General features: G+C 72.3%; 52 protein-coding genes and 1 pseudogene (1 of these 53 running past the window's edge). 25 read left to right on the forward strand and 28 right to left on the reverse strand.

The genetic code is table 11. From position 1 onward, the window contains the following. The first annotated feature begins 275 nt into the window (after positions 1–275). Together F5972_RS35410 and F5972_RS35415 are read left to right on the forward strand one after the other, a co-directional pair. Positions 276–1388, forward strand: coding sequence for an AI-2E family transporter (locus F5972_RS35410; RefSeq protein WP_150940307.1), 1113 nt, complete (start codon positions 276–278; stop codon positions 1386–1388). Positions 1389–1487: 99 nt separating this feature from the next. Further along, complete coding sequence (locus tag F5972_RS35415) at positions 1488–1898, forward strand: hypothetical protein (RefSeq protein WP_150940309.1); 411 nt, start codon at positions 1488–1490, stop codon at positions 1896–1898. A 12-nt stretch (positions 1899–1910) separates the two neighbouring features. Here F5972_RS35415 and F5972_RS35420 read toward each other — a convergent pair whose 3' ends face one another. The 3 genes from F5972_RS35420 to F5972_RS35430 all read right to left on the reverse strand — a co-directional run bounded on the left by F5972_RS35420 (position 1911) and on the right by F5972_RS35430 (position 6653). After that, a complete protein-coding gene (locus F5972_RS35420; RefSeq protein ID WP_150940310.1) occupies positions 1911–3284 on the reverse strand; it encodes a hypothetical protein in 1374 nt (457 codons plus the stop codon). Positions 3285–3658: 374 nt separating this feature from the next. Then, a complete protein-coding gene (locus tag F5972_RS35425) occupies positions 3659–5131 on the reverse strand; it encodes a carbohydrate-binding protein (RefSeq protein WP_150940312.1) in 1473 nt (490 codons plus the stop codon). 49 nt (positions 5132–5180) lie between these two features. Further along, positions 5181–6653: a carbohydrate binding domain-containing protein gene (locus F5972_RS35430; RefSeq protein ID WP_150940314.1), complete on the reverse strand. Its 1473-nt coding sequence runs from the start codon at positions 6651–6653 to the stop codon at positions 5181–5183. A gap of 626 nt (positions 6654–7279) precedes the next feature. On the opposite strand from F5972_RS35430, the gene F5972_RS35435 reads away from it, so the two are divergent. The 3 genes from F5972_RS35435 to F5972_RS35445 all read left to right on the forward strand — a co-directional run bounded on the left by F5972_RS35435 (position 7280) and on the right by F5972_RS35445 (position 12316). Then, positions 7280–10204 carry an AfsR/SARP family transcriptional regulator gene (locus F5972_RS35435; protein WP_191910476.1) on the forward strand — a complete coding sequence of 975 codons (2925 nt, stop codon included), beginning with the start codon at positions 7280–7282 and terminating at the stop codon, positions 10202–10204. A gap of 274 nt (positions 10205–10478) precedes the next feature. Further along, on the forward strand, positions 10479–11897 hold the full coding sequence (locus F5972_RS35440; RefSeq protein WP_225312192.1) for an NAD(P)/FAD-dependent oxidoreductase: 1419 nt from the start codon (positions 10479–10481) through the stop codon (positions 11895–11897). Positions 11898–11965: 68 nt separating this feature from the next. Then, positions 11966–12316 carry a hypothetical protein gene (locus F5972_RS35445; protein WP_150940318.1) on the forward strand — a complete coding sequence of 117 codons (351 nt, stop codon included), beginning with the start codon at positions 11966–11968 and terminating at the stop codon, positions 12314–12316. A gap of 17 nt (positions 12317–12333) precedes the next feature. On the opposite strand, the gene F5972_RS35450 is transcribed toward F5972_RS35445, so the two are convergent. The 3 genes from F5972_RS35450 to F5972_RS35460 all read right to left on the reverse strand — a co-directional run bounded on the left by F5972_RS35450 (position 12334) and on the right by F5972_RS35460 (position 15736). After that, a complete protein-coding gene (locus tag F5972_RS35450; protein ID WP_150940320.1) occupies positions 12334–13503 on the reverse strand; it encodes a glycoside hydrolase family 18 protein in 1170 nt (389 codons plus the stop codon). A 248-nt stretch (positions 13504–13751) separates the two neighbouring features. Next, entirely contained in the window at positions 13752–14351 is a 600-nt protein-coding gene (locus tag F5972_RS35455; protein ID WP_150940322.1) for a hypothetical protein, read from the reverse strand. Then, on the reverse strand, positions 14348–15736 hold the full coding sequence (locus tag F5972_RS35460) for a selenium-binding protein SBP56-related protein (RefSeq protein WP_150940324.1): 1389 nt from the start codon (positions 15734–15736) through the stop codon (positions 14348–14350). Before F5972_RS35460 ends, F5972_RS35455 begins: the two co-directional genes overlap by 4 nt. Positions 15737–15856: 120 nt before the next feature. Between F5972_RS35460 and leuE the strand changes: the two genes are divergently transcribed. Continuing rightward, complete coding sequence (leuE, locus tag F5972_RS35465; protein ID WP_150940326.1) at positions 15857–16585, forward strand: leucine efflux protein LeuE; 729 nt, start codon at positions 15857–15859, stop codon at positions 16583–16585. A gap of 25 nt (positions 16586–16610) precedes the next feature. Here leuE and F5972_RS35470 read toward each other — a convergent pair whose 3' ends face one another. Next, on the reverse strand, positions 16611–17456 hold the full coding sequence (locus F5972_RS35470; RefSeq protein ID WP_150940328.1) for an LLM class F420-dependent oxidoreductase: 846 nt from the start codon (positions 17454–17456) through the stop codon (positions 16611–16613). Positions 17457–17737: 281 nt separating this feature from the next. On the opposite strand from F5972_RS35470, the gene F5972_RS35475 reads away from it, so the two are divergent. After that, entirely contained in the window at positions 17738–18379 is a 642-nt protein-coding gene (locus F5972_RS35475; RefSeq protein ID WP_150940329.1) for a VC0807 family protein, read from the forward strand. Between the two features lie 31 nt (positions 18380–18410). Here the strand turns inward: F5972_RS35475 and F5972_RS35480 are convergent, their stop codons facing one another. Continuing rightward, entirely contained in the window at positions 18411–19178 is a 768-nt protein-coding gene (locus F5972_RS35480) for an SDR family NAD(P)-dependent oxidoreductase (protein WP_150940331.1), read from the reverse strand. 118 nt (positions 19179–19296) lie between these two features. Here F5972_RS35480 and F5972_RS35485 point away from each other — a divergent pair, with 118 nt between their 5' ends. Further along, a complete protein-coding gene (locus tag F5972_RS35485; protein WP_225312193.1) occupies positions 19297–20034 on the forward strand; it encodes a TetR/AcrR family transcriptional regulator in 738 nt (245 codons plus the stop codon). A 194-nt stretch (positions 20035–20228) separates the two neighbouring features. Here F5972_RS35485 and F5972_RS35490 read toward each other — a convergent pair whose 3' ends face one another. After that, the gene (locus F5972_RS35490; protein WP_191910478.1) at positions 20229–20687 is read right to left on the reverse strand and encodes a nuclear transport factor 2 family protein; all 459 of its coding nucleotides are present in this window, start codon (positions 20685–20687) and stop codon (positions 20229–20231) included. Between the two features lie 44 nt (positions 20688–20731). On the opposite strand from F5972_RS35490, the gene F5972_RS35495 reads away from it, so the two are divergent. Continuing rightward, entirely contained in the window at positions 20732–21457 is a 726-nt protein-coding gene (locus tag F5972_RS35495) for an SDR family oxidoreductase (RefSeq protein WP_150940335.1), read from the forward strand. Positions 21458–21530: 73 nt separating this feature from the next. After that, complete coding sequence (locus tag F5972_RS35500; RefSeq protein ID WP_150940337.1) at positions 21531–22424, forward strand: phosphotriesterase family protein; 894 nt, start codon at positions 21531–21533, stop codon at positions 22422–22424. Positions 22425–22452: 28 nt separating this feature from the next. Here the strand turns inward: F5972_RS35500 and F5972_RS35505 are convergent, their stop codons facing one another. The 4 genes from F5972_RS35505 to F5972_RS35520 all read right to left on the reverse strand — a co-directional run bounded on the left by F5972_RS35505 (position 22453) and on the right by F5972_RS35520 (position 26946). After that, positions 22453–23544, reverse strand: a complete 1092-nt coding sequence (locus F5972_RS35505; RefSeq protein ID WP_150940339.1) for a HAMP domain-containing sensor histidine kinase — start codon at positions 23542–23544, stop codon at positions 22453–22455. Further along, positions 23541–24209: a response regulator transcription factor gene (locus tag F5972_RS35510; RefSeq protein ID WP_150940341.1), complete on the reverse strand. Its 669-nt coding sequence runs from the start codon at positions 24207–24209 to the stop codon at positions 23541–23543. Before F5972_RS35510 ends, F5972_RS35505 begins: the two co-directional genes overlap by 4 nt. Before the next feature lie 6 nt (positions 24210–24215). Beyond that, the gene (locus F5972_RS35515) at positions 24216–25922 is read right to left on the reverse strand and encodes a serine hydrolase domain-containing protein (protein ID WP_150940343.1); all 1707 of its coding nucleotides are present in this window, start codon (positions 25920–25922) and stop codon (positions 24216–24218) included. Between the two features lie 70 nt (positions 25923–25992). Next, positions 25993–26946, reverse strand: a complete 954-nt coding sequence (locus F5972_RS35520; RefSeq protein ID WP_150940345.1) for a helix-turn-helix transcriptional regulator — start codon at positions 26944–26946, stop codon at positions 25993–25995. An 89-nt stretch (positions 26947–27035) separates the two neighbouring features. Here F5972_RS35520 and F5972_RS35525 point away from each other — a divergent pair, with 89 nt between their 5' ends. Then, positions 27036–27440 carry a VOC family protein gene (locus F5972_RS35525; RefSeq protein ID WP_150940347.1) on the forward strand — a complete coding sequence of 135 codons (405 nt, stop codon included), beginning with the start codon at positions 27036–27038 and terminating at the stop codon, positions 27438–27440. Positions 27441–27453: 13 nt separating this feature from the next. Here F5972_RS35525 and F5972_RS35530 read toward each other — a convergent pair whose 3' ends face one another. Genes F5972_RS35530 through F5972_RS35555 form a run of 6 tightly spaced genes read right to left on the reverse strand, consistent with a single transcriptional unit; the run spans position 27454 to position 34438 of the window. Further along, positions 27454–28848 (reverse strand): NAD(P)/FAD-dependent oxidoreductase, encoded by a 1395-nt coding sequence (locus tag F5972_RS35530; protein WP_150940420.1) that lies wholly within the window; start codon positions 28846–28848, stop codon positions 27454–27456. A 16-nt stretch (positions 28849–28864) separates the two neighbouring features. Continuing rightward, the gene (locus F5972_RS35535) at positions 28865–29656 is read right to left on the reverse strand and encodes an ABC transporter permease (RefSeq protein ID WP_111701945.1); all 792 of its coding nucleotides are present in this window, start codon (positions 29654–29656) and stop codon (positions 28865–28867) included. Beyond that, on the reverse strand, positions 29653–30516 hold the full coding sequence (locus tag F5972_RS35540; RefSeq protein ID WP_111701947.1) for an ABC transporter permease: 864 nt from the start codon (positions 30514–30516) through the stop codon (positions 29653–29655). Before F5972_RS35540 ends, F5972_RS35535 begins: the two co-directional genes overlap by 4 nt. Further along, positions 30513–31772, reverse strand: coding sequence for a polyamine ABC transporter substrate-binding protein (locus F5972_RS35545; protein ID WP_225312194.1), 1260 nt, complete (start codon positions 31770–31772; stop codon positions 30513–30515). The genes F5972_RS35540 and F5972_RS35545 overlap by 4 nt, the downstream gene beginning before the upstream one ends. A 31-nt stretch (positions 31773–31803) precedes the next feature. Then, positions 31804–32952 (reverse strand): ABC transporter ATP-binding protein, encoded by a 1149-nt coding sequence (locus tag F5972_RS35550; RefSeq protein WP_150940349.1) that lies wholly within the window; start codon positions 32950–32952, stop codon positions 31804–31806. 52 nt (positions 32953–33004) lie between these two features. Next, positions 33005–34438, reverse strand: a complete 1434-nt coding sequence (locus tag F5972_RS35555) for a gamma-aminobutyraldehyde dehydrogenase (RefSeq protein WP_150940350.1) — start codon at positions 34436–34438, stop codon at positions 33005–33007. A 223-nt stretch (positions 34439–34661) separates the two neighbouring features. Between F5972_RS35555 and F5972_RS35560 the strand changes: the two genes are divergently transcribed. After that, the gene (locus tag F5972_RS35560) at positions 34662–35153 is read left to right on the forward strand and encodes an Lrp/AsnC family transcriptional regulator (RefSeq protein WP_150940352.1); all 492 of its coding nucleotides are present in this window, start codon (positions 34662–34664) and stop codon (positions 35151–35153) included. 23 nt (positions 35154–35176) lie between these two features. Here the strand turns inward: F5972_RS35560 and F5972_RS35565 are convergent, their stop codons facing one another. Beyond that, positions 35177–35830, reverse strand: coding sequence for a cyclase family protein (locus tag F5972_RS35565; protein ID WP_150940354.1), 654 nt, complete (start codon positions 35828–35830; stop codon positions 35177–35179). Between the two features lie 69 nt (positions 35831–35899). Continuing rightward, positions 35900–36385: a nitrilase-related carbon-nitrogen hydrolase gene (locus F5972_RS35570; RefSeq protein WP_150940356.1), complete on the reverse strand. Its 486-nt coding sequence runs from the start codon at positions 36383–36385 to the stop codon at positions 35900–35902. 92 nt (positions 36386–36477) lie between these two features. Here F5972_RS35570 and F5972_RS35575 point away from each other — a divergent pair, with 92 nt between their 5' ends. Continuing rightward, complete coding sequence (locus F5972_RS35575; RefSeq protein WP_150940358.1) at positions 36478–38007, forward strand: PucR family transcriptional regulator; 1530 nt, start codon at positions 36478–36480, stop codon at positions 38005–38007. 81 nt (positions 38008–38088) lie between these two features. Here the strand turns inward: F5972_RS35575 and F5972_RS35580 are convergent, their stop codons facing one another. Further along, positions 38089–38985 carry a sigma-70 family RNA polymerase sigma factor gene (locus F5972_RS35580; protein WP_150940360.1) on the reverse strand — a complete coding sequence of 299 codons (897 nt, stop codon included), beginning with the start codon at positions 38983–38985 and terminating at the stop codon, positions 38089–38091. 83 nt (positions 38986–39068) lie between these two features. Between F5972_RS35580 and F5972_RS35585 the strand changes: the two genes are divergently transcribed. Continuing rightward, positions 39069–39518 carry a carboxymuconolactone decarboxylase family protein gene (locus F5972_RS35585; protein ID WP_150940362.1) on the forward strand — a complete coding sequence of 150 codons (450 nt, stop codon included), beginning with the start codon at positions 39069–39071 and terminating at the stop codon, positions 39516–39518. A gap of 65 nt (positions 39519–39583) precedes the next feature. Here F5972_RS35585 and F5972_RS35590 read toward each other — a convergent pair whose 3' ends face one another. Next, a complete protein-coding gene (locus F5972_RS35590) occupies positions 39584–40327 on the reverse strand; it encodes a GntR family transcriptional regulator (RefSeq protein WP_150940364.1) in 744 nt (247 codons plus the stop codon). Between the two features lie 250 nt (positions 40328–40577). Here F5972_RS35590 and F5972_RS35595 point away from each other — a divergent pair, with 250 nt between their 5' ends. From F5972_RS35595 to F5972_RS35625, 8 genes and pseudogenes are all read left to right on the forward strand, one after another. Beyond that, positions 40578–41699, forward strand: coding sequence for an ABC transporter substrate-binding protein (locus F5972_RS35595; protein WP_225312195.1), 1122 nt, complete (start codon positions 40578–40580; stop codon positions 41697–41699). A gap of 170 nt (positions 41700–41869) precedes the next feature. Further along, positions 41870–42298: pseudogene (locus tag F5972_RS39630) on the forward strand (ATP-binding cassette domain-containing protein); the annotation flags it as partial. Between the two features lie 213 nt (positions 42299–42511). Then, on the forward strand, positions 42512–43255 hold the full coding sequence (locus tag F5972_RS39635) for an ATP-binding cassette domain-containing protein (protein ID WP_449843642.1): 744 nt from the start codon (positions 42512–42514) through the stop codon (positions 43253–43255). Beyond that, positions 43255–44214, forward strand: a complete 960-nt coding sequence (locus tag F5972_RS35605; RefSeq protein WP_150940370.1) for an ABC transporter permease — start codon at positions 43255–43257, stop codon at positions 44212–44214. The genes F5972_RS39635 and F5972_RS35605 overlap by 1 nt, the downstream gene beginning before the upstream one ends. Then, entirely contained in the window at positions 44211–45251 is a 1041-nt protein-coding gene (locus tag F5972_RS35610; protein ID WP_150940372.1) for an ABC transporter permease, read from the forward strand. The genes F5972_RS35605 and F5972_RS35610 overlap by 4 nt, the downstream gene beginning before the upstream one ends. Then, positions 45244–46128: a 3-hydroxy-5-phosphonooxypentane-2,4-dione thiolase gene (gene lsrF / locus F5972_RS35615; RefSeq protein WP_150940374.1), complete on the forward strand. Its 885-nt coding sequence runs from the start codon at positions 45244–45246 to the stop codon at positions 46126–46128. Before F5972_RS35610 ends, lsrF begins: the two co-directional genes overlap by 8 nt. 72 nt (positions 46129–46200) lie before the next feature. Continuing rightward, positions 46201–47874, forward strand: coding sequence for a glycerol-3-phosphate dehydrogenase/oxidase (locus F5972_RS35620; RefSeq protein WP_150940376.1), 1674 nt, complete (start codon positions 46201–46203; stop codon positions 47872–47874). Continuing rightward, entirely contained in the window at positions 47871–49424 is a 1554-nt protein-coding gene (locus F5972_RS35625) for an FGGY-family carbohydrate kinase (RefSeq protein ID WP_150940378.1), read from the forward strand. Before F5972_RS35620 ends, F5972_RS35625 begins: the two co-directional genes overlap by 4 nt. 241 nt (positions 49425–49665) lie before the next feature. On the opposite strand, the gene F5972_RS35630 is transcribed toward F5972_RS35625, so the two are convergent. Then, a complete protein-coding gene (locus F5972_RS35630) occupies positions 49666–51069 on the reverse strand; it encodes a M1 family metallopeptidase (protein WP_150940380.1) in 1404 nt (467 codons plus the stop codon). A 126-nt stretch (positions 51070–51195) separates the two neighbouring features. Here F5972_RS35630 and F5972_RS35635 point away from each other — a divergent pair, with 126 nt between their 5' ends. Both F5972_RS35635 and F5972_RS35640 read left to right on the forward strand, forming a co-directional pair. Beyond that, complete coding sequence (locus F5972_RS35635) at positions 51196–51942, forward strand: ABC transporter ATP-binding protein (RefSeq protein WP_150940382.1); 747 nt, start codon at positions 51196–51198, stop codon at positions 51940–51942. Beyond that, complete coding sequence (locus F5972_RS35640; RefSeq protein WP_150940384.1) at positions 51939–52610, forward strand: hypothetical protein; 672 nt, start codon at positions 51939–51941, stop codon at positions 52608–52610. Before F5972_RS35635 ends, F5972_RS35640 begins: the two co-directional genes overlap by 4 nt. 18 nt (positions 52611–52628) lie before the next feature. On the opposite strand, the gene rlmN is transcribed toward F5972_RS35640, so the two are convergent. Continuing rightward, complete coding sequence (gene rlmN, locus F5972_RS35645; protein WP_150940386.1) at positions 52629–53744, reverse strand: 23S rRNA (adenine(2503)-C(2))-methyltransferase RlmN; 1116 nt, start codon at positions 53742–53744, stop codon at positions 52629–52631. A 105-nt stretch (positions 53745–53849) separates the two neighbouring features. Here rlmN and F5972_RS35650 point away from each other — a divergent pair, with 105 nt between their 5' ends. After that, positions 53850–54884 (forward strand): suppressor of fused domain protein, encoded by a 1035-nt coding sequence (locus F5972_RS35650; RefSeq protein WP_150940388.1) that lies wholly within the window; start codon positions 53850–53852, stop codon positions 54882–54884. Positions 54885–54916: 32 nt separating this feature from the next. Here the strand turns inward: F5972_RS35650 and F5972_RS35655 are convergent, their stop codons facing one another. From F5972_RS35655 to pyrH, 3 genes are all read right to left on the reverse strand, one after another. Next, positions 54917–55870 (reverse strand): phosphatidate cytidylyltransferase, encoded by a 954-nt coding sequence (locus tag F5972_RS35655; protein WP_225312196.1) that lies wholly within the window; start codon positions 55868–55870, stop codon positions 54917–54919. Positions 55871–56010: 140 nt separating this feature from the next. After that, positions 56011–56568 (reverse strand): ribosome recycling factor, encoded by a 558-nt coding sequence (gene frr, locus F5972_RS35660; RefSeq protein ID WP_150940390.1) that lies wholly within the window; start codon positions 56566–56568, stop codon positions 56011–56013. Positions 56569–56577: 9 nt separating this feature from the next. Then, positions 56578–56732 carry the end of a UMP kinase gene (gene pyrH / locus F5972_RS35665; protein ID WP_244460937.1) on the reverse strand. It continues 544 nt past the right edge of the window, so only the last 155 of its 699 coding nucleotides appear in the window; the start codon falls outside the window, past its right edge; its stop codon occupies positions 56578–56580.

Below are 56732 nucleotides of genomic sequence, written 5' to 3' on the forward strand. Positions count from 1 at the left end.
AAACCACCGGTGCGAAGACCCAGAAGCCACAGGAGACGCCGGCCAACCGGCCGCACACGCCAAGACAACCACCCAGGTGATCGAAGAGGAGTGCGCCGGACCGCGCCGACTCCAGAAGATTACCAGGCCCTGTCACCGTCTTGGCCCGGTTCGCGTTCAACGACGTACGGCCCGGCTTCATTCCCGTCACGAGTCACGTACGCGCGCGGGGGCAGAGGCAGGGGCGTGCTAGGACTGGTCCACCTTGGAAGACGACGAAGGGGTAGGAGCCGGACGTGATTCGACAGGGGTTCCCTCGCGCCCTGATCGTGCTGGTCGGTACCGCGGCCGCGGTAATCACCCTCGCCGGCGTCCAGGCGGTGGGCTCCATCGTGGGCCCGGTCGTCCTGGCGCTGACGCTCGTCATCGCCGTCTCCCCGGTGCGCGGGTGGCTGGCCCGCCGCCACGCCCCCGTGTGGCTGCAGGTGGCCGTACCTCTGGCGCTGGTGCTGCTGGTCCTGCTCGGCATGGTCGCGGTGCTCAGCATCGCCGCCGCGCAACTCGCCATCCTGGCTCCCACCTACGCGCCCCAGTTCAACGCCATGGTCATGGATCTGCAGCACTGGGCCGCCGGGCTCGGCTATGGCAGCGACCAGCTCAACAAGGCCCTGTCGTCGCTCGATCCCGGCAAGCTGATCGGCGTCGCCCAGAGTCTGCTCAGCAGTCTCCTCGGTGTGTTGTCGAGCCTGTTCCTCATCGTCGTCCTGCTCCTGGCCATGAGCCTCGACGCCCCCGTCATCACGCGGATCGTGGACGCCGCCGCCACCGAGCGGCCGGCGCTCACCCTCGCTCTCAAGACGTTCAGCTCCAAGACCCGCCGTTATCTGATCGTCTCGACGGTCTTCGGCCTCATCTGCTCGGTCCTCGACGTCACCGCGCTGTACGTCCTGGGCGTGCCGCTCCCGCTGTTGTGGGGCGTCCTGGCCCTCATCACGAACTACATCCCGAACATCGGGTTCATCCTCGGCCTCATCCCTCCGGCGCTGCTCGGGCTGCTGGAAGGCGGGCCCAAGACGATGCTGCTGGTCATCGCGGCCTACATGGCGATCAACGTGGTGATCCAGTCGTTCATCCAGCCGAAGTTCCTGGGGGACGCCGTGGGACTGTCCACGACGGCCACGTTCCTCTCACTGATCGTCTGGGGATGGGTGCTCGGCCCGCTCGGCGCCCTGCTCGCGATTCCGCTGAGCCTGCTCGTCCGCGCCCTGCTCGTCGACAGCGATCCGGACGGCGCCTGGACCGCCGCGCTCATCTCCGGGCGGCTGCCGGAACGCGCCGCGCGGCCCCGCCCCGAAGCGCCCCCGGAAACCCGTCCCGGAACGCGTCCGGAGCCACCCGGCGATCACTGACCGCGCATCGCCGGCGGCTGCCGGACGCTCCTCGACACGGACCGGTTCCGCGTGGTGCAGCGGAGGGTACGGCGGGGCGCTCCGGCTTAGGGTCTGGTCATGCGGCGATGGGACGACGACGAGCGGCTGACCGGGATCAGGGACGCCTCGGCGATGGAGCCACAGGTGCGGGCCCTGCTCGACGCGATGGGGAGGGACGGATGGGTCACCGAGGAGCCCGAGGCGCACCTGCTCCCCCATCTGCGCCGGGCGTGCGGGTCGGAGTGGCTGCTCACGGGTGAACGCCTGCTCGACGACGGCGTGTACGAGGTGACGGTCTCGCTGTCCGGCGACAGGGAGGGCGTCCACGTGCACCGCGACGTGATCCGTCTGCTGTCGTCGATCGCCGAGACCGCGTTCTTCGTACGGGAGGCGGGGCCGGGCGTGTTCGAGTGCGTGACCGGGCGGCTCGACGGCGACCCGCCCGGTTACAAAAGCCATGGTCACCTGGTCCGGCTCATCGTGACCTGAGCGCGGCCCGGCTCACACGGCCTGTACGCGCGTCCTCCCCTCCGGCGTGGGCAGCGGCGTGCCCTCGGCGTACCTGCGCTTCCACGGGATGGCCGCGGCCAGCAGCGGGAAGATCAGCAGCGAACTGATCGCCCAGGGGGCGTGCAGTTCCATCCAGGCGGGCCCGTGGAACTGGGTGAGCACGATGTATCCGGCCGCGGCCCACAGCGTGCTGCCGAGGATCGCCGGCCAGGCCCAGCGGGTGGGCCGGGCGACCAGGAACGGCATGAACCACAGCAGATACTGCGCGCCGAGGCGCGGCGTGAAGATCATGAAGGACAGTAGGATGGCGATCGTGACGTCGACGGGGTCGGCCCTGCGCCACCAGACGAGACAGGCGACGATCGAGGCGTAGATGAGGTACTGGCCGATCCTCGCCGGGGTCGGATCGAGGTTCCAGTTGCCGCCGCTGACCAGCGCGGTCCAGCCCCAGTCACCCGTGATCGGGCGGACGTCGCTGGGCCGCAGGCCGATGGTGTTCAGCACCTCCGGAAGCTGCCGCCACTCCGTCCAGCCGCCGATCGGGAGCGTCAGCAGGAAGAACACCGGCGGGACGGCGACGGCGACCAGCGCGACCAGCCGGCTGCGCAGCCCGGGCAGGAACATCAGCATCGCCGGGACGAGGATCACGGGCCAGCTCTTCGCGCACAGCGCGAGGCCCATGAGCGCGCCCGCCCCGGCCGCCCGCCACGTCGCCGCGCGGTCCTCGTCCGTCGGGCGGACCAGCCGCCGGACGATCTCCCCCGGCGGGATCCACGGAAGCGGCAGCGCGCGGTCCGCGATCCGCAGCCGGGCCCACGGCAGCGGCTCCGGCCGCCGCCAGTCGCCGGGGCCGCGCGCCACGACGTACGCCGCGACGCCGAAGACCAGCGACACCGGCTCGACCTGGCCGTGTACGGAGGCGACGAGGATCGCGAGGGGGCTGCAGGCGTACTGGAAGGCGCGCAGTCTCGCGGTCCGTCCCCCGGCCAGCCTGCCGACCAGCGGGATCAGCGCGATGTCGGCGACGACCGTGACGATCCGGCCGGCGTAGTCCCAGGTGACGCCCAGCCACAGCAGCAGGCCGTACAGGTAGGGGATCATCGGCAGGAAGTGCCAGCCGCCGTTGCTTTCGAGCACCGGGTCGCGGCCTTCGACGATCGCCCTGCCCGCGGGCTGGAAGCTGTTGACGTAGTCGATCGGCTGGAACTTGGTGTCCTTGGCCGCCAGGACCATGATGAGAACACGTACGGCGATGCCGAGCGTCAGCGTGACGGCCGGCGACGGCCGCCAGCCCTTCCACTGGGCGACGAGCGCCAGTACGACGCCGGCGGCGAGGACGATGCTGGTGGGGATCGCGTATTCCATGACGATGCCAAGCCTGCCCGACGGACGGCAAAACCCGCGACTCAAGGGCGTATTCGGTCACCCACCCGTCGCGCTACGTCACCATTCGGGGTACTGTGAGCACGGAGCGTAGCATTCAGGAGACCTCGATGAAGATTCGCCTGTGGATCACTCTTGTCATGGCTGTGATCGTCGGCATGTTGATCGGCCTGCTGGCCCCCACACACGGGGGCGACCGGCGCGACGCGTAGGGGGTGTCGGGCTCGCGGCGCCGGCCGCCTGCCGGGGAGCGCCCGGTCTCCCGGGGCGCGGGGTGGCGGTCAAGTGGCGGGGCCGGGCCCGGTGTGCCGGGCCCGGCCCCTTTCACCGGGGCGTGCTTCTCCTGCTCACCGGGGTCAGAAGCCCGCGGTGACCCGGGTGAAGTCCCAGTCGCTCTGCGCGATGCCGCTGCAGTTCGACACCACCCCGCCGCCCGGGCAGCCGCGGTCGCGGTTGACCGACCAGAAGGCGAGCCGGCCGAGGCCCTTCGACTTGGCGTAGTCGCGGATCTGGGTCCAGGTGGACACCGAGGTCAGCTCCTGCTGGTCGGACAGGCCGTTCATGCCCGAGATGCCCATGTGGGCGTACGCCTGGGCGTCGCTCCAGCCCCAGGCCGACTTGAGCGCGTTCTTCAGGCCCTCGGCCGCGTTGACGGTGTTCTGGTACATGTTCGCGCCGCCGCCGAAGTCGAACGGCATGATCGTGTAGTTGTCGATGTTCACACCGAGCGCCTTGGACTGGTTGATCAGCCGCGTGCCCCACCAGCTCGGGCCGGTCGTGCTGGTGCCGAAGGTGACGACGACCTTGACGTTCGGGTTGTTCTGCTTGACGGTCTTGAGCCCGCCCAGGATGCGGTCCTGGACGGCCTCGTTCTCGAACTCGTCGGTGTTCTCGATGTCGAAGTCGACCGCGGCGGGGCTGTAGGCGTTGATCACCTGCTGGACCGCCGAGGCGAAGGCGGACGAGCTGGAGCAGTTCGGGCCGAGCTTGTTGCCCTGCCAGCCGCCGAAGGAGATCTGGACGTTGCCGCCGGCCGCCTTGATCTGCGAGATCGCGCTGGCGTCGGCGCTGCCGGAAAGCGGGCGCGAGCCGTCCCACGCCGGGACGCAGCCGCCGCCGGAGAGCATGAAGGCCATCGTGAACTGCTTGACCCCGGTGGCGTTCATGACGGTGGCCGGGTTCGGCGGGTTGCCCCAGCCCTCGTACAGGTAGGGCGCGCCGGGAAGCTTGCCGCCGCTCGCGGGGCAGCCCGTGGTGGTGCCGGTCACCGACCCGCTCGCCGCGGACTCGCCGTTGTTGTTGTACGCCTTGACCGTGTACGTGTGGGTGGTGCAGGTGCCGAGGCCGGAGATCGTGGCGCTGGTCCCGCTGACGGTCGCCCGGACCGACGTGCCCTCGTAGACGCGGTATCCGGTCACCGTGCCGCTCGACGCCCCCCAGGACAGCGAGATCGACGAACTGCCGGTGCCGGTGACGGACGGGTTGCCGGGCTCGCCCGGCGCGCCCGACGGCGGCGTCGGGCTCGGGGACGGGTTGCCTCCGCCGCTCACCGGCTTCCAGAGCGCCGGGACGATCGGCGGCTCCCAGCCGGTCAGGGACGTGTGCGCCTGGATGCACTCGTAGTCGACGCCCTGGTAGGTGACGCGGGCGCCGACGGCGTACCAGGTGTTCGGGGCCCAGGCCGCGTAGGCCAGCATGACCACACCGCTCGGGGCGGCCGAGGCGGAGGCGGTGGTTCCCGCGACCAGTCCGGCGACCGCCAGGAGGAGGGAGGCGACCAGGGCGAGCGCCGCCCTGACCTGCCGGCGCGTACGGAAGCGAAGCTGCATTCTTCCTCGCAAGGTGGGGTTGGGGGGTGAGTGGGAGGTCGAGGAGGGCTCAGCCCGTGAAGGCCTTGAAGATGTTCGTGAACTCGTAGGCGGACTGGGAGACGCCGCTGCAGGTGGGCGAGAGGGTGCCGTTCGGGCAACCGCCGTTGTCCCGGCCCACCGACCAGAAGCCGATCCGCCCCACGTGGCCCGCCTGCGCGTACGACAGGAGCGTGCGGGCGTCGGCCTGGTAGGTCACCTGGCCGGTGTCGTTCTTGCCGATCATCGGGGTGAGGCCGAGCATCCGCTTGATCTGCGCGTCGGTCTTCGACGGCCAGATCTGCTTCATCTGCGCCACGGTGGCGTTCGCCGCGCCGACCATCGCGGCGCCCCAGGCGCCGGAGTAGCCGAAGTCCATCAGCATCGGGTTGACCAGGACGTTCAGGCCCCTGGCCGCCGCGTCCTGGAGGATCTGCACCGAGAACGGGTCGACGCCGTAGTCCTGGCCCTGCACGCGCAGCGTGTAGCTGATCACGGTGCCGCGCTCGGCCTGCAACTGCCTGAGCGCCGTGTTGACCTTGGCGATGTCGATGGCCGCCTCGACGTCCACGTCCAGATAGTTGGTGCCGACCGTGTCCAGCACCTTCTTGTACGCCGCGAGCAGCGCCGCCGAGGTGCCGCAGGTGTGCTCCAGGTAGGGGCCCACGGCGCCTCCGGTGGCCACGATCACCTGGCCGCCCCTGGCCTGCAGGCCCTTGACGTCGCCCACGATCCGCGCGTCGCCGATCGGGATCGTGCCGCCCCAGGCCGGGTTGCAGCCCGTGCTGTCCCCCAGCGCGAACGCGAGGGTGTAGTTCTTCACCCCTGTCGCGGTGTACGCGCTGACCAGCGACGGCGTGGTCATCGTGATGTCGACGTACGGCGCGAAGGTGATCGCGCCCGGGTTGGGCGGCGGCCCGGAGGGCGACGGGCTCGCGCTCGGTGAAGGCGAGGGCGAGGGTGACCTCGACGGGCTGACCGATGGTGACGGGGACGGCGAGGGCGACGGTGAGGGCGCGGTGCCCGGGCCGTCGAGGACGACGTCGTCGGCGTAGTAGGTGCCCTGGCCGTACCAGCCGTTGACGTAGACCGTCACGCTCGTCGTGGCGGATCCGGTGGTGAAGGACGTGGCCAGGCGAGACCACACCGGCCCCGGCGAGGCCCAGGTCTGCGCCTCGACCCCGGTGCCGGTCGCGCCCAGGAACACATAGTCGCCCTGCACCCAGGCCGACAACGCGTACGTCGTGGACGGCTTCACCGTGATCGTCTGCTGGCACCGCGCGTAGTCGTTGCCGGCCGGCGTCGCCGACAGCGCCCTGGACCCGCCGTGCACCGGGCTCGACACGGCCTGCGCCGTCGGCGCGCACGTCCAGCCCGACAGGCCCGACTCGAAGCCCGGGTTGGCGGCGATGTTCGCGGCCCGGGCCGTTCCGGTGAAGGCGCCGGTGAGCAGGGCGGCGAGGGCGAGGGACGCCGCCGTGCCGGCGCCGACGATCTTTCTCATGCGCGCCGTCCCGGGTGCGGGGCGACGGTCGTGGAGGACTTGCGGCGCGGATTCGTGATCTGCATGGTCACAACCTCTGTGGGGGGTGAACGGGAGGTTGGCGGAACTCCGTACGGCCGGCGCCTGACGGAGGCGGCCGTACGGAAGCCGGGAGCGTCCGGCGACGGGACGGGAGGGGAGGAGATGTCAGGGATGGGAAGAGGCCATGCCGACTCCCAGAGGCGTTCTTTTAGGAAAGTTTCCTAAGAGTTGTACGGATCGTAGCTTCGCGGTCGCGTGCCTGCAAGACCCAATTCGACAGCGTTCCTAACGCAGGCTGTCAGGCCCGGGTCGAGGCCGCGGGCGCGTTATGCGGGTGTTAAGGGCGGGCTGCCCGTCCGATAAGCGAGCCCGTCGCACAGACGTCTCCCCCGCCGCGCCACCCCTGCCACAGGGCGACAGGCATCGATCGATCAAGGGAGTGTTCTGTGATCACGTTCGCGGCATTATTGCCTCATGGCCGAACCGGTGCCGTTAGGCGGCTGCCCTCACGTCCCTCGGACCGCGATCCCCCGGGCGTCGCGCGGAGGCGCGGCGCCGCCGCACTCCGGGGCGCGTGTCCCGGCCGGTGAAGCCGGGAGGGCCCGGTGGTGAGCGTCGCCGAGAGCGTGCGGTTCGGGGTGCTCGGCACGTTGCGCGCGGAGGTGGAGGGACGCCCGGCGCACCTCGGCGGTCCCCGGCAGCGGGCCGTGCTGGCGATGCTGCTGATCGCGCGGGGCAGGAACGTCTCCGCGGAGCGGATCCTCGCGGACGTGTGGGAGGACTCCCGGCCGCCCTCCATGACGACGTTGCACGGATACGTCGCCGACCTGCGCAGGGCGCTGGAGCCGGAGCGGGCGTCCGGCGCCCCGGCCCGGCTGCTGGTGCGCGAGGGAGCGGGGTACGCCCTGCGCGCCGCCCCGGCCATGGTCGACGCCGAGCGCTTCACCGATCTGGCCGCGCGCGGCCGGCGGGCGCTGGAGGACGGCGAGCCGGACCACGCCGCGGACCTGCTCGGGCAGGCGCTCGCGCTCTGGCGTGGCCCGGCCTACGCGGAGGTGGCCGAAGCCGCGTTCGCGGTGCCCGACGCGACCCGGCTGGAGGAGCTGCGGGCCGCCGTGCGCGAGGACCGGCTCGCCGCCGTCGTCGCGGCGGGGCGGCACGTCGCCGCCGTGGGCGAGCTGGAGGCGCTGGTCTCCGAGCAGCCGCTGCGGGAACGCGGCTGGGAGCTGCTCGCCCTCGCCCTCTACCGGTCGGGACGGCAGGCCGAGGCCCTCGCCGCGCTGCGGAGGGTGCGCCGGCGGCTGGCGGACGAGCTGGGCGTCGAGCCCGGCCCCGGCCTGCGCGACCTGGAGGCGGCCGTGCTCGCCCAGGATCCCCGGCTGCTCCCGCCGCCCGCCCGGCCCGGCTCCGCGCTGCCCGGCTCCGCGCTGCCGGGCCCCACACGGCCCGGACCCGGGCGCTCCCCCCGGGTCGCGGAGTCCTCGCCGCCCTCGGGCAACCTGCCGTTCGCGCTGTCCGGATTCGTCGGCCGCCGGACCGACCTCGCGGCCGTCGCCGGCCTGCTGGAGGAGCACCGGCTCGTCACGCTCACCGGGCCGGGAGGGGTGGGCAAGACCCGGCTGGCCCTGGAGGTCGCCCGCGCCCGCGCTCACGACGACACCCGCGACGGCGTCAACGGGGGCGTCGACGGGCCCTGGCTCGTGGAGCTGGGCGCGCTGCGCGCCCCCGAGCTGCTCGCGGCGACGGTCGCGACCGCCCTGGGCCTGCCCGCCACGTCGTCAACCGAGCAACTGGCCGCGATGCTCGCCGGGCGCGACGCGCTGATCGTCCTCGACAACTGCGAGCACCTGCTGACCCCGGTCGCCACGCTGGTCCACACCCTGCTGACCCGCTGCGGAGCCGTACGGATCCTCGGCACGAGCCGCGAGGCCCTGGGCCTCACCGGCGAGGTGGTCTACGAGGTGCCGCCGCTGGACGCCGCCACGGACGCCGCCGACCTCTTCCTCAGCCGTGCGGCCGCCGGTGTTCCCGGCTGGACGACGGGGCCGGACGACAGGGACACGATCACCGCCCTGTGCGCGGGGCTCGACGGGATCCCCCTCGCCATCGAGCTCGCCGCCGCGCAGTGCCGCACGCTGTCCGTGGAGCAGATCGCCGGCGCCCTGGAAGATCGCTTCACCCTGCTCGTGGGTGGTCCGGCCGGGCGTCCCGACCGCCATCGGACCCTGCTGGACACGATCGCGTGGAGCGACGATCTGCTGCTGCCGGACGAGCGCCTGCTCTTCCACCGGCTCGGGGTGCTCGGCGGCGGCTTCGACCTGGAGACCGCGGCCGCCGTCGGCGGGATCACGCCCGTTCTCCCTCCGCTGTCGGCGCTGGTCCGCAAGTCGCTGGTCACCGCCGAGCCCGGCACGGCGCCACGCCGTTACCGGATGCTGGAGACCGTGCGCCAGTACGCCCTGGCCGCGCTCTCCCCACAGGAGCTGGAGGAGACGCGGGCCCGCCACCGCGCCTGGGCGCTGGCGCGGGCCGAGAGCGTCGAACGCCACCTGCGGGGTCCGCAGGGCGCGGTGTTGCTCGACGGGCTGAGCCGCGACCAGCCGGAGTTCCGCGCCGCGTTCTCCTCCGCGCTGGCGGCGGGCGACGGCGCCTACGCGCTGCGCCTGGGCGGCGCGCTCTTCTGGTTCTGGTTCCGGATGGGCCATGTGGCGGAGGGCCTCGCCTGGCTCTCCGAGGCGTTCGGGGCCGCCCCGGAGGCCGGCCCCGCCGTCCGTGCTCGCGCCCGGTTCGCCGTGATGGCGCTGCTCTACCTGGCCGGACAGCCCACGCGGTCCCACGAGGTGGCCCGTACGGCCGTCGAGGAGGCCCGTGAGGCCGGCGACCCGGTGACGGAGGCCGGCGCCACCGCCTACGGCGCGTACACGGGTGTGCTCGCCGGTGCGCCGATCGACGTCGCGGCCCTGACCGGGCGGGCCGTCGAGATCGCCCGGCACACCGCCCAGACCTGGCTGGAGGCCGAGACGCTCATGGTGCGGGGCATGGCGCTGCGGGCCCTGGGAGATCTGCCGGCCGCCGACGCGGCCTTCCAGGAGGCGATCGCCGCCGCCCACGCCAGCGGGCACGACTGGGCGGCGGACGGCGCCGCCTGGTGTGACATGAAGACCGCGTCGGACCGCGGGGACGGCGCCAGGGCGCTGGCCGTCGCGGGCGACCTCCTGGCGGCCATGGACCGCTACGGAGACATCTCCTTCTGGCTGGTGACGGTGCACAGCACGGCGCGGGCGCTGGCGCTGACCGGCCGGGCCGAGGAGGCCGCCGTACTGATGGGGGCCGTGGAGGCGATCGGCGCCCGGGCGGGTGTGTCCCCGGCGCTGATGGACCCGCTGGACGGTCCGCGCGAGGCCGCCGCGGTCCGTGCGGCGCTCACGCCGCAGGAGTACGAACGCCACGCGGCCCGCGGGCGGGAGCTGTCCCGGGAGGAGACGAGCCGGCTCGTCAGGGCTCTGGTCCCGGGCCGCCGGTCCCGCTGAGGCGCACGACGGCCCGGGCCTCCCGACGACCCGGGCCTTCCCAGCGATCGGGACCTTTCCCACGTCCGGCGCCTCGCCGACGGCCGGAAGCACGCCGCTCGACCAGGGCCTTCTCGCCGGCGGTGGCCTTCCCGGCCGCTGGGAAGCCACTGGGAAAGGCGCTGGGAAAGCCGGTTCCCGGCGTCCGCCCAGCGGGCCCGCACATCCTCGTCTTCGTGAGCGGACGCCGCCCCACCCGGGCGGCCTGACGACGAGGAAGACCATGATCAAGCGAGTGACGCGCACCACGGCCGAAACCCGGCCGGACGGACACGCCGTCGTCGCCGGGGCGGGAATCGGCGGGCTGCTGGCGGCCCGGGTGCTGACCGAGACGTTCGGCCGGGTCACGGTGATCGACCGTGACGAACTGCCGGACCAGGGCGTCCCCAGACGGGGGGTGCCGCAGGGCCACCACGCCCACGGGCTGCTGTCGCGGGGCTGCGAGATCCTCGAGGACCTGTTTCCCGGCCTGACCGCGGACCTGGTCGCCGCGGGCGCCACCCCCTGCGACATCCAGAACGACGTCCGCTGGTACAACGACGGCCGGCGGCTGCGGTCCGCGCCCTCGCGGATGCGCGGCCTGACGGTGAGCAGGCCGCGGCTGGAGGCGTCCCTGCTGTCCCGGGTCGCGGCCCTCCCCGGCGTGACGATCCTGGAACGCCGCGAGGTGGTCGAACCGATCACCGGCACCGGCGGCGCGGTGACCGGCGTGCGGCTGGCGGGCCCGGGTCGCGAGCCCGGGCACGAGCCGGAGGACCTGCCCGCGGACCTCGTCGTGAACGCCACCGGCCGGGGCAACCGGGGCACCGAGTGGCTGCGCCGGCTGGGATACGAGCCCGCACCCGAGGAGCGCGTCGACTCGCGCCTGGTGTACGTCTCGCGCGAGTACCGGCGCCGTCCCGGGGACGCCGGGTTCGTCGCCGTCATCGTGGGGCACACCGCGGCCGTGCCGAGGGGCGGCGTCGCGCTCAGCGGGGAGGGCGACCGCTGGCTGGTCACCCTGTTCGGCATGGGCGACGACGTGCCGCCCGTCGACCCGGATGGCTACCACCGCTTCGCCGCCCGGCTGCCGGTGCCGGACCTGCATCTCCTCCTGGAGCGCCTGGAGCCCCTCACCGAGCCGCGGCTGATGCGCATCCCGGTGAGCATCCGCCGCCGGTACGAGCGGCTGGACCGCTTCCCCGAGGGCTACCTGGTCTTCGGCGACGCCCTGTGCCAGTTCAACCCGTCGTACGGACAGGGCATGACGGTCGCCGCCTGCGAGGCCGCCGCGCTGCGCGAATGCCTCGCCGACGGCGGTGGCGCCGGCCTGGCCCGCCGCTTCTTCGACCGCGCCACGCGGATCATCGACGTGCCGTGGGACATGTCGGTCGGCGGTGATCTGCGGTTCCCGTCCGTCGAGGGGCCGCGCACCCTGCGGACGAGGCTGCTGAACCGCTACATCTCCCGGCTGCACGTGGCGGCTGAGGCGGACCCGGTGGTCGGGCACGCGTTCCTCAGCGTCGCCAACCTGCAGGCGCCTCCGCAGCACCTGATGTCGCCGGGCGTCCTCGCCCGGGTGCTCCGGCCGCGAGCCGGCCGCACTGCGACATCACCCCCGACATCACCCCCGGCGGGCCCCCGGCCCGCGGCCCGGGACCACGTCCCGGCCTGAACGGCTCACCCGAGCCCTGTTCCCCCACCAGAGCGGTCCCCAAGGGACCGGAAGAAAGGACACCTCTCATGATGAAGCGCACCTCCCTCCGCCTCGCCCTCGCCGCCGTCGCCACCACCGCCGCCGTCGCCGGCGGTCTGGCGGTCACCTCCGCCCCTGCCCTGGCGGCCACGGGCGCCACGGCCAACTCGGGCAGGGTCGCCCCCGGCGCCACCGGGACCTTCCTGGCGATCTGCCCCTCGTACGCGCCGCACATGCTGGCCGACACCATCAAGATCACCGCCCCGGCCGGGGTGTCGATCTCGACCAGCCTGACCCGCGACTCCGACGTCTTCCACCGCGACCTGCTCAGGGTGACGGCCGTCAACGGAACCTCGGCGAGCGCCTACGTTGCCGTCACGGCCTCCTGCACGAGCTGATCTGGCCGGGATGCGGTTCAGCGGAGGATGGTGCCCTCGCGCAGGGCGTGCCGTCCTCCGCTCTGGACGGTGACAAAGTCGACCACGCCGGTCAGTTTCTGCAGGTCGAAGCCCGTCTTGACGCGGCCGGGCTCGGCCGGCACGTAGACGGTGAGCAGGTAGTGGCGCCCATTGGCCGCGCCGAGCGCGTCCAGTTGCGCGCGGAACTCGGAAAGCAGGGCCGTCAGGTGACGCCTGTCGTCGGCCCCGACGTGGTTGCCCAGGTGGCCCTCTTCACCGGGCCACTCCCAGTCGACGTCGATGCCGTCGAAGACGCCCGCGGCGCTGCCGGGCCCGCCCCGGCTGCCCACGCCGGGCAGGTCACCCCTGATGTACGCGTCGAGGCACGACTTGACGAACCGCTGCCTGGTGGCGGCGGTGCGCGCGACGTCCGAGAAATACTTGGAGTACGTCCAGCCTCCGATGGAGATGAGCGTCTTCAGGTTGGCGTGCCGGGCCTTCAGCTTCTTCAGCTGGTTGAAGTTGCCGGCGAGCCGGGCGTCCGGCGGGTCCGCCCTGCCGTCCAGCGACTCGGCCGCCGTGAAACCCCGCTGGTAGTCGGCCCAGGCGTCACCCGCGCCGTCGCCCTGGTCGGGGTCCTCGGGATCGGGCGCGGGCGGCCGGGTGACACCGGTCAGGCAGGTCAGCGACGTCGGGTCGATGTTCGCGAAGGCGTAGACGGCGTGCGTCAGCCGGCCCGCCTGCCCGCTCTCCTCCAGGTCGCGCACGGTCGACGTGGCCCCGTACGCGCCGCGCTGGGGGACGTACCCGACCCTGATCGGGCGCGGCGAGGGGGAAGGGGAGGGCCTGGGGGTGACCGTGACGGTGACCGTCACCTCGGGCATGGGCACGGACTCGGTCTCCACCCGGGTCACCGCGGCCTGCGCGGCCGTCACCGTGCTCCCCGACGTGCTCCCCGACGTGCTCCCCGACGTGCTCTGGGCGGGAGCCACCGCCGCCCGGAAGGGACCGGCGGCGGGGGGCACGGTGAGACGCACTGTGGGACGCGGCTTCACCTGCATGGTCCGCGCCGCGGGTGCGGCGGCGGTCCCGGTCGCCCGGGCCGGGTCGAAGCAGGCGATGAACAGGGCGGAAAGTACGGCGGACAGGACCACGACGGTGAAGGCGCCACGCGTGATCGCTTGCATGGTTGCTCCGAACGGAAAAGGGACCTCCGGCGCCGGAACGCCGAGGGGAGGGATTGCCGCGGGAGCGTAGTGACGTCGCCGACCGGCGGACAACCGGCCCAGTCTTAACGCCGCATTATGGCGGGCTCATGTCGCAGGTGGGCGCGTTCCAGCGAGCCGACCTGCTGTTTTCATCATGGCAGTGGTCTCTGCAAATTTCACCCCGTGCGGATGGGAACGCACGCGGGCCGGTCCCTCCGGATCGATGGTCAGACGGCGGCGACGAGGGTGAGGACGCCCGCGCCGACCAGGGCGAAGGCCCACATCCGGTCGAGGTTGAACCAGGCCCGGCGCAGGACGGCGACGCCGAGGAACTCGTACACGACCACCGCGACCACGGTCGCCGTGAGGAACATCGCGAGCGTGTGCACCCCGGCGACGAGCAGCCCGCCGGACAGCGCGTGCCCGTGGTGGCTCGCGGGCATCCGGGTCAGGACGGGCAGCAGCATCAGCCCCGCGCCGTGCACCGACGACATCAGGAACGACCAGGCGGCCAGTTGCGGCAGCGACAGCCGCATGCCCACCCAGCGGAAGTGCCGCCGGGCGAGCAGGTGCCACAGCCCGAACCCGACGAGCAGGACCCCCGCCCCGATCGCGAGGGCCGTCCCGGTCACGAGCGACCCGGTCGCGGACACCACCGCCACCACCAGGGCCACCGACGCGAGGTGGCCGAGCGCGATGACCGGGAGGGACTGCAGCAGCAGGTCGCGGCTGCGCTCCTGCAGTCCCCGGGCGACGGCGAACAGCCAGCCCATCGCGGGATTGATCCCGTGAAAGGCGCCGAGCAGGATGACCGCGGTCAGTGTCACGGGTAGCAGTAGGAGTCGGAGGACGCGTCGCCGCCCTGGAGCCGGGTCTGGTGCGGGCGCAGGCCGCGGAAGTCGTCGCCGTGCGGGAAGAACCGCTCGTCGAGCGTGAAGCCGTCCGCGTCGATCTTCGCCATCCACGCGCCGACCCCGTCCGGGTAGAACTGGTCGTCCCAGGCGCCGTAGAGGGAGTTGGTGACGTAGACCCGGCGGCCGTCGCGGCTCACCTCGACCATCTGCGGCCCGCCCGCGAGCCGCTCGCCCGGGGCGGCGGGGTGGGCGGCCCGGTCCACGATGCCACCGAGGCGGATCGAGCCGATCTCGACCGGCTTGAACGGGTCGGACACGTCGTACTGCTTGAGCTCGCCGGTGCCCCAGCACGACACGTACAGGCGCTGGTCGTCCACCGACAGGTCGATGTCGGTGACGAGCGGCGGCACCGCGCCGAACGGCTTGAGCACGTCGGGCAGGTCGTCCGGCGACGCGGGCTCGGCCGGGATCGTGATGACCTTGGTCGCCGCCCAGCGGGAGCCCTCCTTGTGCCACACCCACACCGAGGCCGACAGGTCCTCGACGCTGACGACGACTCCGGCGAAGCCGTACGTCTTCGTCGGGTCGTGGGCGGGGCGCAGCTCCAGCGTCATCTGGTGCTGGTCGCCGAGGTCGACCTCCTGGACGTGCCGGCGCCTGCGCAGGTCCCAGAAGTGCAGCTTGTGGCCGTACTTGCGGCCGAGCAGCAGTTCGCCGACCACCCCGTCCTCGATCATCGAGGGCGTGCCCCACTCGGAGGTGACCATCACGTCGTGGTTGATGTGCCACCAGAAGTCGTAGGCGAGGTACTGCGGGCCGCGGTCGACCTCCCACCTGCCGAGGACCTCGAACGTGTTGTGGTCGAGGATGGCGATGCCGCCCGGGCCGTCGTCGCCGTAGCCGCCGAGCGCGCTGACGTAAAGCCCCTCGGGGCCGCAGTGGACGGTGTGCGGGCGGGAGTAGCCGGCCCGCTTGCCCAGTTCCTCGGGCTCGATGACCTTCACGAGCTCGGGGCTGACCCGGTCCTTGGTGTCGTACACGTAGATGCGCGACGACCGCAGGCCGGGGACGATCAGGTAGCGCCGCTCCACGTGCGGGTGCGGCGCGTACGGGCAGAGGGCGCTGCTGCAGGCGTTCCAGCCGAAGTGGTGCAGCTCGTCCCCCGTGTGCGGCAGGTCCGTCCAGCCGACCACCGTCCCGTACGCCGGAGAGGCGGGGTCGGTGTCGAGCACGGCGAGCGCGTCGGGGCGCTCGGCCGACCGGTCGAAGGCGGCCACGTAGGCCAGCTTCTCCGGCGGCGCCTCCGCCGCGTCGCGGGGCGAGGGATAGAAGGTCGGATCGGGCTTCCACAGCGTCATAGGGTCAACAATTGTCCTTATTACCCGTAGGGTCAATAGGAATCTTCCGGCTCTTAAACCGCCGTGACCAGGTGCTGCGCGGAGCTATACCCTGACCTATCACGCTTTACGGAGGCATGGGTGTTCTTCGGCATCACCAACATCTGGACCTACGTGGTCGGCTCGTTCCTGATCGTCCTGCTGCCCGGGCCGAACTCGTTGTTCGTCCTGTCCACCGCCGCCCAGCGCGGGGTCCGGCGGGGCTACCGGGCGGCGGCCGGGGTCTTCGTCGGCGACTCGCTGCTCATGTTCCTGTCGGCCGCCGGGGTCGCGTCGCTGCTCAAGTCCACGCCGGTGCTGTTCACGATCGTGAAGTACTCGGGCGCGGTCTACCTCGGCTGGATCGGCTTCGGCATGCTGCGCGGCGCCTGGCGCTCGCTGCTCGCCTCCCGCGCCAGGACCGCCCCGCCCGAAACCGGGGCCGCCGCCGAGACCGTCCGGGAGGACCCCGCGGCGGCCGCCCGGACGACCGGGCCCGCCGGGGAGCACGCGGCGGCCGACGAGCGGCGCGACCCGTTCCGGAAGGCGCTCACGATCAGCCTCCTCAACCCCAAGGCGATCCTGTTCTTCGTGGCGTTCTTCGTGCAGTTCGTGGACCCGTCGTACGGCGCGCCGGCGCTGTCGTTCCTGATCCTCGCGCTGATCGTGCAGGTGTTCAGCGTGACCTACCTGACCGCCCTCATCTTCGGCGGCACGTTCCTCGCGGCGCACTTCCGCCGCCGCCGCAGGCTCGCGGCCGGGCTCACGTCCGGAGTGGGCGCGCTCTTCCTGGGCTTCGGCGCCAAACTGGCCACCGCCACGCTCAACTGAACGACGCCCCGCGCGGGGCCGGGCGTCACTCGCCGTGCGCGTCGGCGAGCGCGGTCTCGAACGCGTCCATCTCCCGCTGGACCCTGTCGTACCCGGCCGACGGCAGCCAGGCCATGACACGGGAGACCCCCGCCGCCTCGCACCGCTCCAGCGCGGCGGGGTCCGCCGGGACGGCCAGCATCACGACCTCGACGCGCCGGCCCGCCTCCTCCGCCCGGCGGAACAGTTCGGGGATCCGCTCCAGGACCCCCGGGCCGTAGTTGGGCAGCCAGGCGTCCCCGTACTCCAGGACCCGGTCGAACACCCGCGGCCCGACCCCGCCCACGAGGATCGGCGGGTGCGGGCGCTGGGCCGGCTTGGGCCACGACCAGATGGGGTCGAACGACACGAACTCCCCGTGGAACTCCGCCTCGTCGCGGGTCCAGATCTCCCGCATGGCCTGCACGCGCTCCCGCATCAGCGCGAACCGGCGGGCCGGGTCGGTCCCGTGGTTGCGCATCTCCTCGCGGTTCCAGCCCGCGCCGATGCCGAACTCGAAGCGCCCGCCGGTCAGGTCGTCCACGCTCGCGACCGTCTTCGCGAGGCCGATGGGCTCGTGCTCCGGCACCAGGCAGATGCCGGTGCCCACCCGCAGGCGGGTCGTCGCGGCCCCGGCCGCCATCGACGCGACGAACGGGTCGTAGGTGTGCCAGTAGCGCCGCGGCAGTTCGCCGCCCCGCGCGTCCTTCGGCGGCTCGCCGCCGGGCGGCACGGGGATGTGCGTGTGCTCGGTGAACAGCAGCGCCTCGTGGCCGCGCTGCTCCACGAGGCGCGCGAGCGTATCCGGACGAACCGCATCATGAGTTGCGAAGTACCCGAATCCCGTATTCATCCCGTCACCGTAACCCGCGTCCGTGTCCGTGGAGAGAGCGGCCCGAGGCACGCGACGAAGCGGCGACCAGCGCAATCGTTTCCTCGGCGGACTCTCAAATGACATGCCGCATCGGTATCGGACGTCACCTCGCTCAGTGCTTCCGGCCCGTCAAGGCCGTACCGTCAGGTACGGTAAGCCACCGATGCAACACCTTTCCTGGGCGTTTCCGACCGCGATGTCCGGGTAGGCGCGTTTGCCAACTACAGCGTCGGTCTCCCCCGCCGGCCCGTTGGAGTGTCATGAACCACACGCCCTTCGCCATGCCCAGGCTCACCGCCCTGATCAAACAGGCGGTCCCCCGGCTCCTCGAAGGCGTGGTGGCCCCTCTCGCCGTGTTCTACGCGGCGCTCGCGGTGCTCGGCCTGCGCGGCGCGCTGATGGCCGCGATCTCCTGGGTGTACCTCGGCGTGCTGTGGCGCCTGGTGCGGCGCCAGCCGGTGCCCGGAACGATGATCTTCGCCGCCATCGCCATCACCGTACGGACGGTGCTCGGCCTGTGGAGCGGCAGCGCGGTGGTCTACTTCATCCAGCCGGAACTCGGCACGATCGTCATCAGCATGGTGCTGCTCGCGTCCGTCCGGATGCGCCGCCCCCTCGTGGAGAAGCTGACGCTCGACTACATCCACCTGCCGTCCTTCGTGCTGCGGCACCAGCGCGTCCAGCGGTTCTTCGCCCGGATCACGCTGCTGTGGGCGTTCGTCCTGCTGGTCAACTCCAGCGTGAGCATCTGGCTGCTGCTGCACCAGTCGATCGGCACCTACCTGCTGGTCCGGACGACGGCCGTGGCGGTCATCACCGGGATCGCGTTCCTCGCGTCCGTCTGGGCGTTCCGCCGGGTCCTCCGGCGGCTGCACACGGAGGCCCCTGCGGTCACCGGTTGAGTGACGCCGCCCCTGGGCCCGCGCGGGGTGTTCACAGGCGAGGGCCGAGGAAGGTGCCGCCGGTGGCGTCGATGAGGTCGCCGGTGATCCAGCGGGCGTCGTCGGAGGCGAGGAAGGCCACGATGTCGGCGATGTCGGACGGCCGGCCGATGCGGTTGAGCGCGGAGGCCGCGGCGGTGAGCGCCTCGAACTCCGGGCTGGAGTGGATCCAGGCGTTCGCTTCGGTGTCGGTCACGCCGGGCGCCACCGTGTTGACGGTGATCCCTCGTTCGCCCAGCGCGTGGGCCAGCGTCCTGCCGAGCACGTTGATCGCGCCCTTGGCCATGGAGTAGGCGAGTTCGTGGGTGATGGCGATGCGCGTGTCGGCGGATGAGATGTTGATGATGCGCCCGCCGTCGCTCAGCAGGGGCAGCGCCCGCTGGATGATGAAGAACGGCGCGCGCATGTTGAGCGCGATCAACCGGTCGAACTCCTCGGGGGTCGTCCCGTCGATCGAGCCGGTGCCCATCGTGCCGCCCGCGTTGTTGACCAGGATGTCCAGCGACCGCCCGGCCAGGCCTTCCTCCAGCCCGGCGAACAGCGTGTCGACGTCGCCGGCCACGCCGAGCTCCGCTCGGACGGCGAAGGCGCGACCGCCCTCCCGCTCGATCGCGGCGACCGTCTCCTTGGCCGCGGACTCGTCGCGGCCGTAGTGCACGGCAACGTACGCGCCGTCCGCCGCCAGGCGCTGGGCGATCGCCCGGCCGATGCCCCGCGAACCACCGGTGACCAGGGCCGTCCTACCCGCCAGCTTGCTCATCCTGCCCAGCTCCTCTGCTCATGCGGCGGCACGCACCCCAAACTGTTTATGCCGCACACTGTTTTGTCTATGTTATATACAGTTCTCGGCATGGGCGCAAGGAGATCCAGGAGGGCCGGTGGCGGCGAAAGGTGACAAGGGCGCCAGCGATCCGGTCCGCGGCATGGACCTTCTGTGGGGAACGGCCGGCAGGCCCAGCCGGGGCCCGAAGCCGAGCATGTCCGTCGACCGGATCACCGGGACCGCCATCGAGATCGCCGACGCCGAAGGGCTGGCGGCCGTCTCCATGCAGCGCATCGCCGCCGCCTTCGGCTTCACGACCATGTCCCTGTACCGGTACGTGCCGGGGAAGGCGGAGCTGGTCGCCCTCATGATCGACACCGCGATCGGCGACCGTCCCGACCTCGGCGCGGCGCCGGGCGGGTGGCGCGACCGGCTGGCGGAATGGGCCCGCCGGTGCCTGCGGCTTTACGTGCACCACCCCTGGCTGCTCGCGGCCACCGGCGGCAATCGCGTCATGGGCCCGAACGAGCTGGGCTGGCTGGACGCCGCGCTCGCCGTACTCGCGGACGCCGGTTTCACGCCGGTCGATCAGCACGACGCGTTCCTGCTCGTGAACGGGCACGTCCGCAGCGTCGCGCAGTACACCACGGGTGCCGATCGGCTACGGGTCGACGAGTGGTCGGCCGATCTCGGGGAACGGCTCCGCCGGCACGGCGACCGTTTTCCGGCCCTGGTCGCCGCCATCGAGGGGGGCGGGTACTCCCAGACCACGGACGAGCCCCTGGAGTTCGGGCTCCGCTGTCTGCTGGACGGGCTGGACAGGCTCCTGACCGGCCGCGGCTCCCCTGGCTGAGGCGCGGGCCCCGGTACGCGAGAACGGCTTACTTCGCCCTCGACGGCCGCGGCCTCGCCCGGCGTGCGCCGGGCGAGGCCGCGGGGTTCAGGCGGGGTGCGGCAGGAGAGTTCGGCAGGAGACTTCAGCCGGGGGTTCAGCCGGCACTCCCTGCCGTCCGGATCGCGACCGCGATCCCGGACTGTCGCTGGATTTCAGTCCATCGTGTGGGCGCGCACCGCCTCGTCGCCGCGGGTGTGCCAGGCGTCGAACGTCAGGGCCGTGACCTTCCAGCCCTCGGCCTGCCGTACGAGCCCGAGCCGGTAGACGCCCCACACCTCCCACAGGCCGCCGCCGAGCCCCTCGTCGAGCACGTTGTAGGCGTAGCCCTTCGCGGTCACATGCGCCTCGGCGCCGTCCACGGTCACCGCGAAGTTGCTCACGGTGTGGAAGCTCTGCTTGCGGGCGTGCAGGCCGGTACGCCAGCCGTCCACGAGGGCGTCGGCGCCGATCCGGGCCGGCTCCCCGCCGTTCAGGCTGGTGAAGTCGGCGTCCACCTCGTCGTCGAACAGTTCCCGGCACACCGGCCAGTTCTTTGCGTCGACGGTGTCGAAGACTGCGGTCACCACGTCCACGATCTCGGCGCGGTCGACCAGTGCGGCGATCTGATCCATGCGCCCCATCATGCCCGTGAGATCGTGTGATAGGCACGGTTCCCATGGGAATCGCACTTGTCACCGGCGCCTCGCGAGGGCTCGGCGCCGTCATCGCGGAACGGCTCGCCGCCGACGGCTGGCACGTCGCCGTCAACTACGCCAACGACACCGCCGGAGCCTCCGCCGTCGCCGACCGCATCGCCGCCGCCGGCGGCTCGGCGGCCCCCGCCCGGTTCGACGTCACCGACGAACGGTCCGTACGGGAGGGCGTGGCCGCGCTCGGGCGGGTCGACGTGGTGGTGAACAACGCCACCGGCCCGCAGCCGATGATGCCGGTGGAGAAGCAGACCTGGGACGACCACCTCGGCCAGCTCCGCTTCTTCGTCAAGGCCCCCCTGCTGCTCCTGCAGGCGGTGCTGCCCGGCATGCGCGAGGCCGGCTCGGGCCGGATCGTCAACGTGGGCAGCGAGGTCTCCGACCTCGGCAACGCCGAGTTCGGGCACTACGTCTCGGCCAAGGCCGCGATGCACGGGCTCACCCGGTCGTGGGCGCGGGAGCTGGGGCCGTACGGGATCACCGTCAACACGGTCGAGCCCGGCTGGATCCCGGTGGAGCGCCACGCGGACGTGCCGCCCGAGGACTACACCGGTTATCTGCGCGACGTGCCGCTGGGTCACATGGGCGTGCCGCTCGACATCGCCGAGGCGGTGGCGTTCCTGGCCTCGCCCGGCGCCCGGTTCGTGACCGGGCAGCGGCTCGCCGTCAACGGCGGCCGGACGATGAGCTGACCAAACCTTAAGAGAGGTAAAGAATCTGATGATCCCGAAGGGGTTTTGACAAAAAATGAGTTAATGTCCGTTCATGTCCGGCGCATATTTCCCCCGCATCCAGACCGTCACCGGCGCCCTTCCCGTCTCCGAGATCGACGGGCCGGTGCTCCCCCACGAGCACCTGCGCACCGACACCCGCTGGGGGATCGGCGTGGACTCCGATCCCTGCCGGTGGCTGGACGAGGAGCGATATGTGCTGGCCGAGTTCAAGGACCTCGGCAGGGGCGAGGCGCTGGGTCTCGTCGTCGAGCACAGCTGCATCGGCATGGCCCGCGACCCCGCGTCACTCGCCCGGATCTCCATGGCCGCGCGGGTCCCGATCGTCGCCGCCACCGGCTTCGCCGCCCAGCCGTTCGCCGGCGCGGCGATCACCCGGTACGGCGTCGACGACCTGACCGCCGACCTCCTCCACGAGATCGGCGCCGGGCTGGACGGGACCGGCGCCCGGCCGGGCGTCATCGTCGCCGCGTCGTGGGGCGAGACCCCCGCCCCCGCGGAGGAGCGGGCCGTCACCGCCGCCGCCCGCGCCTCGCTGCGGACCGACCTCCCGGTGGCCGCGGGCGGGCTCGAACTGCTGGAACTGCTGCTCTCCCAGAACGTGCCCGCCCAGCGGCTCAGCGCCCCGGGCGCCGACACGCCGGCCCAGCGCAAGATCGCCGAGACCGGCGCGTACGTGAGCGTCTCCTGCGCGGACGACGTGCTCACCCTCCTCGACGCCGGTCACGCCGAGCGCATCCTGGTCAGCAGCGGCGTACGGCTGCGCGAGCACCTGGCCGGCTACGGCGGGCAGGGGTACGGCCGGCTGTTCTCCTCGGTCGTGCCGGCCCTGCGGGCCGCCGGGGTAGATGACGGCACCCTGCGCCTCGTCACCCACGACAACCCCCTCCGCTGGCTCACCGCCGGCCAGGGCCGCCTCGCCGCCTGACATCACGGCCTGACATCACCACTTGGACTCACCGATTCGCCGGGTCGCGCGGGCGGCGCAGGGTGAGGCGGAAAACGCAGCCCGACCCGCCGGGAGCGCCGGATGTGACGGTGAGGTCGCCGCCGTGCGCCCGGGCGATCTGCCGGGCGATGGGCAGGCCGAGGCCGGTGCCGGGCACGTCGCGGTGGCCGCGCCAGAACCGCTCGAACACGCGCTCCCGCTCCTCTTCGGGGATGCCCGCCCCCCGGTCGGCGACCGTGACCACGGCCAGACCCGGCGTGAGACCGATCTCCACGGTCACGGGCGTGCCCTCCGGGCCGTAGCGCACGGCGTTGTCGACGAGGTTGGCGAGGGCGCGGGTCACCGTGGCCTCGTCGACCGGGCACACGGCCTCCGCCGGGCCCTCCAGACGAAGCGTCATCCGCTTTCCGGCGGCCAGGACCTCGGCGTGCCGGAGCACGTCACGCGCCACCTCCATGAGATCGGCCGGGCGGCGGTCGAGCGTACGGGCGCGTCCGCGGGCCTCGGTCAGCAGGTCGTCGACGGTCGCCCGCAACCGCCCGGCCACGCTCCCCGAGCGGCGCAGACCGTCGCGGTAGACCTCCAGGGTGGGCTCGGGGTGGGCGAGCAGGACCTCCGCGTTGGTCATCAGCACCGACAGCGGGCTGCGCAGCTCGTGGCTCGTCTCCTCCAGCAGCCGCCGCTGGGTCGCCGCGGCCGCCGCGAGCCGGTCCAGCATCGCGTCGAACTCGGCGGCCAGCGCCACCACCTCCAGCGGGCCGCGGCCGAGCCCGATCCGGCGGCTCAGATCGGTGCCGCCGATGTCCCCGGCGACGGCGCGGATCCGGTTGATCGGCGCGACGGCCCGTCCCGCCCACCACCAGGCCGCCGCGGCGGCGGCCGGGGCGAGCGCGAGGATGGTCCAGGAGACCCACGGGGAGCGATGCGCCGAGGCGCTGCGCACGTGCTCGGCCCCGTTGAGCGCCTGCGCGGTCGTCTCGGTGTCGGTCAGCAACACCACGCCGAACAGCAGCAGCGGCGGCACGTAGAACCCCAGGAAGGCGAGCACGGCCAGCCGGACGCGCAGCGAGCGCCACAGCCACAGCCACTGCCGCCTCACGGCCCCTCCAGGCGGTAACCGGCCGCGGTGACGGTGGTGATGACGGGCGGGTCGCCGAGCTTCCTGCGCAGGCGGCTGAGGATCACCCGCACCGAGGTGGTGAAGGGGTTGGCGTTGGCGTCCCACACGTGCTCCAGCAGGTCCTCGGCCGACAGCACCCGGCCGGGATGGTGCATGAAGTAGCGCAACAGGGAGAACTCGCGCGACGTCAGCTCCAGCTCGGCGCCCGCCCGCCAGGCCCGGTGGGTGACCGGGTCGAGTTCCAGGTCGCCCACCCGCAGCAGCGTGCCGTGCTGGTCGCCGCGGCGGCCGAGGGCCCGCAGCCGGGCCACCAGCTCGGCGAAGTGGAACGGCTTGACCAGGTAGTCGTCGGCGCCCGCGTCCAGCCCCGCGACGCGGTCGCCGACGGCGTCGCGGGCGGTGACGACGAGCGTGCGCCGGGGGCGGCGCAGGTGCGCGTCGCCGCCGAGCCGGCGCAGCAGGTCCAGGCCGTCGCCGTCGGGCAGGCCCAGATCCAGGCAGGCCACGTCGTAGGACGTGACCCGCAGCGACTCCTCGGCCTCGCGGTACGTCGCCGCCACGTCCACGGCGTACGACTCGTTGCGCAGGCCGAGCGCGACCAGCGCCGACAGCTCGGGGTCGTCTTCGACGAGGAGCACGCGCACGGCGGGTCAGCCGGACCGCTCGGCGGTGACGGCGCCCGGCGCGCCCGTGACGGTCATGCGGCGGCCCTCGAACGCGACCTCCACGCGGGGGCCGGCGCCGGTGGGATCGTCCGGGCGGAACCGCCCGGCGCCGCCCGACGGCACGAGCGTCAACGCCGGCGGCTTCGCCGGGATCTGGGCGGCCATCACCCCGCCCTCCTCGTTGACCGCGTACCAGGCGAGGACCGGTCCCTTGCCGGTGGTGAGCGTGACGTACGTGCGGGTGTCGGCGCCCTTCGCGACCGTGCCGGCGAGCGTGAGGCCCGACACCGCGCCGAAGACCTTTTCGAGCGAGGCCCGTTCCCTGCGGCCCTCCTGGGTCTGGCCGTTCAGCAGCGCCAGCACCCGCTGTTCGTGCGCGCGCAGCGCCGCCTCCGTGACCTCCGCCCCGGGCGGCGCCAGCGCGCGGACCGCGCTCGCTCCGGTCGCGGAGACGGTCAGCCTGCCCCCTTCGGCGGACACCTGGAACTCGCCTCCCCTCTCCAGCCGGTACGTCCCGACCATAGCCGCGAGATCCCCGCCACGGGCAGGAGTGGCGGCAGGGCCGGAAGCGCTGGGCGCGGGCAGCGGGCGTCCGGCCAGCAGCGCGGGTCCCACCGCCCGCAGCAGCGCCTCGGCCGAGAGCGTCGCGGTGTTCGACGCGATGGCGACCACGCGCCGCCGGGCCGGGACCCAGGCGACGACCGCGTTGTGGCCGACGTCGCCTCCGCCGCCGGCGGTGCTCAGGAACCGCTCGCCGTAGACCGACCGGTCGAAGGCGACCCAGCCGGGCGTCTCCGACCTGCCGTCCCCGCGCGGCCACCCCGCGCGGGCGATGACCTCGGCCGACGCGGGCGTGACCACCCGGCCGGTGAACAGCGCGTACGTCCACTCCGCCAGATCGGGCACGGTCATCGCCAGCCCGCCGTTGCCCTCCACGCCCCAGTAGGGACCGGCGAAGCCGCCCTGGTGGCCCGGCTTCCCGTCGTCGAGGTAGCCGACCGCTCTCGGGCCGGGCGCGGCCGGGCTCCCGTCCCAGAAGCCGCCCGCCGTACGCCCGCCGGGAAGCCGCAGGACGGTGGAGGTCACGTAGTCCCGGTAGCCGCGGCCCGACAGGTGTTCGACGACGAGGGCCAGCAGGGTGTATCCGGCGTTGGAGTAGACGTACCCGGTGCCCGGCGGGAAGGCGAGCCTCAGCCTGCCGATCGCGGCCAGCGCCGCGTCCGGCGACAGCGGCTCGTAGTCGCCGCCGTGGGTCCCGTTGAGACCGCTGGTGTGCAGCAGAAGCTGCCTGATCGTCGCGTCGGCCACCGGGCCGCGCAACCGCGGCAGGATCGCGCCCACCCGGTCGTCGAGCGACAGCCTCCCCTCGTCGGCGAGCCGGAGGATCGCGGCCGCGGTGACCGCCTTGGTCACCGAGCCGATGCTGAACACCGTGCCGGGTGTGTTCGGCCGGTGGGCGCCGGTGTCGGCCATGCCGTACGCGGCGCGGCACTCGAACGCGCCGTCCCTGAGTATCGCGACCGACCCGCTGAACCCCGCCTCCGCCCACGCCCCGAACGCGCGGCCGAGCGCGGGGTCGCACGCGGACGCCTCGGGCGTACGCGCCGGCCGGGTCGGCTCTGCGCCGCACGCCGTCAGGAGCAGTGCGACGGCGGTCAGTCCCGCCGGGAATCCGGCAAAGAATCTTCGCATGCGGGAAACGTACGGACCCCCGCGCGAACCTGATGTGAACGGAACCGGACGGCGTCTTCGCCCCGATCGTTCAGACCGGCTCCGGCCCGGAGTAGCGGGCGACGAGTTCGGCGCCGACGCGGGCGAGCTCGTCCCGGACGGAGCGCGGCTCGACGACCTCGATCAGGGCGCCCCATCCCGCGAGGTGACGGGCGAGGTCCAGCGGGGTCGGGGCGGCGAGGCGCACCCGGACACGTCCCCCCGCGTCACCGTCGGTGTGGCAGTGCCGTCCGAACCGGTCGCGCAGGACCGGCACGAACCGCTCCTCGACGAGCACGGTCGCCCACGTGCGCGACCGCCGCCCCTCGATCTCGTCGACGACCTCCTGCCAGGCGGCGGTGAGGACGAGGCCGGCGGGGCGTTCGGCGGTCTCGCCGGTCACCTCGGCCCGGACGATCCTGTCGACGCGGAAGGTCCGCCGTCCCCGGTCGGTTCCCGCCAGCAGATACCACACGTCGTCCTTGTCGATCAGCCCCCACGGATCGACCAGCCGCTCCGCGGGTTCCGCTTTCGGACCGGCGTAGGTCAGGCGCACCCTGCGACGGCTCACCACGGCGCTCTGCAGGAGATCGACCGTCGCGGGTCGCGTGCGGTCGCGTTCCCCCCACGGGACGGGGTCGACCAGGGTCGCGTCGCGGGCGGCCTCGGCGTCGGCCCGGAAGGTCCGGGGCAGAGCCGCCAGAAGCTTGCGCAGCGCCGCTCCGGCCTCGGCCGACCCGGCCGCGGCCGGGCCGAGGAGCAGGAACAGCGCCTGCGCCTCGGGCGCCGACAGACCGCTCAGGTCGGTGCGGGCGCCGCCGACCAGCGACCAGCCGCCGCCACGCCCCGGCTGCGGATAGACCGGGACGCCCGCCGCCGACAACGCCTCCAGGTCCCGGCGGGCGGTCGCCACGGACACCTCGAGCTCTTCGGCCAGCTCGGCCGCGGTCACCCGGCCGCGAGCCTGCATCAGCAGCAGGACGGCGACGAGACGGTCGGCACGCACGGTTCCCGATTCTGCCCGGAAAAGTGCTCAGAAGGTGAGCACTTCAAGTCGGAGGATTGAGGCATCACCCACTGAGAAGGGAAACCCCGATGTTGCGAGGCCTCACCACCGTCAGCTTCTACGCCGACGACGTCACCGCCGCCGTCCGCTGGTACGCCGGACTGCTCGGCGTCGAGCCGTACTTCACGCGTTCCGTCGAGGAGACGCTCGCCTACGCCGAGTTCCGGATCGGCGACGACGAGGACGAGCTCGGCATCGTCGACCGCCGCTTCGCCCCCGGCCCCCGGCGGGACGAGCCCGCGGGCGCGGTCGTCTACTGGGCCGTGGACGACGTGGAGGCCGCCTTCGGACGGCTGCTCGCCCTCGGCGCCACGACGTACGAGAAGCCGGTGGAGCGCGGCCCGGGCTTCGTCACCGCCTCCGTGGTCGATCCCTTCGGCAACGTCCTCGGCGTGATGTACAACCGGCACTTCCTGGAGGTCCACGACCGGTGACGCGGACGCCGCCTCAGCTGTCGAAGCCGACGCCGAATGCGTCGAGGGTGCGCAGCCAGGCGTTGCGGCGGCCCTCGTGCTCGTCGGCGCGGGCGATGGACCAGCGGGTGAGCTGGATGACGCCGGACCGCACCGGCTCGGGCGGGAAGGGCATCGGCTTGTGCCGCACCATCTCCAGCTCGGTCCGCTCGGTGAGACGCCCCTGCAGCAGGTCGAGCATCACGTTGCCGCCGAAGCGGGCCGCCCCCACGCCGAGGCCGGTGTATCCGGCCGCGTAGGCGAGGCGGGAGCCGTACGCCGTGCCGAAGAAGGCGCTGAACCGGCTGCAGGTGTCGATGACGCCGCCCCAGCGGTGGGTGAAGCGCAGGCCGTGGAGCTGCGGGAACGTCTCGAAGAAGTGGGTGGCGAGCTTCTCGAAGGTGGCGTCGCGCTGGTCGTACTCGGGCCGGACCAGGCCGCCGTTGTGGTAGACGGCGTCGTAGCCGCCCCACAGGATGCGGTTGTCGTCGGTCAGCCGGTAGTAGTGGAACCGGTTGGCCGAGTCGCCGACGCCCTGGCGGTTCCGCCAGCCGATCTCCGCGAGGAGGTCGGCCGGCACCGGCTCGGTCATCAGCGCGTAGTCGTACACCGGCACCAGGAAATGCCTGAGCCGGCGCAGCAGCGGCGGGAAGGCGCCGGTGCCGAGCGCCACCCGCCCGGCCCTGACGCGGCCCTTCGGCGTCCCCAGCTCCAGCGCCGTGCCGTCGTCGTGCAGCGAGCGCACCGGCGTGTGCTCGAAGACGCGCACGCCGAGCCGGACGCAGACGTCGCGCAGCCCCCAGGCGAGGCGCGCCGGGTCGACCATGGCGACGCCGTCGCGGTCCCACACCCCGCCGAGGTAGGTCGGGGAGTCGACCTCGGCCCGCACCCGTTCCCGGTCCAGCCGCTCCAGCCGCACGCCGAGCGAGGCCGCCGCGCTGACGTCCTCGTCGAGCCCGGCGAGCTGCCACTCCTCGGTGGCGACGCGCAGCTCGCCGGTCCGCTCGAAGGAGCAGTCGACGCCGTGGCGGGAGAGGGTCCGCTCGATCTCGTCGAGGTTCTCCCGGCCGAGCCGTTCCAGCGTCGCGATCTCCGCGGGCCAGCGGTCCCGGCCGTTGCCGAGCCCGTGCGTCAGGCTCGCCGCGCAGAACCCGCCGTTGCGGCCGGAGGCGGCCCACCCGACCGCGCGTCCCTCCAGGAGGACCACGTCGAGCGAGGGGTCGCGCTCCTTGGCCATCAGGGCCGTCCACAGCCCGGTGAAGCCGCCGCCGACCACCGCGAGGTCCGCCGTGACGTCTCCGGTCAGCGGCGGCAGCGGCTCGGGCGCGAGCGGCCGGTCGAGCCAGTACGGCCTGCGCTCCGCGTCGGCGAGCGCCTTCGACGGAACCACGAATTCCACTTCCTTCTTACGCGTTGGCGCGGCGGCGGGCCAGGAGGGCGTTGCCGAGGGCGATCAGCACGCCGGCCGCGAAGATGAGCGTGCCCATGACGTTCACCTGCGGCGGGATGCCGACACGGGTGGCGCCCCAGATCCACAGCGGGAACGTCACCGTGCCGCCGGAGTTGAAGTTGGTGATGACGAAGTCGTCGATCGACAGCGCGAACGCCAGCATCGAGCCCGCCAGCACGCCCGGGAAGATCATCGGCAGGGTGACCAGGCGGAACGTCGTCCACGGCCCGGCGCCGAGGTCGCGCGCCGCCTCCTCCAGGGAGGCGTCCAGCGTCATCACCCGGGCCCGCACGGTCACGGCCACGAACGAGATCGAGAACATCACGTGCGAGATCACGATCGTCCAGAACCCGAGCGGCACGGCGAGCGTGACGAACAGCGACAGCAGCGACGCGCCCATCACGATCTCGGCGCAGGAGATGGCCGCGAACATGACCAGGTTCATCGCCCCGGCCCCGCGGAAGCGGTAGCGGCCGAGCGCCAGCCCGATCAGCGACCCGAGCACCCCGGCGACCAGCATCGTCAGCACGGCGATGACCAGCGAGTTCACCAGGGCCTGGGTGAGGTCGCCGATCTCGAACAGCTTGCCGTACCACTTGAGCGTGAAGCCCTGCCAGCTCGTGTTGAACCGGCCGTGGGTGTCGTTGAAGCCGAAGAGGATCATGACGGCGATCGGCAGCACCAGCCACGCGATCACCAGCCAGGTGTAGATCTGCAGGAGGCGGCCCCGCAGCAGGCCACGCTTCATCGCGCCGCCACCTCCAGCACGTCCTCGGTGCCGAGCGCCCTCGCGTACGCGAAGATGCCGACCAGCAGCAGGGCCATCAGCGTGAACGACAGCGCCGAGGCGGTCGGGTAGTCCTGGTTGATCAGGAACTGGTTCTGGATGACGTTGCCGACCATCGTGTTGCTGGTGCCGCCGAGCACGGACGCGTTGACGTAGTCGGACGTGGCCGGGACGAACGTCATCAGCACCCCGGCGAACACCCCCGGCAGCGACAGCGGCAGCACGACCCGCAGGAAGGTCTGCGCCTTGCTGGCGTACAGGTCCTGCGCGGCCTCCAGGACCCGCGGGTCGATCCGCTCCAGCGCCACGTACATCGGCAGGATCATGAACGGCAGGAAGTTGTAGGCCAGGCCGCCGATCACCGCCGCGCTCGTGGCGAGGATGTGGAAGTCCTGCGGCACCAGCCCGGCCGACTTGAGCGGCCCGAGCAGCAGGCCGTTGTCGGAAAGGAAGAACTGCCAGGAGATGGTGCGCAGCACGAACGACACGAGGAACGGCAGCAGCAGCATGAACAGGTAGACCGACTTGCGGCTACCCCCCTTGAAGGCGATCCAGTACGCCACGGGGAACCCGATGACGATCTGGATCAGCGTCGAGGCCAGGCCGTACACCAGCGACCGGATGATCTGGTCGTGGTAGGTGCTGATCCCGTCCACGTAGCTGTGCCAGTTGAACGTGAACGCGTAGCCGTTGACCACGTCGCCGGACTGCAGCGACAGCGACAGCATGACCACCGTCGGGATGACGAAGAAGATCGCCAGCCAGAGCGTGCCCGGGAAGAGCAGCGCGTACGGCGTCAGCGAAGCCCTGAGCCTGCTCATGCGGTCGTGATCGCCTGGAAGATGGACTCGAACTTCTTCTGCTCCTGTGGCGTCGCGAAGTTCTTGTAGCTGCGGAGTTTGGCGTAGTCCTCGTCACTGGGGAACACCAACGGGCTGGTCGACACCTGCTCCAGGAGCTTCTTGTCCTCGCCGGTCGCCTTGGCGGCGTCGGCGGCGATGACGTCCTTGGCGCCCGGGACCGGGGTGACGTAGTTGATGTACTCCGCCAGTTTCCCGGCGACGTCCACGTCGTAGAAGAAGTCCATCAGCATGATCGCGTCGACCGGGTTCGCCGCGGTCTTCGGGATCATCATGTTGTCGGTCCAGATGGTCGCGCCCTCCGTGGGGAGCACGAACTTCAGGTCCGTGCCGTCGGAGACGTTCTTCTGGAAGACGTCGCCCGACCACGCCATGGTGAGCCAGATGTCGCCCTTGGCCAGCGGGTCGATGTACGCCTGGTCGTAGTACTTGCGCACGATGCCGGCGTCGCGCTGCTCCTGGAGCTTGGCCGCCGCCTTCTCCCAGTCGGCCTCGGTCGACTTGTCGGGGTCGATGCCGAGCGCGAACAGGCCGAAGTTGGCGATCTCCTGGGAGTCGGACATCATGCCGACCTTGCCCTTGTACTTCGGGTTCCACAGGTCGGCCATGCTGGTCGGCGGCGTGTCGACGTACTTCGGGTTGTAGGCGATGCCGGTCATGCCGGACGCCCACGGGATGCTGTAGACGTTGCCGGGGTCGAACGACTCGTTCTTGTACCGCTCTCCGGCGTTGGCCGCGAAGTTCGGCAGCTTGGCGTGGTCGAGCGGGACGAGGTAGCCGAGCTGCACGAGCTGGGTGAAGTGCAGGCCGTTGGTGACGACCATCAGGTCGTAGTCGATCGACTGCCCGGCCGCGAGCTGCGGCTGGATCTTGGCGAACCAGCTCGGGTTGTCCTGGATGACCTCCTTGTAGGTCACCGTGATCCCGGTCTGCTTCGTGAACCGCTTGAGCTCGGGCTGCTTGGGATCCATGTAGAGCGGCCAGTTGGCGAAGTCCACGTGGCCGTTCTTGGTCTTGCCCGACCAGTACGCCTCCACCTCGGACTGGGCCTGCGCGGAGGAGGTCGGCTTTGCCGTGCCCTTGCCCTGCACGCCGCAGGCGGCGAGGACGAGCCCGGCGGCCGACAGCCCCGCGAGCCGGAAGGCGTCGCGCCTGCCGAGCCGGCGCTGGGTCATGCCGCGGAGGAAGGCGGGGTCCTTCCCGTGGGGATGGTTCATGGGGTTCGTGTGCTCCGGGGAGTTCGGGGTTTTACCTCAGCGCGTAGGAGTGCCGGGGCTGCCAGGAGAGCCATACCTCGTCGCCGCGCTCGGCGGTGATCGTGCTGTCGTTCGCGTTCTGCTCGAACACCGTGATCTCGGCGCCGTCGCCGAGCACCACGACGTAGCTGTTGTACGTGCCGAGATAGACGACCTCGGCCACGGTCCCCCGGACGACGCTGAGGTCGCCCTCCGGCTGTTCCTTGGCGAGCTTGATCTTCTCGGGGCGGACGGTGAGATCGACGGTCTGCCCGGCGGAGAGCGCGCCGTCGGCCGGGACGAGGATCCGGTCGCTCGGGCCGAGGGCGAGCACGGCCGTGTCGCCGCTCACCTGCTGCACGGTGCCGCCGAACAGGTTGGAGGTGCCGATGAAGCCGGCGACGAACGTGCTGGCGGGCCGCTCGTAGATCTCGCGGGGGTCGGCGAGCTGCTCCACGAGGCCGTCGTTCATGACCGCGATGCGGTCGCTCATCGTCAGCGCCTCGCTCTGGTCGTGCGTCACGTAGACGAACGTGATGCCGACCTCGCGCTGGATGCGCTTGAGCTCGATCTGCATGGCCTGGCGGAGCTTGAGGTCGAGCGCGCCGAGCGGCTCGTCGAGCAGCAGCGCGCGGGGCCGGTTGACCAGCGCGCGGGCGAGCGCGACACGCTGCTGCTGGCCGCCCGACATCTCCTTGGGACGGCGCTTCTCGCGGCCGGTGAGGTCCACGACCTCCAGGATCTCGCCGACGCGGCGCCTGATCTCCGCGTCGGGGACCTTCCTGCGCCTGAGCCCGAACGCGACGTTGTCCCAGACGTTCATGTGCGGGAACAGCGCGTACGACTGGAACACCATGTTGATGTCACGCTTGTTCGGCGGGACGTGCGTGACGTCCTCCCCGTGGAGCCTGACGACCCCCTGGGTGGGGTCCTCGAACCCGGCGATCATCCGCATGCTGGTGGTCTTGCCGCAGCCGGAGGGCCCGAGGAGGGAGAAGAACTCCCCTTCCGCGATCGCGAGGCTCACGCCCTTGACCGCCCGTACGACCTCGCCGTGCGAGACGTACTCCTTGACCACGTTGTCGAGTTCGATGGCGGGCACGCTGCCTGATCCGGAGGCGGCGGCGACCGCCGCCCCCGGGCCCGCCTGGATATCTGTCATTCCAGGCTTATCCCTCTTTATCGATAGGTCGTACGGCTCGCGCCGGGGGAACCTATTCGCCGATGTAGTGCATCACGTGCTTGACGCGGGTGTAGTCGTGCAGCCCGAACACGGACAGGTCCTTGCCGTAGCCCGAGTGCTTGAAGCCGCCGTGCGGCATCTCGGACACGAACGGGATGTGGGTGTTGACCCAGACCACGCCGAAGTCGAGGCGCTTGGACATCCGCATCGCCCGCCCGTGGTCGGAGGTCCAGACGGAGCTCGACAGGCCGTAGCGGACGCCGTTCGCCTTGGCCAGCGCGTCGGCCTCGTCGGTGAACGTCTGGACGGTGATGACCGGGCCGAAGATCTCGTCCTGCACCATCTCGTCGTCCTGCCGCAGCCCGTCGACCACCGTCGGGGCGAAGAAGTAGCCCTTGTCGCCGACGCGGGCGCCGCCGGTGAGGACCGTCGCGTGCCCGGGGAGCCGCTCGAAGAACGACTCGACCCGGGCGAGCTGGTTGGCGTTGTTCAGCGGGCCGAAGTAGGCCTCCTCGTCGTCGAGCCCGCCCAGCCTGGTGGCGGCGGCGGCCTCGGTCAACGCCGCGGCGAACTCGTCGTGGATGCTCTCGTGCACCAGCACGCGGCAGGCGGCGGTGCAGTCCTGACCGGCGTTGTAGAGGGCCGCCCCGGCGATCCCCTCGGCGACGGCCTTGATGTCCTTGACGTCGTCGAACACCACGACCGGGGCCTTGCCGCCCAGCTCCAGGTGGACCCGCTTGACGTCGTCGGCGGCGGTCCTCGCGACCGCCATGCCCGCGCCCACCGAGCCGGTGATCGCGACCATGCTCGCGGCCGGGTGGCCGACCACCAGCGAGCCGGTCTCCCGGTCGCCGGTGACGACGTTGAAGACACCGGCCGGCAGGACGTCGCCGAGGATCTCGGCCAGCTTCAGCGTGGAGGCCGGGGTGGTGTCGGACGGCTTGAGCACGACCGTGTTGCCCGCCGCGAGCGCGGGGGCGATCTTCCACACGGCCATCATCATCGGGTAGTTCCACGGTGTGACCTGGCCGATGACGCCGATCGGCTCGTGCCGGATCACGGAGGTGTGGTCGGCCATGAACTCGCCGGAGGTCGGGCCCTCCAGAGTGCGGGCCGCTCCGGCGAAGAAGCGGAAGTGGTCCGCGGCGATCGGGGTCTCGTCCTCGGCCATGCGCGCCCGGGGCTTGCCGGTGTTGCGGCACTCCGCCTCGTTGATCTCGTCGGCCCGGGCCTCGATCGCGTCGGCGACCTTCAGCAGCAGCGCCGCGCGCTCACCCGGCGTCGTCTGGCCCCACGTCTCGAAGGCGGCCGTCGCGGCGGCGTACGCGGCGTCGACGTCCTCCTGGCCCGACACCGGTGCCTGGGCGTAGACCTCCCCCGTCGTAGGGTCTACGACGTCGGAGAAACGGCCGCTCGCGGCGTCGACGAACTTCCCGTTCACGAAGTTCTGGAGACGGGTGGTCACCGTTGACCTCCTGTTGAGGTAGCTAGGATGTCGCGACTCTGACAGAGAAAAGAGCCTACGACAAGGGATTTCGTGGCTAAGATACCAAACTGCTACGGAATCGCTTGACGGAAGCGACTCAGCTGACACCATGTCAGAGCAAGATCGCAACGTGTCGAAAACGGTGCCGTAACACGAGGTCGGTAGGACCGACGCGCTCTCCAAGAGAGGACACCCCCCGAGGATGACGACTCCGCCTAAGTCCCGCGCGGCTGCCGCGAAGGGCGGGCCGGTGGTGCTCGACGAGATCTCCAAGCAGATCATCGAGCAGCTTCAGACGGACGGGCGCAAGCCGTACGCCGCGATCGGCAAGGCCGTGGGCCTGTCGGAGGCCGCGGTGCGCCAGCGGGTGCAGCGCCTGCTGGACCTCGGCGTCATGCAGATCGTCGCCGTGACCGATCCGCTGACCCTGGGCTTCCCCCGCCAGGCGATGATCGGCATCAAGTGCGAGGGCGACCTGGAGCAGGTCGCCGACGAACTGTCGCAGATCCCCGAGATCGACTACGTCGTGCTCACGGCCGGCTCGGTGGACATCATGGTCGAGGTGGTCTGCGAGGGCGACACCCACCTGCTGGAGATCCTCGGCAAGATCCGGGCCATCTCCAGCGTGCGCGCCACCGAGACGTTCGTCTACCTCAAGCTGCACAAGCAGACCTACTCCTGGGGCACGCGCTGACGTCTCCCGAGTCGTGACCGCTTCTAGGTTATGACGGCGACGGCGCGTACGGGGGCTCCGTCGGCGGCGTGGAGCCGCAGCGGCAGCAGGGAGACCTCGACGGCGCGCCCGGCGGCCTGGGCCTCCAGGAGCGGGCCGAGGTTGCGGAGGTTCTCCGCGATGACGCCGTGCGCCCCGCACAGCACCCGGTGCGCGGGCAGGTCGGCGGGAGCCGGAGTCGGGTCGACGCTGAGGGCGTCGACGCCGACGGTCCGCACGCCCGCGGCGACGACCAGGCGGGCGGTCTCCGCCTCCAGGTACGGGTGGGCCAGGTAGCCGGGTGTGCCCCAGTGGGCGTCCCAGCCGGTGGCGACCAGCAACACGGTCCCCGGCCCGAGCCGCCCGCCGACCGGGCCGAGCATCGCGGGGGTGATCGGCGCGTGCGGCGGCAGGCCCCGGGCGTCGAGGACCGCCGCCGGGCCGAGGAACCGCTCCAGCGGCAGGTCGCCGAGCGTGGGCAGCGCGTCGTCGATGTGGCACGGCGCGTCCACGTGAGTGCCCGACTGCGACCCGAGGTGCAGGCGGAGGACGTTCACGCCCTCCTCCGCCACCGTGAGAGCGGGCGTGATCTCCACCTCCGGATCTCCGGGATAGACCGGCATGCCACTCACAACGGGCACCGACAGGTCGACGATCATCGCTTCTCCCCCGCGTCCGGCCCTGCCCGGCGCGAGCGGGCCGTTCAGATCGTACGACCGGTGAAGGGATCAGTAGAGGTCCGTCCGGCGGTCGCGGTGGACGTCGTTGCGGGGGCCGGTGGCCTTGTCCCTGGCCCGGGTCAGGTCGCAGTCGGCCGTCAGCACGGCGGGGCCGTCCGTGAGCACCGGCCCGGCCAGCGGGTATCCGTCCGGGCCGATCAGCGACGTGCCGCGGACCCAGCTCATCCCGCGTTCGTCCGCGCACCGGTCAGCCCCGGCCAGCCTCTCCCACCCGGTCACGGTCGGGCCGTCGGCGGGCTCCGCGAGGCTCCTCGCCTCCTCGGCGCCGGTGAAGACGTAACCGCTGTTGACGAGCTCGGGCAGCACCACCAGCCGCGCGCCGGCTCCGGCCGCGTCCGTGATCGCCGCCTCCGCGGCGGCCCGGTTCGCCGCGGGCTCGCCCACCCGCGGCGCGACCTGCGCCACGGCGACCCGCGTCACGGCCGTACGCGGTGATCCCGGGGTTGCTTCGATCACGGTGGGCCGGCCTGTCATGCGTTCCTCCAGGTCAAGCGGGACCGCTTGAGTGTGCCTCACGGCCTCGAATAAGGACAATTGGGGCTATCACGGGAAATAGGCTCCACGATGTGGACACGCACACCACGGTGGAGGACCTGCTGCGCTCCCCCGCGCTGCAGCTGAGGGTCGTGGCCGGTGAGCGCGGCCTCGGCAGGTCGGTCTCCTGGGCCCACGTGAGCGAGCTGGAGGACCCGACCCCCTGGCTGCTCGGGGCCGAGGTCATCATGACGACCGGCATCGGCGTGCCGCGCGCCGCCGCCGCGCAGCGCGCGTACCTGGAGCGGCTGGACGACGCGGGGGTGGCCGCGCTCGCGCTCAGCGCGGGCCTGCACGTCCCGCCGCTGCGCCGGGCCTTCCTCGACGCCGCCGAGGAGCGGGGGTTCCCGGTGCTGGAGGTGCCGCTGGCCGTGCCGTTCATCGCGATCGCGCAGGAGGTCGCGGCGGCCGTGCAGGAGGACGCCCGGCAGCGGCTGGGAGCCCAGCTCCAGGTGTTCGGCGCGCTGCGCTGGCTCGCCTCGGAAGGGCTCGACACGGCGGGGCTGTTCCAGCGGCTCGAACGGCTGTCGGGGTACGCCATCCACCTGAGCACCCCGCAGGGGCGTCCGCTGCTGCCCGGCGTGCCCGCGCCCCCTCCCGGCGTACGGCTGCCCGCCTCGGCGGACGCGCCGCCGACCATCCCCGGCGGTTTCGCGCTCCCGGTCCCCGCGCCCGGCGGCCCGGCGGGGTGGCTGGTGGCCTTCGAACGGCAGGGCGCCCGCCCGGCCGGGCTGGCCGTGGTGCAGCACATCGCGACCGTCGCCGCGCTGCGGCTCGCGATGGTGCGCAGCCGGCGCGAGACGCTGCGGCGGCAGGGCGCGGAGACGCTGGCCGAACTGCTGCAGGATGTGCTCGACCCGGAGACCGCCCGGCGCAGGCTCGCCCTCATGGGCCTCCCGCCGGGCGACGAGATCGTGCTGCTCGTGGTGCGCGACGCCGAGGACGACGCCGTCGTGGGCGCCCTCGGCGAGCACCCCCACCTCATGCTCCGCCGCCACCGCGACCTGTACGTGCTGACGCCGGCCTCCGTGATCACCGGCGACGCGGGGACGGGAGCCGCGCCGCGTGACCCGCGGGAGGACGGCCGGGCGGGCGACGGAGAGGCGGGGACGGCGTTGCGGGAGATCCCGGGGATCGCGGCCGGTATCAGCCGCCCGCTCCCGCCAGGGTCGTCGCTGCGGGTCGCCCAGCGCGAGGCGCTGTGGGCGGCCTCCCGCGCCGCCGAGTCGGGCCGGCCGCTCGTGACGTACGGCGAGGACACCACGGGCCGGTGGCTCCCGGACGACGTGGGCGTGCTGGCCGCCCTGGTCGAGCACGTGCTCGGCGACGCCCTGCGGTACGACACCGAGCACGGATCGGATCTGGTCACGTCGGTGCGGACCTGGATGGAGCGCGACCGCCGCGTCGACGACGCCGCGCGGGCCCTGCACGTCCACCCCAACACGCTGGCGTACCGGCTGCGCCGGTTCGGGGCGCTGACCGGCCGCGACCTGTCGGCGACCGGCGACTTCGCCGAGGTGTGGCTGGCCATCCGCGCCGCCTCCCAGCTCGGCGGTCTCTAGGGCCGGTACGGACCTCGGTCTCAAGACGGCTTCGCAGGCCCGGGTGGCTCGCGGTGCCGCGATCTCATGCCCGGCGGTGGCTCACGCCGGATCCGGGAGATCCGTCGACGCGAGCCTGGCCGGGTCGATGACGGTCGAGATGGCGACGATCCGGCCGTCCACGACGGTGAACGCCATGACCGAGAGCGGAGTTCCGTCCTCGCTCCAGGAGACGAATCCGGGAAGGCCGTTGACGAGTACCGCTCGCCCTCGCGCGGCCGCGCCGGCGGCGACTCGCGCGGTCGCGCCGGCGGCGACCTTGGTGGCGCCGAGGACGACGACCACACCGTCGGAGGTGTCGACGGTCAGCTTCACCTCGGGGTCGAGCACGCGCAGCAACCCCTCGAAGTCGCCGCCGTGAGCCGCCGCCAGGAAGGCCTGGACCACCTCGCGCTGTTCCCGTCCGGCGGCCCTCGGCCGTCCGGGCTCCTGAGGGTTCGCCCGCACCTTCCCGCGGGCGCGGCTGGCGAGCATCTTGGCGGCGTCGGCGGACCTGCCGAGAATCCGGCCGATCTCGTCGAACGGCACCGCGAACAGGTCGTGCAGTACGAACGCCAGCCGCTCGCTCGGCCGGAGCGATTCCAGGACGACCAGAAGTGCGACCCCGACCGAGTCGGCGAGCGCCACGTCGTCCTCCGGCGCGGGCCTGTCGTCGGCCGTCACCACGAGTTCGGCCAGCCGGTCGTCGTAGGGCGCCTCGGGGCGCGCCCGGCGCGACCGCAGAACATCCAGGCTGATCCGGCCGACCACCGTGGTCAGCCAGCCGGCGAGGTTGTCGATGGTCGCCGTGCCCTGACGGGAGAGCCGCAGCCAGGCCTCCTGGACCACGTCCTCGGCGTCGGCCTGCGAGCCGAGCATGCGGTAGGCGACCGCGCGCAGCCGGTCGCGCTGGGCCTCGAACGCCTCGCTCACCGGGTCGGCCGGGCTGGTGTCGGACATGTTGTTACCTTCCTCGAATCTGCCACGTCATGGGTGATGACGGGCCCGGACGGGCGCAGGTAACCGATGAAGGGGCGATACCGATGGAAGCACGCATGAAGAGCCGGGCGAATCCCGACGTGACGACGGCGATCCAGCACCTGTACAAGGCGATTCACGCCGGTGGCGTCGACCCGCGCGTGCTCGACCTGGTCCACCTGCGGGCCAGCCAGATCAACGGCTGCAGCCCGTGCGTCTTCGCCGGGGTCGCGGCGGCCAGGAAGCACGGGGAGGCCGACGAGCGGCTGCACAACGTGGCCGCCTGGCGCGAGACGCCCTTCTTCACCGAGGCGGAGCGAGCCGCGCTCGCGCTGACGGAGGCCGCCACCCGGATCCAGGACGGCGCGCCGGGTGTGACCGACGAGATCTGGGACGCCGCCGCCGCCCACTTCGACGAGGCGCAGCTGTCCGCGCTCAATCTGGAGATCGCGCTGACCAACTTCTTCAACCGGATCAACCGTACGATCCGGGAGCAGGCCGGCACGACCTGGTGACGTGGGCGGGGCGTCGTCCGTCCGGATGCCGCGCCCTCCGAAGCGAGGGATGACGCCCCGCCGGGTCAGCGGATGCCGACATAGAAGCGGGTCTGGTCGCTGCGGTGGAGGGCGTGGTAGGCCTCGAACCTGGTGTTGTCCTCCAGCCACGCGACCGACTCGATGCCGAGCAGCGGCGTCGAGGTGGAGACCTCCAGGAGCGCCGCGTCCTCCCGGCTGGGGAAGACCGCCTCGATCCAACGGTCGGCCGCCGCGGGCTCGATGCCGTACCGGCGGCGCAGCGTGTCGTAGAGCGACTGGTTCTCCAGGACGACCCGCTCCAGGCCGGGGACGAGCCGGGCGGGCAGGGCGGTCTCCACGAGCAGCCACGGCTGGCCGTCGACGCGGCGGAGCCTGCGCAGCCGTACGACCTGCTCCCCCTGCGGGATCCGCAGCAGCGCGGCCTCCCTCTCGTCGGCCTCGCCGAGCGTCTGCCGGATGGTCTGGGTGGTCACCCGGCGCCCCGACTCCCGCAGGTCGTCGGCGGATCCGGACGTCGACCCGACGAACCTCAGCTCGGTCTTGCGGGGGGCGACGAAGGCCCCCTTGCCCTTCACCTTGTAGATCAGGCGCTGCTGGACCAGCTCGCGCAGCGCCTCCCTGACCACCGTGCGGGAGACGCCGAACAGGTCGCTCAGCTCTGCCTCCGACGGCAGCGGCCGGTCGGGGCCGCGCTCGCCGCTCTCGATCTCCGCGCGCAGCGCCCGCATGAGCTGCATCCACAGCGGTTCCGCCCCGTCACGGTCAAGGGGCGGATAGGTCAGGGTCACGGAAACCTCCTCGGCGGCACCGCAGCAGCATGCCCGACCAACGCCTGTCACTACAAGTGGCCGGAGCTGTCATCAAGATTACCCATGACCTCCGCACAGGTCTGACCAGAAAGAGCCTCTTGACATGCCCGAAACGCCGTCTTAGTTTGCTTGTCACTACAGGCCTGTAATGACAAGTCGGCATCTGGGCCGACGTGTCCCAGCCGATCTCCCCCCTCGCGAACCCGCTCTGTCTGGAGACACCATGCACATGCGTCCCACACGCCGGCCCTGGCGCGCCGCCTCGGCCGCGGCGATCTCCGCCCTCGCCGTCCTGGCCGCGGGCTGCGGCTCCGGTGGTTCCGGTGACACCGCCGACGCCGCGGACGGGGCCGCGAGCGGCGGCAGCGGCGGCGGCAAGCCCTTCATCGCGCTGAGCAACGGCTTCATCGGCAACGGCTGGCGGCAGACGATGATCGCCAAGTTCGAGGCCGCCGCCCAGCAGGCCAAGAGCGACGGGCTGATCGGCAAGTACAAGGTCGTCAACGCGCCCGGCGACAACTCCGCGACCGAGCAGGTCGCCCAGATCAAGAGCCTGCTGCTGCAGAAGCCCGACGCCCTGCTCATCGACCCGGCCTCGCCGACCGCGCTGCAGCCCGTCATCCAGCAGGCCTGCAACTCGGGCGTCAAGGTCGTGGTCTTCGACTCGGCCATCGACGCGCCCTGCGCGCACGTGCTGCAGAACAGCTTCGTCGACTGGGCGACGTACGCCGCCAAGCCGCTCCTGGAGGGCATCGGCGGCAAGGGCTCGGTCATCGTGAGCCGCGGCGTCGTCGGCTCCCAGCCCGAGGCCGAGATGCTCGACACCACCAAGAAGATCCTCGGGGACTACCCCGGGGTGAAGACCGTGGCGACGGTGACCGGCATGTGCGACGGCGCCACCGCGCAGAAGGCGGTCCTCGGCGTGCTGTCCAGCGTGCCGAAGGTCGACGGCGTCATCGGCTGTGGCGACGGCTACGGCGTCGCCCAGGCGTTCGCCACGGCCGGCAAGCCGGTGCCCGCGGTGGACTTCGAGACCAACGGCCGGGCGCTGAGCTACTGGCGGGACAACAAGATCAACAATGGCTCGGTCGCCGTCATGTCCGACCCCGGTCAGTCGGTCGCGGCCCTCTGGGAGGCACTCGACCTGCTCGACGGCAAGGACGTGCCCAAGCAGATGACCTTCCCGATCGTCCTGATCGAGCAGAAGGACCGCGACGCCTGGGCCGCGGCGCTCAAGCCCGACGAGTACGCCGCCTGGCCGTGGACCCGCGAACTGTTCCGGCAGCAGGTCGAGGCCGTCAAGTCCGGTGGCGAGCCGGTGCGGCCGCCGATCCCGTCGGCGCAGGGCTGACCCGCTCCACCCACCCGACGGCACGCAGGAGACGGAGGAGACCCGGGATGCACGTCGACAATCTCCCGGCCGGCGGCGCCGCGCCGCCGGGCACGGACACGGGACCGGCCGGTCCGCCGCCCGTCGTCACCGCCAGGGGCGTGACCAAGGCGTACGGGCGGACCCGGGCCCTGGCGGGCGTGGACCTGGCGGTCCGCGCGGGTGAGGTGCTCGGGCTGGTCGGCCACAACGGCGCCGGCAAGAGCACGCTCATGCGGGTCCTCGCCGGGCTGGAGCCCTGCGACACCGGCACGGTCCTCGTCCACGGCCGCCAGGCGTCCGCCGGAGACTTCCGCACGGTGCGGATGGCCTACCAGGAGACGTCGCTGTGCCCCGATCTCACCGTGGCGGAGAACATGTGGGTGTCGTCGCGGCACTGCCTGCCCCGCGTGCGGTGGCGGCGGGCCGCGAGCGACGCGGTGCGCCGCCGCCTCGACGACATGTTCCCCGGTCACGGCGTCTCCCCCCGCGACCGGGTGGAGGACTTGTCGCTCTCCCGCCGTCAGATGGTGGAGATCGCCCGCGCGTGCCTGGTGGACCGGCTCGACCTGCTGATCCTCGACGAGCCCACGGAGTCGCTCGGCCCGGACGCCGCCCGGTCGCTGTACGCCTACGTGCGGCGGCTGACCGAGGCCGGGACGGCCGTGCTGCTCATCTCGCACCGCATCCGGGAGGTCCTCTCGGTGGCCGACCGCGTCGCCGTCCTGCGCGACGGCGCGGTCACCGCCGAACGGCCCGCCTCCGGCCTGACCGAACCGGACGTCCTGGGGCTGATGGGCGCGCACGTCGCCGCTCCGCCGACGTTCGGGGCGCCGGCCGCCACCGGGAGCACCGCCCGCGACACGGTGGCCGAACTGCTCGGGGCCACCGGCCCCGGCCTGCGGGAGGTCACCCTGCGGGTCGGCAGGGGCGAGGTCGTGGGCCTCGCCGGGCTGGCCGGCCAGGGCCAGCAGGAGGTGCTCAAACGCCTGTGGCGGCCCGTCCGGCGCGACACCACCGTCGGCGTGAGCCGGGCGTACGTGCCCGGCGACCGGCAGCGCTCGGGGGTGCTGCCCCTCTGGAGCGTGGGCGACAACCTGATCGTGACCGCGCTGCGCGGGATCGCCCGGCGCGGGCTGCGCCGCCCGGCGGAGGAGCGCGCGGTCGTCGCCGACTGGGTGAAGCGCCTGTCGATCAGGGGCGGCGCGGAGGCCGGGATCACCGAGCTGAGCGGCGGCAACCAGCAGAAGGTCATCGTCGCCCGCGCGTTCGCCTCCCCCGCCGGGCTCGTGCTGCTCGACGACCCGTTCCGGGGCGTGGACGTGCACACCAAGACCGATCTGTACGGCCTGATCCGGCAGGAGGCGGCGAAGGGCCGCAGCGTCGTCTGGTACTCCAGCGAGAACGCCGAGATGGCCCACTGCGACCGGGTCTACGTCTTCCGCGCCGGCCGGGTGGTGGCCGAGCTCACCGGCGAGGAGATCTCCGAGGAACGCATCATCGGCGTCTCCTTCGCCGAGAAGGGAGAAGACGGCTGATGGCCCAGCTTCTCGCCCCCGCCCTGCCGGGCCGGGCGCGGATGCGCCGCTCCGCCCCCGCCGCGGTCAGCACCGTGGCCCTGATCGTGATGATCGGCGTCTGCTCGTCGCTCCAGCCGGGCGTGCTGACCGTGGAGGGCCTCACCCTGGTCCTGTCCGCGACCGTGCCGCTGGTGATCGCCGCGCAGGCCCAGATGACGCTGATGGCCGTCGGCGACATCGACCTCGGGATCGGCAACTTCGTCGGCCTGGTCACCGTGGTCTCCGCCACCCTGCTGGTGTCGTCGCCCCTGAAGGGCGTCCTCGTGCTGGCCGGGCTGGTCGCGGCGTACGCCGTCCTCGGCCTCCTCATCCACCTGCGTCAGGTGCCGGCGCTGATCGCGACCCTCGGCGCGTCGTTCGTCTGGCTCGGCCTCGGGCTGTTCCTGCTGCCCACGCCCGGCGGCACGACCCCGGGATGGCTGGCGTCCTTCGGGGCGTGGCAGCCGGCCGGCCTCCCCGCGCCGCTGGTGCCCATCGTGGTCGTCGCCCTGCTGGTCTACCTGCTCTCCGCGCGCAGCGCCCTCGGGGTGCGGATGCGCGGCCTCGGCAGCAACCCGGTCGCGCTGCGGCGGGCCGGGCTGCGCCCGGCGGCCTCCCGCGTCGCCGCCTACGCCACGGCGGGCGTGCTCGGCGTGCTGTCGGGCCTCGTCCTGGCCTCCCAGACGGGCGGCGGGGACGTGTCGTCGGCCTCCAGCTACACGCTCATGACGGTGGCCGCGGTGATCCTCGGCGGCGGTTCCTTCGCCGGCGGCACCGCGGTGCCGTGGGGCGCGGCCGTCGGCGGGGTGACGCTGGGCCTGGTCAGCGTGGTTCTCAGCCTGCTCGACGTGCGATCCGACATGCAGTCGGCCGTACAGGGAGTGATCGTCCTGGCCGTGCTCGCCGGCCGCGTCGTCGTGGGGAAGGTGCTGCGATGAACATCCGCGTGGCCGGGCCGCGCTCCTGGAGCGGCCCCTGGGTGTGGGGCTTCGCCGCCGCCGCGCTCGTGTGGCTGGTGATCCTGGTCATCTCGGGCCAGGGCGGCGGGCAGACGGTCTCGCTGGCCCTGTCCCTCGCGCCCTACCTCGTCATCGTCGGGCTCGGGCAGATGCTGGTCGTCACCGCGGGCCCGGGCAACATCGACGTGTCGGTCTCGTCGGTCATCTCGCTCGCCGGGTTCGTCTCGGTGGCGGCGGCCTCCGCGACCGGATCGGCGGCCGTCGGCGTCCTCGCGGGCATCGGCGCCGGCGTCCTCGTCGCGGCGGTCAGCACCGTGGCCATCCTCGGCCTGTCCGTCCCCCCGATCATCGCCACGCTCGCCGCGGGGCTCGTCGCCTCGTCGATCACGCTGTCGACGGCCAACGGCTTCACCGCCGTGCCGGACGCCGGTCTGCGCGCGGCGCTCAACCTCCGCCCGGCGGGCGTGCCGGTCCTCGCGCTGGCGATCGCGGTGCTGACCGTGCTCGTCGCGGCCCTGCTGCGCCGTACGGTCTACGGGCGGTCGCTGGTCGCGGTGGGGCAGAACCGCCGCGCCGCCGAACGGGCGGGCATCCCGGTCGCCCGGGTGGTCGCCACGACGTACCTGCTGAGCGGGGCGCTCGCCGGGCTGACCGGCGCGCTGCTCGCCGCCTACATCGCGCCCTCGGCCGACCTCGGCACCCGCTACCTGCTCGACTCCGTGGCCGTCGTGGTCATCGGCGGCACGCTGATCTCCGGCGGCCGGGCGGTCCCGGTGGGCGTGTGGGGCGCGGCCCTGTTCTTCATCCTCCTCGACGGCCTGGTCAACCTCGTCGGGTGGAGCACCGCGGCGCAGAACCTGCTCAAGGGCGGCCTGGTGCTCTTCGTCCTGTTCCTCGCAGGCGGAGGCGACCGGAGCGGAGGCCTTGCCTCCCTGTTCAGACGGCGCCCGCGACCCGCGGCCGCCACCCCAACCACCATCACCACCACTATCACAGGAGACGACACCGATGGCTGACACCGACGGCCTGCTCGACGCCCACGACTTCGGCACGTCCGGGCCCGCGGCGGGCGGCTTCCACGTCAAGGGCGCGCACGGGCAGGACTGGGGCCTGCGCAACCGCCTGTCGCGCATCTTCCGGCCGGACACCGGGCGCACGGTCATGCTGGCCTTCGACCACGGCTACTTCGTCGGGCCGATGGCCGGGCTGGAGCGCCTCGACACCCGGATCGCCCCGCTCACGCCGGACGCCGACGCGATCATGATGACCCGCGGCGCGCTGCGCACCAGCATCCCCCCGGCCACCGGCGCGGGAATCGTGCTGCGCGCCAGCGGCGGCCCGAGCATCCTGCGCGAGCTGTCCGACGAGCACATCGCGCTCGACATGGAGGACGCGCTGCGCCTCAACGCCGCCGCCGTGGCCATCCAGGTGTTCGTCGGCGGCGAGCACGAGTCGCGGTCGGTGGCCAACCTGGCCGCGCTGGTCGACGCCGGTCAGCGGCACGGCGTGGCCGTGCTCGGCGTCACCGCCGTCGGCAAGGACATGGTCCGCGACGCGCGCTACTTCCGCCTGGCCACCCGGATCAGCGCGGAGATGGGCGCCCACATCGTCAAGACGTACTACGTCGAGGACGGCTTCGAGACCGTCACCGCGAGCTGCCCGGTGCCGATCATCGTCGCGGGCGGCAAGAAGCTGCCGGAGCTGGACGCCCTGACGATGGCCTACCGGTCGATCCAGGAGGGCGCGGCGGGCGTCGACATGGGCCGCAACATCTTCCAGAGCGAGAGCCCCGCCGGGATGCTCGCCGCCGTCCGCGGGGTCGTGCACGACGGGCTCAAGCCCGAGGAGGCGTACGAGATCTTCAAGGAGAAGGCCGCCGGCGCCGCGATCTGAACCCCCAAGGGCGCGGGTCCGGCGAGCGCGCCGCCCGCGGACCCGCGCCCGCCATTCCCCCGGGAGCCTCCCATGTCGCACCATGTCCCCTCCGGCGAGCACGACGTCGTCGATCTCGCCGTCATCGGAGCCGGTATCAACGGGCTCGCCATCGCCCGGGACGCCGCGGCCCGCGGCCTGCGCGTCGTCGTCGTCGACCGCGCCGACGTGGGCTCGGGCACGTCGAGCACGTCCAGCCGGCTCATCCACGGCGGCCTCAAGTACCTGGAGCGCTACGACTTCGCGCTCGTGAACGAATCCATCCGGGAGCGGCACCTGCTGTTCCGCACCGCTCCCCACCTCGTCCGCGACTACCCGATGCTGATCCCCTTCTACAAGGGGAACACTCGGCCCGGCACGCTGATCCGCCTGGGCCTGCTGGCGTTCGACGTGCTGGCCCTGAACCGGGGACGCGGCCTGAGCCGGACCGTGCCGGTCCGCAAAGTGGCCCGCAGATGGCCGACGCTGTCCCGCGACGGCCTGCGCGGGGCCGCGCTCTTCCACGACGCGCAGGTGCCCTGGGCGGAGCGGCTCTGCGTCGAACTGTTCCTCGACGCGCGCCGCCTCGGCGCGCGGGTGCTCACCTACACCTCCGTCACCGGACTCGTCGTCGAGGGCGACCGCGTCGCGGGCCTGCGCACCGAGGACGTGCGGACCGGGGAGAGCAGCGAGATCCGGGCCGCCGTCACCGTCAACGCCGCCGGGCCCTGGATCGACCGGATCCTCGACGGGCAGATCGAGAGCCGCCGCCTGAACGGCGGCACCAAGGGCAGCCACGTCGTGCTCGACCCGTTCCCCGGCGCCCCCGACACCTGCATCTTCTTCGAGGCGGCGGCCGACGGCAGGCCGATCTTCGTCTTCCCCTGGCAGGGCCGCTACGTGCTCGGCAGCACCGACCTGACGTACGAGGGCGACCTGGACGAGGTCGTCGCGAGCGACGCGGAGATCGACTATCTGCTCGCGGAGACCAACCGGATCTTCCCGGGGGCCGGGCTGACCTCCGGCGACGTGCTGTGGAGCGTCGCCGGGATCCGGCCCCTGCCGTACACGGCCGGGGTGTCGGACAACGCGAAGATCAGCCGTGGGCACACGGTGCTCGACCACGGCCCGGCGTACCGGGGGCTGCTGACCGTCATCGGCGGCAAGCTCACCACCCACCGGGCGCTCGCGGAGGACGTCACCGACGCGGCGCTGCGCGCGCTCGGCCGCCGCCCCCGCCCGTGCGTCACCCGGGAACGGCCGCTGCCCGGCGCGGAGACCTCGGCCTGGCCGGAGTTCGTCCGCGACTTCCTGCGCGACTCCCCGCTCGACCGGGCGTCCTCCCGCCGCCTGCTCCAGCTCTACGGCGTCCGCGCCCGCCGGGTGCTGGAGATCGCCGCCGGGGACCCCTCGCTCGCCGAGGTGGTCGACAAGGAGACCGGGGCGCTCGCCGCCGAGGTCGTCATGGCCGTGCGCGAGGAGGGGGCGGTGACGCTGGGCGACGTCATGCTGCGACGTATCCTTGTCGGTCTCAACGGCGACATGGGCCTGGACAGCGCCGCGACCTGCGCGGACGTCGCCGTACGCCACCTCGGCTGGGACGAGGACCGGGCCCGCTCCGAGGTGGCCGCGTACGAGAAGGAGTTGCGGCGTCACCGTCCCCGGGCTCTGGCCGAGGCGGCGGGCGGGGGCGTGGGCGGGAGCAATGGCAGCGGGAGGACGGCATGACGAACCAGGCCACGTGTTACATCGGGGTCGACGTGGGCCTCACCGCGTCGAAGGCGGCGGCGTTCGACGCGGAGGGCCGCGAGGTGGGGGTGGTGCACGCCCGCACGCCGCGCACCAGCGTGACGGCCCACCGCCATGACGTGGACATGGCCGGGCTGGCCGAGACCGTCGTGTCGCTGCTCGGCGATCTCGCGGGCAAGCTCGCGGCCGACGGCTACGTGCCGGCCGGGATCGGGGTCGCGGCGCACGGCAACGGGCTCTATCCCGTGGACGAGTCGCTGCGGCCGGTCGGGCCGGCCATCGCGTCGTCCGACAGCCGGGCCCAGCGCATCGTGGACGCGATCGAGCCGGAGGCGGCCCGCCGCCTCGCCGCCGAGACGGGCTCCATCCCGTGGGCCGCCCAGCCCGCCGTGCTGCTGCGCTGGATGCACGACGCCGAGCCGGAGGCGTACGCGAGGACCCGGTGGGCGCTGTCGTGCAAGGACTGGGTGACGTCCCGGCTCACCGGTGTCCCGAGCGCCGACTACAGCGACGCGAGCGCGTTCGGGATGGTCGCGCTCGACACCCGCGCCTACACCCCGACGGCGCTCGAACTCGTGGGGCTGCCGGCCGCGGACCTCGGCCGCTTCCCGCCGCTGCGGGAGTCGGGGCAGATCGTCGCCGGGCTGAGCGCGCGGGTCGCGGAGCTGACCGGGCTGCCCGAGGGGCTGCCGGTGATCGCGGGCTGCATGGACTGCGTGGCCGCGACGCTCGGCGCGGGCGGCCGGGCGCCTGGCGACGTCACGATCATCGTGGGGACGTGGGCCATCAACGGGGTCGTCGTCCCCGCGGCGACGCCCGCGCCCGAGGTCACGCTCAGCGCGCTGATGCCGGACTCGGGCACGATGCTCGCCATGGAGGTCGCGCCCACGTCTGCCGCCAACCTCGACTGGCTGAGCTCGGCCTCGGCCCCGCACCGGCAGACGGGCGGCGGCGTCCCGGCCGCAGACCTGCTGGAGGAGGCGGCGACGGTCGCCGCGGGCGCCGGCGGGCTGCTGTTCCTGCCCTTCGTCAACGGCGCCCCGGAGCACCCGGCGGCCTCGGGGACGTTCCTCGGCCTCTCCGCCGTCCACCGTCGCGGGCACCTCACCCGCGCGGTGATCGAGGGGGTCGCCCAGTATCACCGCGTCCAGCTCGACCGGGTCCTGGCCAGCGGGGCCGACGTCGGCGACCGGCCCTGGCGGCTGGCCGGCGGCGGCGCGCGGTCGGAGGTCTGGGCGCAGGTGTTCGCCGACGTGCTCGGCCGGCCCGTCCGGCGGCAGCTCACCAGCGAGCTGGGCGCGCGGGGGGTCGCCTCGCTGCTGCCCGCCGCGCTCGGCCACAGCGACGTGCCCTGGTCGGTCAGCGACACCGACGATCTGTGCGTGCGTCCCGGCCCCGCCCGGGAGGCGTACGTCCGGCAGGCGGAGGTGTTCGACCGGTGCCTCACCGGGATGTCGGCCGCATGGGTGGAAATCGAGCGGTACCGTACGGCGGGGTTCGAACCCGCTCCCGCGGCCTCCGCGGGCTGAGCCCCGCCCGCCACTCCGGCGTGGATCCGTCGTCGCGTGGCGCCCGCGTCGCGGGCGCGTGGAGGCCGGACGTCGCGCGGGACGTCCGGCGGACGCGTGACCCGGTGTCGCGGCCGTGCGGGGCCGCGAACGCCGTGGGCGTCACGGTGACGGCCGCGCGGAGACGGCGGGTGCGGGGGCGGTGTGCGGGCGGCAGGTGTCTCACCTGCCGCCCGCGCCCGCCGCGAACGCCCCGGCGCCGTCAGATCTTGGGCTTGTGCGCCTGGTAGAGCCAGGCGTCGAACAGGGCGCCGAGGTCCTGGCCGGAGAGCCGCTCGGCGAGGTCCACGAAGTCCTTCGTGGTGACGGTGGAGTGCCGGTTCTCCTCCGTCCAGGTGCGCAGCAGCGTGAAGAACGTCTCGTCGCCGATCTTCTTGCGCAGGGCGTGCACGGTCATGGCGCCGCGCGTGTAGATCGCGTCGCCGTCGAACATGCCGGCGCGCCCCGGATCGCCCGTCTTGAGCTTCCAGAAGTCGCCGCCGCTCTTCTTCTTGTAGAGCTTCGCGAAGGTCTTCTCGGCCGACGGGCCGCCGTGCTGCTCCTCGTAGAGCCACTCGGCGTACGTCGCGAAGCCCTCGTTGAGCCAGATGTCCTTCCAGCTCCGCAGGCCGACGCTGTCGCCGAACCACTGGTGGGCCAGCTCGTGCACGATGACCAGGTCGTCGGCCATGCCCTTGTCGTACACCGGCCTGCCCTGGGTCTCCAGCGAGTAGAGGACGCCGAGCCGGTCGGCGATGCCGCCGGTGGACGCGAACGGGTAGGCGCCGAAGACCTTGGACTCCCACCTGATCGCCTTGGCGGTGGTGCGGTGCAGGTACCTGAACTCCTTGGCCAGGGAGGGGTCGTACGCCGTGATGTTGGGGATGCCGTCGACGACGCCCTCGGTGACCTTGAACTTCCCGATCGCGACCGTGGCGAGGTACGGCGCCATGGGCTGGGACATCTCCCACCTCCACGTGCTGTAGCCGCCGCGGACGCCGACGATCCCGGAGTTCTTCGGCTCGCCGTTCGCGAGGACCGTGACGCCGTGGGGCGCGGAGATCTGGAAGCTGAAGGTGGCCTTGTCGCGGGGGTTGTCGTTGACGGGGAACCAGCTGCGGGCGCCGTCCGGCTCGGCCACGACGACGGCGCCGTCCGTGGTGTCGATCCAGCCGGAGGCGCCGAGCGCCTCGTCCTGGATCGGCTTGGGCCGGCCCGCGTAGGACACCTCGACCGTGAACTTCTCCCCCGACGGCAGCCCGTGCCGGGGAGTGACGACGAGTTCCTGGCCCTTCCGGCGGTACGCGGCCCGCTTGCCGTTCACCTCGACCCGGCTGATCTTCGGCCCGGAGAAGTCGAGGTTGAAGCGGGACAGGTTCGTGGTCGCCGTGGCCGTGATCGTGGTGGTGGCGCTGATGTGGTGCGTCTTCGGCGTGAACCTCAGCTTGATCGTGTAGTGGCCGGCGTCGTACCCGCCGTTGCCCGCGTGCGGGAAGTACGGGTCTCCCAGGCCGGCGGAGCCCGGCGTGTAGGTGTCGGCCAGGGCCGCGGGGGCGGCGACCAGGGAGGCGGTCAACGTGAGACCGGCGGCGAGGGCGGCCGCCAGGGGGGATGATCTGCGAAGCATGAGCACCATCGTGGTGCATCACGCCGCAAGATTGACACTTGTTGCGATTTATGGGGGTTTTCAGGCTGGACCAATGATCACGAATCCCCGAAACAGGCGGAAATCCTCCGATAGGCTCGGGGACCTATGCGGATCGCCAGCGTCTCCTTCCGGTACGGACGGCGCGACCCGTGGGTCCTGTCCGACGCCGACCTGGTCCTCGGCCCGGGGGACGTCGCCGAGGTCGCGGGCCCGAACGGCACCGGCAAGTCGACCCTCCTGCGGCTCGCCGCCGGGCTGCTCAGGCCTGTACGCGGACGCGTGGAGGACCGCCCCCGGGTCGTCGGGTACGCCCCCGAGCGCTTCCCCGCCGACCAGCCGTTCACGGTGGCGGCCTACCTGCGGCACATGGCGGCGGTCCGCCGGGTGGCCCAGGACGCGATCGGCCACTGGAGCGAACGGCTCGGGATGGACCACCTGCTCGGCCGGAACCTGCCGGACCTGTCCAAGGGCAGCGCCCACAAGGTGGGCCTCGCCCAGGCGCTGCTCGCCGAGCCGGGGCTGCTCGTGCTCGACGAGCCGTTCGCCGGGCTCGACGCCGCGACCCGCGCCGAGCTTCCCCGGATCATCGCGGAGATCAGCGCGCGCGGCGGGATCGTGGTGGTGAGCGACCACCAGGGCGACCTGCGTGACTTCCCCGGCCTGCGCCGTTTCGAGGTCCGCGACCGCGCCGTACGGGCACTGGAGCCGGTCGAGAAGGCCGGCGAGGCGCCCCTGACCGTGCTGGAGGTGGCGGTGCCCACGCCGAAGGCCGCGGAACTGGCCGACCGCCTGCGCGCCGAGGGGTGCACGGTGCGTATCACGGCCCGCGTCGCCCGGGAGGCCGCGGAGTGACCCCCGTGATCGCCCTGACGCGGTTCCGCGTCGCCGGATACGTCGCCTCGCACCGGGCCCTGCAGCCGTTGCTCGCGCTGCTGGCGCTGCTCGCGATCCTCTACGCGGGCGCCGTGCCCGCCGGTCAGGAGATCGCCGCCACGGCCGACTCGGCGGCCATGCTCGTGCCGGTGCTCGCGTGGGCCGCCCGCGGCCTGCTGGACACCGAGCCGGACGAGCAGCGCGCCGTCGCCCTGTCCGCCCTGGGAGGGCGGGAGCCGGTGAGCGGGCTGCTGGCGGCGTTCACGTCACTGCTCGTGCTGTCCGCGATCGCCGAGGCCGCGTTGCTCGCCCGCCTGGCGGGTTCCCCCACCCTCGGCGTGCTGCTGACCGGCGTGTGGCTGCATCTGCTGTCGGCGGCGGCGGGGCTCGTCCTCGGTGCGCTGACGAGCCGCCCGATCCTGCGCTCCCCGGCGGTCTCCACGATGGCCCTGATCTTCGGCTACCTGTGGATGCTGGCGCTCAGCTTCGCCGGGGCCCGCTGGTTCACCGTGCCGGTGATGGCCTGGATGCGGGACGCGCACCACGGCGTGCTGCTGGAGCAGCCACTCCTGCTCACGGCGCAGTCGCTGCTGTGGCCCGCGATCGGCCTGGCGGCCTACACCTGGCTGCGCCGCACCCGGCCGTGACCCGCCACGGCCGGCCCGCTACGGCTGCGGCGCGGCGGCGAGCTGGCCGCACGCCCCGTCGATCTCCCGGCCGCGGGTGTCCCGTACGGTGACGGCGACGCCGTGGGACTCCAGGCGGCGGACGAAGGCCCGCTCGTCCTCGGGACGCGACGCGGTCCACTTCGAGCCGGGGGTGGGGTTGAGCGGGATGAGGTTGACGTGCACCAGCTTGCCCTTGAGCAGGCGGCCGAGCAGGTCGGCCCGCCACTCCTGGTCGTTGACGTCCTTGATCAGCGCGTACTCGATGGAGACCCGCCGCTTGGTCCTGGCCGCGTAGCTCCAGGCCGCGTCGAGCACCTCGGCGACCTTCCACCGGGTGTTGATCGGCACGAGCGTGTCCCTGAGCTCGTCGTCCGGAGCGTGGAGGGAGACGGCGAGCGTCACCGGCAGGCCCTCCTCGGCCAGCTTGCCGATCGCCGGCACCAGGCCGACCGTGGAGACGGTGACCCCGCGGGCCGAGATGCCGAGGCCCTCCGGTGAGGGATCGACCATGCGGCGGACGGCGCCGATGACGGCCTTGTAGTTGGCCATCGGCTCGCCCATCCCCATGAAGACCACGTTGGTGACGCGGCCCGGCCCGCCCGGGACCTCGCCCCGGGCCAGCGCCCGCGCCCCCGCGACGACCTGCTCGACGATCTCGGCGGTGGACATGTTGCGGGTGAGCCCCGCCTGTCCCGTCGCGCAGAACGGGCAGTTCATGCCACACCCGGCCTGGGAGGACACGCACATCGTGACGCGGTCGGGATAGCGCATGAGGACCGACTCGACCAGCGAGCCGTCGAACAGCTTCCACAGGGTCTTGCGGGTGGTGCCGCCGTCACAGGTGATCTCGCGTACGGAGGTCAGCAGCGGAGGCATGAGCTGCTCCACCAGCCGCTCGCGCAGCGGCGCCGGCAGGTCGGTCATCTGCTCCGGCGAGCCGGTCAGCCGGGTGAAGTAGTGCCGTGAGAGCTGGTCGGCGCGGAACGGCTTCTCACCGATCTCGGCCACGGCCGCCCTGCGCTCGGCCATCGTCAGGTCGGCCAGATGACGCTGCGGCTTGGCCCGTCGGGGCGCGACGAAGGTCAGCTGCCCGGTCTTCGGCTGCTCGCTCACGCGAAACCCTTTCCATCTCGTCGCGGCCGTCCTCTTAACGGCTGCCGCGAGCGGTTCTACATTCTGTCTGGCGGCGAAATCCCGCAGGCCTACGAGAGGTGAGGTGTGGACATCACTGTCGTGCTCACCAGCCCCAACCCCTACGGGAGCCGCACGCTGACGATCGAAGCCGACCGGACCTCCTCCGTAGCTTACCTTCGCGACGCGCGGGGGATCGTCCACGGAGCGGTCTGGCTGGCCAACCACGTGCCGGCGCCCGCCGAGGACGACCCCGCGCGGGTGGACGCCGGGCTGCCCCCGGTGCTGCCCGCGGCCCGCACCACGCGGCCGCAGGGCACCGCGCCGCTCGACCCGGCGGCGCTGTCGGTGCTGTGGTTCGAGGAGGGCGACGGCGTCGCCCTGTACGAGAACGGCGAACTCCTCGCGGTCATTCCGTCGTGGGCCGACCTGGAGCGCGGCCTGCCGGGGTACGCCAGGGACGCGGTCGGGGAGTCGCCGTACGCCTGGTCGCTTACCGAGGCGCTGGAGGGCCTGGCCCCCCGCGTGGCCAAGGCCCGCGCCTACTGGCAGTGGCGGCAGGCGGAGGGAAGCTGGGCCACCTTCCAGCAGTTCGTGCTGGGCCACCTCGACAGCAGACTCGGCCCGCCGGGACGCTACTGGGACGTCGGCGGCGACCGTCTCCCCCTCGTCGGCGTGAGCGAACGCCCGCCGACGTTCACCAGGGACTACACGGTCCTGTCGACCGTGGGCATGAGCTGCCAGCGGATGCCCACCGCGGAGATGTACGACACGGCGTGCCGGGTGGAACTCGCGCTCGCGACCAGGCAGGATCCGAGGGTCGCCGCACGGGTGTTCGCCTGGCTCGGGCAGTACCCGTGGCGTTCGGTGACCTGGCTGGGGCATGGTCACACGGCCCGCTGGTTCCAGAAGCCGGCGACGTTTCCCCTGGGCGGCGGGCACGAGGGGGTCCTCATGCTGATGGACCCGCCAGGACTACCGGATATGTCTGGATTCATGTTTGGCGGGGACGTCGTACGGTGGCTGTGGCTGCTCCCGCTCACCGACGCCGAGCTCCGCCTGGTGGCCGAGCACGGTCACCGGGCGGTGACCGAGCGGCTCGCCCTCACCAGCCGGATCTGACCCGGCGACCGGTTCCTCAGGCGACCGGTTCTTCAGGCGGCCGGGACGAGCAGTGTGAGCAGCAGCCAGACGGGGACGAGCGTGAACAGCAGCGAGTCGAGACGGTCCATCGCGCCGCCGTGGCCCGGCAGCAGCGTGCCCATGTCCTTGATCCCGATGTCGCGCTTGATCACCGATTCGACCAGGTCGCCGAGCGTCGCGCAGGCGACTCCCGCCAGCCCGACGATCGCACCCGCCCAGTATTCGCCGCCCAGCAGGAAGTGCACCAGTAAGGCGCCGGCGACGACGCAGGCGAGGGTGGACCCGGCGAAGCCCTCCCAGGTCTTCTTCGGGCTGATGAGCGGCGACATGCGGTGCTTGCCGAGGAAGATTCCGGCGAAGTAGCCCCCGATGTCGCTGCAGACCGTCACCGCGACGAACACGATCACCCGGTCGGGCCCGTCCTCGGGCGCCAGCAGCAGGGGCACGAACCCGGCGATCAGCGCCGGATAGGCGGCGACGAACAGCGCGCCCGTCGCGTCCTTGACGAAGCCCTCGGCGCCCTGGAACATCCGCCAGGTCAGCAGCACCATCACGGTCACCGCGAACGCGCCGACGAGGAACGTGGCGCCGCCCCAGTACGGGCCGAGCACCATGGCCGCCATACCCGCGAGCAGCGGCGCGGGGGGCACCCGCACCCCGTGGTCACCGAGCGCCTTGACGATCTCGTGCACTCCGACGCCGACGGCCACCAGGACCACGACCAGGAACGCCACCTTGACAAAGTAGAGCGAGCCGATGACCACCGCGCCCAGTGCGACCCCGACCGCCACGGCGGCCGGGAGGTTGCGCCCGGTGCGGCCGGTCGCCTTCCCGGCGTCTCCGGACGGGCGCCCCGGCACGCCCGCGTCCGCCGGATCATCCCTCTCGGTGCCGTGTCCCGCGCCGGAGGGGCCGGTCGCGCCCCCCGCCGGGTTCCGGTCGCCGGCGGCAGCAGTTCCGTCCACAGCGTCTCACTCTCCATATACGCGTGATCCTTGTGCCGCACCTGCCCATGGCGCGGCACAAGGATCACGGTCATGCCGTACGGCCCTAGGTCGTATCTGACAAATCAAGCCCTGTCAGGCACTCCCCGGAGACCGCGGCGTCAGACCTCGAGCAGCTCGGCTTCCTTGTGCTTCAGCAGCTCGTCGATCTTCGCGACGTGCTTCTGGGTGAGGTCGTCGAGCTCCTTGACCGCGCGGTGGACCTCGTCCTCGCCGGCCTCGCCGTCCTTGACGAGCTTGTCGAGGATCTCCTTGGCGTGCCGCCGGATGTTCCGCACGGACACCCGGCCGTGCTCGGCCTTGTTGCGGGCGACCTTGATGTACTCCTTGCGGCGCTCCTCCGACAGCTCGGGGAACACCACGCGGATCACGGTGCCGTCGTTGCTGGGGTTGACGCCGAGGTCGCTGTCGCGGATGGCCCTCTCGACCCCGCTCAGCGAGCCCTTGTCGTACGGCTGGATGAGCACCATGCGCGCCTCGGGGACGTGGAACGACGCGAGCTGCTGGATGGGCGTCGGCGACCCGTAGTAGTCAACGTTGATCTTGTTGAACATCGAGGGCGTGACGCGGCCGGTGCGGATGCTCGCGAAGTCGTCCTTGGCGACCGTCACCGCCTTGTCCATCTTCTCCTCGGCCTCGAGGAGGGTTTCGTCGATCACTGCGGCTCCCTACTTCCCTGCCGGACTCACCAGCGTGCCGATCTTCTCACCGCGGACCGCCCGCAGGATGTTGCCCTCGCCCATGAGGTCGAAGACCACGATGGGCAGGCCGTTGTCCATGCACAGGCTGATCGCGGTGGCGTCCATGACCCCGAGGCCCCGCG

It is taken from the genome of Microbispora cellulosiformans, assembly GCF_008728085.1.
Classification (GTDB): domain Bacteria; phylum Actinomycetota; class Actinomycetes; order Streptosporangiales; family Streptosporangiaceae; genus Microbispora; species Microbispora amethystogenes.

What these genes read in the sequence shown, in the direction of transcription:
- F5972_RS35415 (WP_150940309.1), top strand. Translation starts at nt 1,488, where the DNA reads ATGCGGCGATGGGACGACGACGAGCGGCTGACCGGGATCAGGGACGCC.
- F5972_RS35420 (WP_150940310.1), bottom strand. Translation starts at nt 3,284, where the DNA reads ATGGAATACGCGATCCCCACCAGCATCGTCCTCGCCGCCGGCGTCGTA.
- F5972_RS35425 (WP_150940312.1), bottom strand. Translation starts at nt 5,131, where the DNA reads ATGCAGCTTCGCTTCCGTACGCGCCGGCAGGTCAGGGCGGCGCTCGCC.
- F5972_RS35430 (WP_150940314.1), bottom strand. Translation starts at nt 6,653, where the DNA reads ATGAGAAAGATCGTCGGCGCCGGCACGGCGGCGTCCCTCGCCCTCGCC.
- F5972_RS35445 (WP_150940318.1), top strand. Translation starts at nt 11,966, where the DNA reads ATGATGAAGCGCACCTCCCTCCGCCTCGCCCTCGCCGCCGTCGCCACC.
- F5972_RS35450 (WP_150940320.1), bottom strand. Translation starts at nt 13,503, where the DNA reads ATGCAAGCGATCACGCGTGGCGCCTTCACCGTCGTGGTCCTGTCCGCC.
- F5972_RS35460 (WP_150940324.1), bottom strand. Translation starts at nt 15,736, where the DNA reads ATGACGCTGTGGAAGCCCGATCCGACCTTCTATCCCTCGCCCCGCGAC.
- F5972_RS35470 (WP_150940328.1), bottom strand. Translation starts at nt 17,456, where the DNA reads ATGAATACGGGATTCGGGTACTTCGCAACTCATGATGCGGTTCGTCCG.
- F5972_RS35475 (WP_150940329.1), top strand. Translation starts at nt 17,738, where the DNA reads ATGAACCACACGCCCTTCGCCATGCCCAGGCTCACCGCCCTGATCAAA.
- F5972_RS35480 (WP_150940331.1), bottom strand. Translation starts at nt 19,178, where the DNA reads ATGAGCAAGCTGGCGGGTAGGACGGCCCTGGTCACCGGTGGTTCGCGG.
- F5972_RS35490 (WP_191910478.1), bottom strand. Translation starts at nt 20,687, where the DNA reads ATGGATCAGATCGCCGCACTGGTCGACCGCGCCGAGATCGTGGACGTG.
- F5972_RS35495 (WP_150940335.1), top strand. Translation starts at nt 20,732, where the DNA reads ATGGGAATCGCACTTGTCACCGGCGCCTCGCGAGGGCTCGGCGCCGTC.
- F5972_RS35500 (WP_150940337.1), top strand. Translation starts at nt 21,531, where the DNA reads ATGTCCGGCGCATATTTCCCCCGCATCCAGACCGTCACCGGCGCCCTT.
- F5972_RS35515 (WP_150940343.1), bottom strand. Translation starts at nt 25,922, where the DNA reads ATGCGAAGATTCTTTGCCGGATTCCCGGCGGGACTGACCGCCGTCGCA.
- F5972_RS35525 (WP_150940347.1), top strand. Translation starts at nt 27,036, where the DNA reads ATGTTGCGAGGCCTCACCACCGTCAGCTTCTACGCCGACGACGTCACC.
- F5972_RS35535 (WP_111701945.1), bottom strand. Translation starts at nt 29,656, where the DNA reads ATGAAGCGTGGCCTGCTGCGGGGCCGCCTCCTGCAGATCTACACCTGG.
- F5972_RS35540 (WP_111701947.1), bottom strand. Translation starts at nt 30,516, where the DNA reads ATGAGCAGGCTCAGGGCTTCGCTGACGCCGTACGCGCTGCTCTTCCCG.
- F5972_RS35545 (WP_225312194.1), bottom strand. Translation starts at nt 31,772, where the DNA reads ATGAACCATCCCCACGGGAAGGACCCCGCCTTCCTCCGCGGCATGACC.
- F5972_RS35550 (WP_150940349.1), bottom strand. Translation starts at nt 32,952, where the DNA reads ATGACAGATATCCAGGCGGGCCCGGGGGCGGCGGTCGCCGCCGCCTCC.
- F5972_RS35560 (WP_150940352.1), top strand. Translation starts at nt 34,662, where the DNA reads ATGACGACTCCGCCTAAGTCCCGCGCGGCTGCCGCGAAGGGCGGGCCG.
- F5972_RS35565 (WP_150940354.1), bottom strand. Translation starts at nt 35,830, where the DNA reads ATGATCGTCGACCTGTCGGTGCCCGTTGTGAGTGGCATGCCGGTCTAT.
- F5972_RS35570 (WP_150940356.1), bottom strand. Translation starts at nt 36,385, where the DNA reads ATGACAGGCCGGCCCACCGTGATCGAAGCAACCCCGGGATCACCGCGT.
- F5972_RS35580 (WP_150940360.1), bottom strand. Translation starts at nt 38,985, where the DNA reads ATGTCCGACACCAGCCCGGCCGACCCGGTGAGCGAGGCGTTCGAGGCC.
- F5972_RS35585 (WP_150940362.1), top strand. Translation starts at nt 39,069, where the DNA reads ATGGAAGCACGCATGAAGAGCCGGGCGAATCCCGACGTGACGACGGCG.
- F5972_RS35595 (WP_225312195.1), top strand. Translation starts at nt 40,578, where the DNA reads ATGCGTCCCACACGCCGGCCCTGGCGCGCCGCCTCGGCCGCGGCGATC.
- F5972_RS39635 (WP_449843642.1), top strand. Translation starts at nt 42,512, where the DNA reads ATGGGCGCGCACGTCGCCGCTCCGCCGACGTTCGGGGCGCCGGCCGCC.
- F5972_RS35605 (WP_150940370.1), top strand. Translation starts at nt 43,255, where the DNA reads ATGGCCCAGCTTCTCGCCCCCGCCCTGCCGGGCCGGGCGCGGATGCGC.
- F5972_RS35610 (WP_150940372.1), top strand. Translation starts at nt 44,211, where the DNA reads ATGAACATCCGCGTGGCCGGGCCGCGCTCCTGGAGCGGCCCCTGGGTG.
- lsrF (WP_150940374.1), top strand. Translation starts at nt 45,244, where the DNA reads ATGGCTGACACCGACGGCCTGCTCGACGCCCACGACTTCGGCACGTCC.
- F5972_RS35620 (WP_150940376.1), top strand. Translation starts at nt 46,201, where the DNA reads ATGTCGCACCATGTCCCCTCCGGCGAGCACGACGTCGTCGATCTCGCC.
- F5972_RS35625 (WP_150940378.1), top strand. Translation starts at nt 47,871, where the DNA reads ATGACGAACCAGGCCACGTGTTACATCGGGGTCGACGTGGGCCTCACC.
- F5972_RS35630 (WP_150940380.1), bottom strand. Translation starts at nt 51,069, where the DNA reads ATGCTTCGCAGATCATCCCCCCTGGCGGCCGCCCTCGCCGCCGGTCTC.
- F5972_RS35635 (WP_150940382.1), top strand. Translation starts at nt 51,196, where the DNA reads ATGCGGATCGCCAGCGTCTCCTTCCGGTACGGACGGCGCGACCCGTGG.